Source organism: Agromyces atrinae (genome assembly GCF_013407835.1).
GTDB lineage: Bacteria > Actinomycetota > Actinomycetes > Actinomycetales > Microbacteriaceae > Agromyces > Agromyces atrinae.
Genome location: NZ_JACCBI010000001.1, coordinates 227769 through 283610, shown reverse-complemented (window position 1 = coordinate 283610; position 55842 = coordinate 227769). Strand labels below are relative to the sequence as shown.

Sequence of the window (55842 nt, the reverse complement as noted above, 5' to 3'; positions counted from 1 at the left end):
GCGCGCGGCGTCCTTCGGAGACGATCTCGCCGAGTCCGTCGATCGGGTTGCCGAGCGGGTCGACGACGCGGCCGAGGTAGTTGTCACCGACCGGCACGGAGAGGACCTCTCCGGTGCGGGTCACCTCCATGCCCGCTTCGATGCCGGTGAACTCACCGAGGACGACGACACCGATCTGGTCTTCGTCGAGGTTGAGGGCGAGGCCGAGCGTGCCGTCCGCGAAGCGGATGAGCTCGTTCGCCATGACCGAGGGAAGACCCTCGACGTGCGCGATACCGTCCGCAGCGTCCGTCACGTGGCCGACCTCGGTCGTCGCGGCCGCACCCGGCTGGTACGCCGACGCGAAATCCTTGAGCGCGTTGCGGATCTCATCGGGGCTGATGGTGAGTTCTGCCATGATCTTCCTTTTTCTGTACGGCGCCCGAGCGAGGCCGTTGTCGTTGCGAGTCCGGTGTTAGCCGGCGAGTTGAAGTCGAAGATCGCCGAGGCGCTTCGCGATGCTGCCGTCGATCACGTCGTCGGCGATCTGCACACGCAGGCCTCCGAGGACGTTCGCATCGACGATCTGGTTCACGCGGACGGGGCGTCCGCTGCGCGCGGCGAGACCGGCCTGGAGACGATCGATCTGAGCCTGCTGAAGAGGAACGGCCGAGGTCACCGTGGCGACGGCGAAACCGGCTTCGTCGGCGACGACGTGCGCCGCGTGGCGGACGAGTTCGCCCGCACGACGGCCCAGGGGCTGCTGCACGAGGTGCGTGAGGATCGCGACCGTCTCAGGCGAAGCGCTACCCTGGAGCAGCCGCTCGACGAGAGCGACCTTGGCCGGTCCCGATCCGAGCTTCGAGCTCAGTGCGAGCTCGAGTTCGGAGTTGGTCGCGACGGCGCGGCCGAAGGCGAACAGTTCGTTCTCGAGCGAGACGTCGTTCGGTGCCGACGCGGCGATGACGCGAAGGCCGAGCTCTTCGATTCCCTCGAGGATGTCGGACGGAGTCGACCAGCGACCCGCAGCGACGGACTCGAGGAGAGTGAGCGCCTGGGGCGTCACACGTGAACCGAAGACGGATGCGACGAGGGCCTTCTTGGCCGACGTCTCCGCTCCCGGGTCACCGAGAGCTGCCTGGAGCTGGTGCGAGGAGCCGATGATGCGGCTGGCCTCGAACAGCGAGACACCCGTCGCGAGGTCACCGTTCTGCGAACGTGCCGCTCGACGGCTCTCGGCGAGAGCCTCTCTGGACGCTGATCCCATCGGTGCTACTTCTTCCCGGCCTGGGCGGCTTCGCTCGCCTCGAGGTCAGCGAGGAAGCGGTCGACGATCGCCGCGGAGCGACGGTCATCGGTCAGGCTCTCGCCGATGACGCCCGACGCGAGGTCGATGGCCAACGTGCCGACTTCGGAACGCAACGAGACGAGTGCCGCCTGGCGCTCCGCCTCGATCTGAGCGTGAGCCGTCGCCGTGAGGCGGGCGGCCTCGCTCGATGCTGCGTCGCGTGCCTCGGCGACGATGGACTTGCCCTCGTCACGCGCGGACTCACGGATGCGACCGGCTTCGACGCGGGCGTCGGCGAGCTGAGCCGTGTACTGCTCGAGAGCGGCTTCGGCCTGGCGCTGTGCCTCGTCGGCCTTGGCGATGTTGCCCTCGATTGCCTCGGCACGCTGGTCGAGCATGCGCTGCACCCTCGGAAGCACGAGCTTCCAGAAGAAGAAGGCCACGATCACGAAGACGACGCCGGACCAGACGATGTCATATACGGGCGGGATGAGCAGGTTGGGCTGCTCTCCCGATCCCTCGGTGGCGGCTACTAGGAGCATGGTGCCTTCCTTATCGTGCTGGTGATCAGGCGAAGATGAAGTACGTCGCGATACCGATGAACGCGAGCGCCTCGGTGAAGGCGATACCGATGTACATCACGACCTGGAGGCGGCCGGCGAGCTCGGGCTGACGAGCGATCGACTCGACGGTCTTGCCGACGAGGATACCGATACCGATACCGGGGCCGATCGCGGCGAGGCCGTAGCCCACCGTTGCGATGTTGCCGTTGATTTCTGCGAGGACCGTGGTTGCGTCCATGGAGTGGTGTTTCCTTCCGTGTAGATATGATCCAGCCGGCGGCCGAGATCGCTTAGTGTTCCTCGGCCAGCGAAAGCTGAATGTAGACCGTGGTGAGGAGGGTGAAGATGTACGCCTGAAGTACGGCGACGAGCAACTCGAACAGCGTGAATGCCAACCCGAAGGCCAGGGTTCCCGCGCCGATGAGCTTGAAAGCACCCTCGGCCTGGAAGAAGAAGAACTGGGTGGCCGCGAACAGGATGACGAGCAGGAGGTGCCCGACGACCATGTTCATGAGGAGACGCAGCATGAGCGTCACCGGCCGCAGGATGAAGATCGAGAGGAGCTCGATCGGCGTCATGATGACGTAGAGGCCCTTGGGCACACCTGCAGGGAAGAGCGAGTCGGAGAAGAAGCGCCACGACTTCTTGCGGAGACCCGCGTAGATGAAGAGCACGTACGCGACGACGGCCAGGACGAGTGGCATACCCGCTGTCGACGTACCGGCGATGTTCAGGAACGGGATGATTCCCGTGAGGTTCAAGAAGAGAACCAGGAAGAAGATCGTCGTGATGACGGGCAGGAATCGCTTCCCGTCCTTCTTGCCGAGCAGGTCTTCGGCGATGTTGACACGCACGAAGTCAAGACCGAACTCGATGATGCTCTGACGTCGGTTGGGGATGACGCGAAGCTTTCGCGTGCCGAGCCAGAACACCAGCAGCAGCACCGCTACGGCGATGAGCCGAACGAGGATGATGCGGTTGATCTCGAACGGCGTTCCCTCAAAGAGAATCGTCGGCGGGAAGAACTCGTCGATCGTGGGGGCGTGGAAACCATCGTCACCGTTAGCGATCGGAACGAGCAGGTTCAGGGATTGCGCTAACAGTGCACTGTCCTCAGATTCGGGCGTGGAGCAAGGCGTCGCTCTCGCGTCGTGAACATGGAGGTGAACCCCGGAGAGCTGTTGAGAACTCCGCTACGGGCCGTAGAACACTCTAGCAGACATCGCTCGTGGAACGATTCGCTTTGAGCGTTCGAGGTCATTCGGAGGACGCCGTCGGCAGCTTCGCGTCGCTCACGTAGGGCATACGCGAACGGGCGGCGACGATGACGTCGACCGTGAGCGAGCCGAGCACACCGGCCACGAGGCAGATGAACAGCACGACGGAGTCGAACCACTCCTGCCCGCGCAGGATCGCCACGACGGCGATGAAGAGGACGAGCTTCAGGAGCCAGCCCCCGAGCACGATGCCGAAGAAGATGCCGACGAACTGCTCTCCCTGCGCGAAACGATTGCCCAGCAGGATGCTCGCCGCCGTGATGCCCATGAAGACCAGGGCGAGAGCCGCACCGAGCAACGCTCCGGCGATGCCGGGGACTCCGGCGACCAGACCGCCCACCGTCGCGCCGATGACGGCGATGGCCACCGCGACGAGTGCGCTCCAGAGGAGCGCCTTCTTCATGATGGGGTTCGAGGTGGGTGTGTTGTCGGGGGTTACTGCGTCGCTCACCCGGCTGATTCTACCCGGGACGTCTGATCGAGCTCTCCCCCGCCGATCTCCTCCGCGGCGATCGCCATGGCCTTCCGTCGCGTCAACGGAGCGAGCGTGATGATCGCGCACACGACGAATCCGACGGCGAGGAAGAGGAGCGCCCAGGCGGCCGAGAGCTCGAAGTACGCCGGGAGCACGAAGGTCAGGAGGCAGCTGATCGACGCGACCGCGGTCCATCCGTAGAAGATGAGCACGGCGTGCAGGTGCGAGTGCCCCATGTCGAGCAGTCGGTGGTGGAGGTGGCCCCGATCGGCCGAGAAGGGCGACTTCCCGGCCCTGAGCCGTCGTATGACGGCGAGGCTGAAGTCGAGCAGGGGTATCAGCAGCACGGCGAAGGGCAGGATGATCGGCATGATCGCCGGGAAGATCTCGCCGAGCTTCAAGGATCCGGGGTTGGTCTGGCCGGTGACCGCGATCGCGCTCGTCGCCATGAGCAGTCCGACGAGGAGGGCGCCGGCATCGCCCATGAAGAGCTTCGCGGGGTGCCAGTTGAGCGGCAGGAAGCCGATGCAGGCACCGACGAGGATGACGGTGATGAGCGACGCGAGGTTGAAGTAGTTCGACGGCGACGTCTTCTGCACCAGGAGGTAGGTGTAGAGGTAGAAGACTCCGTTCGAGATGAGCGCCACGCCGGCGACGAGACCGTCGAGGCCGTCGATGAAGTTGATGGCGTTCATCACGAGCACGATCGCGAAGACCGTGATGAGGGCCGACATCCACGACGACCCGACGGTGATGCCGCCGATCGGGAGGAAGAAGATCTGGACACCCTGCCACGCGATCAGACCCGCCGCGATGAACTGTCCGGCGAGCTTGGTCAGCCAGTCGAGGTCCCAGATGTCGTCGGCGACGCCGAGGAGGACGATGAGCAGGGCCGCGCCGAGGATCGCGAGGATCTGCGTCGGGTTCGAGAAGATGATCGCGAGGTTCGGGAACTGGCTCGAGGCGATCCACGCGGCGCCGAATGCCGCGAGGACGCCGCCGAACATCGCGACACCGCCGAGTCGGGGCGTCGGGCGCGTGTGCACGTCCCGCTCGCGGATCTTCGGATACAGGCGGTACTTGAGGCTGAGCTTCCAGACGACGATCGAGAGCCCGAAGGTCACGACCGCCGTGAGGAGCGCGATGAGCACGAAGAGCGTCACGGAGCGGCATCCCCGTCGGAATCGGGCGGCGAAGCGTCGTCGGCCGCGCGGGGAGCGGCCCCGTCGTCGTCGAGGAGGTCGCCCACGACCTCACGGATCGCCTCCCGCGAGATGACTCCCGCACGCAGGATGCGGAGTGTGCCGCCGTCCTCGAGGGCCGTCGCGTCGACGATCGTGGACGACAGATCCCCCGGGCGTTCGCCGATCGCCTCGTACGCGTCGCCGGCGCGACCGGCCTCGAGGTAGACGGCGACGGACTCGCCGAGCATCTCGTGGGCCGAGTGCGCGTCGAGCGCCGACGGCATGCCGGAGAGGTTCGCCGACGAGACGGCGAGGGGGCCGGTCTCCGAGAGGAGCTCGAGCGCGATCGGGTGATCGGGCATGCGCAGCGCGACCGTGCCGCGCGTCTCGCCGAGGTCCCAGTCGAGGGACGGCTGGGCGTGCAGGATGATCGTCAGCCCGCCGGGCCAGAACTTCTCGACGAGGTCGCGCACGGCGGGCGGCACGTACGCCGCGAGGGCGTCGAGCGTCGGGACTCCGGGCACGAGCACGGGAGGAGGAGCGGTGCGGTCACGCCCCTTCGCGTCGAGGAGACGCTGGACGGCGGCGGGGCTGAAGGCGTCGGCGGCGATCCCGTACACGGTGTCGGTGGGGAGCACGACGAGCTCCCGGCGCCCGATCGCGGCTCGCGCGAGCCGCATTCCGGTCAGGAGCTCAGCGTCGACGGAGCAATCGTAGATGCGAGTCATGTCCGGACGATTCTAGGACGCCCGGCCCGAAAGCATGCTGCGCGCTCAGCGGACGGCGGTCGTCGCTCGATCCCGCATCGTGAAGTCGCGATGATGCGACACGCCTCGCCAGCTGTCGGCGGCGAGGATCGCGGCGATCTCACCCGACTGGTGCTCGGCGTGCTCGATCACGAGCAGGCCGCCGGATCGCAGGAGCCGACGGGCTCGTCCCGAGAGGATTCGGATGACGTCGAGCCCGTCCTCTCCCCCGTAGAGCGCCATCTCGGGATCGAAGAGGTGCACCTCGGGATCGACGGGCATCATCGTGCGCGGGACGTACGGCGGATTCGAGATGACGACCGCGACCGAACCGTCGAGGTCGCCGAGCGCATCGGCGAGGTCGCCCTCGACGAGCGTGAGCGACTCCCCGCCGAACTCGGCGATGTTGCGTCTCGTCCACGGAAGGGCGTCGGGTGACTTCTCGACCGCGAAGACACGCGCGTGCGGCACTTCCGTCGCGAGGGCGAGCGCGATGGCACCGCTCCCCGATCCCAGATCGACGGCGACGGGAGCGGGATCGGCGACGGCGTGCAGCGCGTCGATCGCGATCTGGACGACCTGCTCGGTCTCGGGACGCGGGATGAACACGCCCGGCCCCACGTGCAGGTCGAGAGCGCGGAACGGCGCCCGTCCGGTGATGTGCTGGAGCGGCTCCCGGTTCACGCGCCTCTCGACGAGCGGCGCGAGCGCCGACAGGTCGTCGTCCGAGAGCGATCCCCCGACGACGAGTCGTGCATGCAGGCCGCCACGGCTGAGCCCCAGCACATGGCCGAGGAGCAGATCGGCGTCCACCTCGGCATCCGGCACCCCCGCGTCGGTCAGACGACGGATGACGGTCGCGCGCGCGCCACGGAGGTCGGTGTCGGATGCGTCGCGGGGCTCGGGAGTCACATCACGGAATGTAATGCATATCCGTCCTGCCAGCCTGCGGGCCTAGGCTTGAGGCGCTTCAGCAGACCTCGAAGGGACTCCCATGGCAGCCATCTACTCCAGCATCACCGACGTCGTCGGTCGCACTCCTCTCGTGCAGTTGAACCGGGTCACCGAGGGCGCCGGCGCCCGCGTGCTCGCCAAGCTCGAGTTCTACAACCCGTCCGCGAGCGTGAAGGACCGCCTCGGTGTCGCGATCGTCGACGCCGCAGAGGCCGCGGGCGCCCTCGCACCCGGCGGAACGATCGTCGAGGGCACGAGCGGCAACACCGGCATCGCGCTCGCGATGGTCGGCGCGGCCCGCGGATACCGTGTCATCCTCGCGATGCCCGAGACGATGAGCAAGGAACGCCGCGGCCTCCTCCGCGCCTACGGCGCCGAGCTCGTCCTCACCCCCGGCTCGGAGGGCATGAAGGGTGCCGTCTCGCGCGCCGAGCAGATCGTCGCCGAGACGCCCGGTGCCGTGCTCGCGCGTCAGTTCGAGAACGAGGCCAACCCCGAGACCCACCGCCGCACGACGGCTGAAGAGATCTGGAACGACACCGACGGCGAGGTCGACATCTTCATCTCGGGCATCGGCACGGGCGGAACCCTCACCGGAGTCGGCCAGGTGCTCAAGTCGCGGAAGCCCGGCGTCCAGATCATCGGCGTCGAGCCGGCTGAGTCGCCGATCCTCAACGGCGGCGCACCCGGCCCCCACAAGATCCAGGGCATCGGGGCGAACTTCGTGCCCGACATCCTCGACCGCGAGGTCTACGACGAGATCATCGACGTCAACATCGATCAGGCCGTCGCCACCGCACGCCGCCTCGGCGTCGACGAGGGCATCCTCGGCGGCATCAGCTCGGGCGCGACGGTGCACGCGGCGATCGAGGTCGCGAAGCGGCCCGAGAACGCCGGGAAGACGATCGTCGTCATCGTCGCGAGCTACGGAGAGCGCTACCTGTCGACGGTCTTGTACGAAGGACTGCTTGACTGACTCTGTGACTTTCTTCCGAAGCCTGCGCGAGGACATCGCGACCGCTAGGCGCCACGACCCCGCTGCTCGCAGCGGGGTCGAGGTGTTCCTCGTCTATTCCGGTCTCCACGCGGTGTGGGTCTACCGACTCACGAACGCCCTCTGGAGACGGCGGGCGCACTTCGTCGCGCGGGTCATCTCGCAGCTCGCTCGCTTCGCGACCGGCGTCGAGATCCACCCCGGTGCGCGCATCGGTCGACGGTTCTTCATCGATCACGGAATGGGCGTCGTCATCGGCGAGACTGTCATCATCGGCGACGACGTCATGCTGTACCACGGTGTGACGCTCGGCGGAAAGGCACGGCGAGGCGCCGCGAAGGGCGCCAAACGTCATCCCACGCTCGGCGACGGCGTCACGGTCGGCGCAGGAGCGAAGATACTCGGCGACATCACGATCGGTGCGCGGAGCGCCGTCGGGGCGAACGCCGTCGTCACGAAGGACATCGCGGCGGACTCGCTCGCGGTGGGCGTGCCCGCCCGCGAGCAGCCGCTGAGCCGTGAGACGGCTGCGGCTGCACGCGGCGTGCACGACTGGAGCAACTGGAGCATCTGAGGCCCCGGTTCGGCTCACGCGTCGGAGTCGGACTCCGACGCGGTTTCGGCTTCGGCCGGGGTTGCGTCGGACGCGGGAGCCCCATCGGCCTCATCCTCGGCGGGCAGCTCTTCGAAGAGGCCCGTCGGGGGCGTGACGGTCACGGTGCGGGCTTCGATGTCGACGCCCGGCACGATGGCCTTGACGAACGGCACCATGACGTCGCCCGAGGGTGTCGTGACGATCAGCAGGTCCTGAGCGGGGAAGTGCTCGAGGCGCGCGACCGTTCCGACCTTCTGGCCGTCACGGATGACGTCGAGTCCGACGAGCTGGTGGTCGTACCAGGCGTCGTCCTCGGCATCGGCCTCGGCGTCGTGCTCGACCCAGAGGATCGCCTTCGCGAGCGCCTCGGCCTCTGAACGGTCATCCACTCCGACGAAGAAGCCGACCGGGTGCTGGTTGTACCACTTGAGCTCACGCAGTTCGAGAGTCTTGCCGAACCACGGCGACTCGTCGGGGACCTGGAGCGAGAACGTCGCGCCCGGCACGAAGCGCCGGGCGGGATCGTCGGTGAACAGCTCGAGCTTGATGGCGCCCTTGAGGCCGTGCGCCTTCGTCAAGCGCCCGACGCGCAGCTGCGCACCGGGCGGGTTCGGAGCGCTCACGCGTCGGTGTCGACCACGTCGACACGCACCCGACGGCCATCGGCGAGAGCGGCGACGAGGGTGCGCAGGGCCTTGGCCGTGCGACCAGCGCGGCCGATCACGCGGCCGAGGTCCTCAGGGTTCACATGAACCTCGAGGACCTCGCCGCGTGCCGACTGCGACACGGCGACACGGACGTCGTCCGGGTGATCGACGATCCCCTTGACGAGATGTTCGAGCGCAGGTGCGAGCAAGGTCTACGCCTCGTCCGCGGGGGTTTCTTCAGCGGCCTCAGCGGGCTCTTCAGCCTTCACTGCGGGCTTCTCGGCCTTGGGCTTGAGGACCGGCTTCTTCTTCTCGTCAGCCTGGAACTCGACCTTGGCCTCCTTGGTGCGAACGGTGCTCACGGCATCCTTGTCGCCCTTGAACTTGCCCCAGTCGCCCGTGAGCTTGAGGATCGCGGCGACCTGCTCGGTCGGCTGTGCGCCGACGCTCAGCCAGTACTGCGCGCGCTCGGAGTCGACCTCGATGAACGAGGGCTCCTCGGTCGGGTGGTACTTGCCGATCTCCTCGATCACGCGACCGTCGCGCTTGGTGCGCGAGTCGGCGATGACGATGCGGTAGTACGGGGCCCGGATCTTACCCAGGCGCTTCAGACGGATCTTGACAGCCACAATTCTCCTGTGTGTGTTGTGAAATGGGCGAACTGACAGCCGTGAGCGTGGGGTGCACACTCGGCGGAAGCTCAATACGTCCGTACTGCCGGATTAGAGGGTCGGGCAGAACGGAACTCGACTGGCCATTCTTGCAGATTTCGCGGCACTTGGATAATCGGACGGCGCCGATGTCGGTTCGTCACGGCGCACGACGGTTATCGGGCTCCGCCGTGCGAAGATGACGCCATGTCCGTAGAACCGCCCGAAGCCGATCCGGGCGCACGCGCACCATCGATCCCCTTCGCTGTGTCGCCGCGTTCCACCGTCGGAATCGAGTGGGAGATCGCGATCGTCGACCCCACGACGGGCGAGCTCGCCTCGGTCGCCGATCGGGTGCTCGACGCCCTCCGCTCCCCCGACGGATCGCACCATCCGCACATCACGGAAGAACTGCTTCTCAACACGGTCGAACTCGTGAGCGGCGTCCACACGACCGTCGCGGACGCCATCGCCGATCTCGAGGGGCAGCTCGACGAGGTACGGGCCGTGACCGACGAGCTCGGCTACGAACTCATCTGCAGCGGCTCCCACCCCTTCAGCCAGTGGTACGACCAGAAGCTCACCGACAAGGAGCGCTACCACAAGCTCATCGAGCGCACCCAGTGGTGGGGGCGCAACATGATGATCTGGGGCATCCACGTGCACGTCGGCATCGAGGACCGTGACAAGGTCGTCCCCATCCTCGGCGCCCTCCTCGGCTACCTGCCGCACCTGCAGGCCCTCTCCGCCTCGAGTCCGTACTGGGCCGGCGTCGAGACGGGGTACGCGTCGAACCGCGCTCTCATGTTCCAGCAGCTGCCCACGGCGGGACTCCCCTACGCCCTCGCCGACTGGCACTCGTTCGAGCGATTCGTCGACGACCTCGCTCGCACCGGGGTCATCGACGACCACTCCGAGGTGCGCTGGGACATCCGTCCCTCGCCGAAGTGGGGCACGATCGAGATCCGGGCCTGCGACGGCGTCTCGACGGCGCGCGAGGTGGCCGGCATCGCCGCATTCATCCAGTGCCTCGTCGAATGGCTCTCGAGCCGTCTCGACGACGGAGAGACGCTGCCCGCGATGCAGCCGTGGTTCGTGCGCGAGAACAAGTGGCGTGCGGCGCGCTACGGCCTCGACGCCGAGATCATCCTCGACCTCGCCGGTGACGAACGTCTCGTCGTCGACCACACGCGCGAACTCCTGACGATCCTCGCGCCCTACGCCGACCGACTCGGCTGCTCGGCCGAGCTGCAGTCGCTCCGCGACATCCTCGATCACGGCGGCAGCTACCAGCGGCAGCTGCGCGTCGCCGCCGAGAACGACGGCGACCTCCGCGCGGTCGTCATGCACCTGGCGCGCGAGCTCCGCGACGGCTCCCACTCGACACGCGAGACGGCCGACCAGCCCGCGGGCTGATCGGCCGTCACCGAGTCTCGCGTCAGGCCGGGAGCCGGCGCGTGCGGATGAGCTCCGAATACCAGAGGGCCGAGTCCTTCGGCAGGCGCTCGAGCGTGTCGTAGTCGACGCGCACGATGCCGAAGCGCTTCGAGTAGCCGTAGCCCCACTCGAAGTTGTCCATGAGCGACCACACCTGGTAGCCGCGCAGGTCGACGCCGCGCTCGATGGCGCGGTGCGCCGCCGTGAAGTGACGACGCAGGTAGTCGATGCGGTCGACGTCGTGAACCGCCGGGCCCTCGGGTTCGTCGACGACGACATCCGCGAAGGCCGCGCCGTTCTCCGTGACCATGAGGGGCACGTCGGGGAACTCCTCGTGCAGCGAGACGAGCAGGTCCTCGAGGCCCGAGGGGTCGATGTTCCAGCCCATCTCGGTGTACGGGCCGGGCTGCTCGAGGAACTCGACCATCTCGGAGCCGGGCCATGCCGTGCCGCCCATGTCCTTGTGGCCGTCGGCGTTGACCTTCGGCGACGCGCCGTCCCACATCTGCACGGTGACCGTCGAGTAGTAGTTCACGCCGAGCAGCGAGATCGGCTGGTTGATGATCTCGGTGTCGCCGGGCAGGACGAACGACCAGTCGGTGACGTCCTTCGTGTCCTCGATGACGTCGGCCGGGTACTCGCCCGTCAGGAGCGGGCCGAGGAAGACACGGTTGGCGAGCCCGTCGATGCGGCGAGCAGCCTCGGCTCCCGTCGGGCCCGAGGGACGGATGACGTGGAGGTTGAGCGTGATCGAGTAGCCAGGGTCGTTCGTGACGACGTCACGGAGGGCCGCGATCGCGAGGCCGTGGGCGAGGTTCAGGTGGTGCACCGCGGTGAGCGCCTTCGCACCGTCGAGGAGGCCGGGCGCGTGGGCTCCCGAGCCGTAGCCGAGGTACGCCGAGCACCACGGCTCGTTGAGCGTCGTCCACACGGAGACGCGGTCGCCGAGGCGCTCGCCCACGATGCGGGCGTAGTCGGCGAAGGCGTACGCGGTGGCGCGGTTCGTCCAGCCGCCCTCGTCTTCGAGCGCCTGGGGAAGGTCCCAGTGGTAGAGCGTCGCGATGGGGCGGATGTCGCGGGCGATGAGTCCGTCGACGAGGCGCTCGTAGAACGCGAGACCCGCTTCGTTCGCGGCGCCCGTACCGGTCGGCTGGATGCGCGGCCACGCGATCGAGAAGCGGTACGCCTCGAGGCCGAGACGCTTCATCAGGTCGAGGTCTTCCTCGAGCCGGTGGTAGTGGTCGTCGGCGACGTCGCCCGTGTCGCCGTTCCAGACCTTGCCCGGGGTGTGGCTGAAGGTGTCCCAGATCGACGGTCCTCGACCGTCCTCGTTCGCGGCACCCTCGATCTGGTACGACGCGGTCGCCGAGCCGAAGAGGAAGTCGGGCGCGAACTCCAACCCGGTGTCGCGGTAGTCGGGGTTGCCGGTCGTCATCAGAGAGAATCCTTCGCTGTCGCGGGGCCCGGCGGGTCCGCGCGAGCCACGTTCGAGCCTACCGTCGGGCCCGTCGTCGGCTAGCGTCGTCACATGCACCTCACGCCGGCCACGCTCGAGACCGACCAGTTCCGAGCCGTCCTCCTCCCGGGTTTCGGCACCGAGGGCGGATACTCGCTGCTCGTCGACGAGACGACCCAGTCGCACGTGAACCCGGACGATCCGGAGGACCTGCAGCTCCCGTACGTCCGCACGATCGCCGCGATCGTCGACGCTCTCTTCGCACCCGACACGTCGGTGAACGCGCTCCACCTCGGCGCCGGGGCGCTCACGCTCCCGCGATTCGTCACTCACACCCGACCGGGCAGCAGTCAGCGCGTCGTCGAACTGCACGGCGACCTCCTCGACTTCGTGCTCGACGCGATCCCCCTGAACGACCCGTCGGGAGTGGAGTTCGTCGTCGCCGACGCCGTGGCGTACGTCGAGACGCTCGCCGACGACGCGGCGCGCTTCGATCTCGTCGTCGTCGACGTCTACACGGGCAGCGACGCGCCCGATGCCGTCGCGGCGTCGCAGTTCCATACGGCCCTGCGCGCGGCTCTCGCGCCGGGCGGCATCGTCGTCGTCAACGCGTTCACGGCGAGCGGTCCCGACCTCGCCCGCGACGTCGAGGACGCGCTCCGCGAGGTGCACGGACACGTCATCGCGATCGCCGACGCCGACCTCCTGTCGGGCACGCGCATCGGCAACATCGTGTTCGCGGCCACCGACCACGAGCCCGATGTCGACGCCCTCGCCGTAGCGCTCACGGCGCGCGGCAGCCTCGTCGCGCCCGACCCGCGCGACTAGCGACTCGGGCCGACGTCAGCGCGCCTCGGTCAGCGGCCGAGGAACTTCTGCAGGCTCGCGAGCTCGTCCTCGCTCGGCCCGGTCGGCGCGGCGTCGCCGCCGAGGCCGAAGCCGGAACCGCCGGCGTTGGCCGCGGGCTTCGCGCCCGAGGCGATCGCCGCGTTCTCCGCAGCGCGCTTCGCGGGGTTGCCCGACCGCGAGCCCTTCTTCTTCGGCTGCTGCTTGCCGCGGCCGCCGCCGAAGCCTGCGCCCGGAATCGGACCCATGCCGGGAATCTGCGGAACGCCGCCGCGAGCGACCGTGCGCATCATCTTCGCGGCCTGCTCGAAGCGCGCGATGAGCTGATTCACGTCGGTGACGGTCATGCCCGAACCGCGTGCGATGCGGAGCCGGCGTGAGCCGTTCAGGAGCTTGTGGTTCTTCCGTTCGGCAGGGGTCATCGACTGGATGATCGCCTCGGTGCGGACGATCTCCTTCTCGTCGAATTGATCGAGCTGCTGCTTCATCTGACCGGCGCCCGGGAGCATTCCGATCATCTTCTTGAGCGAGCCCGCGCCGCGCAGCTGCTGCATCTGGCCCAGGAAGTCGTCGAGCGTGAACTGGTCGCTCGCGATCTTCTCGGCGACCTTGCGCGCCTCGTCTTCGTCGAACGCCTCCTGCGCCTGCTCGATGAGGGTGAGCATGTCACCGAGGTCGAGGATGCGGCTCGCCATGCGGTCGGGGTGGAACGGCTCGAAGTCGTCGAGCGATTCGCCCGTCGACGCGAAGATGATGGGGCGTCCGGTGACGGATGCCACGGAGAGCGCAGCACCACCGCGCGCGTCGCCGTCGAGCTTCGAGAGCACGACGCCGGTGAAGTCGACGCCGTCCTGGAAGGCCTTGGCGGTCGCGACCGCGTCCTGACCGATCATGGCGTCGATGACGAAGAGCACCTCGTCGGGATCGACGGCCTTGCGGATGTTCGCCGCCTGCTTCATGAGCTCGGCGTCGACACCGAGTCGACCGGCGGTGTCGACGATGACCGTGTCGTACTGCTGGCGCTCGGCGTACTTCACGGCGTCCTTCGCGACCCGCACGGGGTCGCCGACGCCGTTGCCGGGTTCGGGGGCGAAGACGTGGACGCCGGCCTGCGAGCCGACGACCTGGAGCTGGTTCACGGCGTTCGGGCGCTGGAGATCGGCCGCGACGAGCATCGGCGTGTGGCCGTCCTTGACGAGCCACTTCGCGAGCTTGCCCGCGAGGGTCGTCTTACCGGCGCCCTGGAGGCCCGCGAGCATGATGACCGTCGGCGGCTTCTTCGCGAACTGCAGGCGTCGATGCTGCCCACCGAGGATTCCGACGAGTTCTTCGTTGACGATCTGGACGACCTGCTGGGCGGGGTTCAGCGCCTTGCTGACCTCGTTGCCGAGGGCGCGGTCGCGCACCTTCGCGGTGAACGCCTTGACGACGTCGAGCGAGACGTCGGCCTCGAGCAGGGCGCGGCGGATCTCGCGCACCGTGCCGTCGACGTCGGCCGCCGAGAGCTTGCCCTTCGTGCGGAGATTCCTGAAGGTGTCGGCGAGACGATCCGAGAGCGTTCCGAAAGTAGCCATGATGGGTCCATTCTAAATGGCGTCGGCCGAACGGACGCGGTCAGCCGGTTCGGATGCGCTCAGACGTGCGCGTCGACGTTCACGACATCGCCGTGCACGTCGAGCGTCGCTTCGAGTCGGGCGTCGGTCTCGTCGGCGACGAGGGCGTACTCGAACACCGCGAACGACTCTTCGTCGCCGTCGTTCGCGGGCCGGAAATCGACCCGCAGTAGTTCGAGCGAACGCAGGATGTCGATCTGGCGGTCACCGGATTCACGCGAGAGCACCTCGTCGATGCTCTCGGCCGCGACGTCCTGCGCGAGGTGCGTGAGGTAGAGCGACGTCGGCGAGGAGACGGAGGCGAGTTCGGAGACGAAGGCCTCGCGAGCATCGCCGTCGAGACGTTCAAGGTCGCCGATCATCGCCGCGGCGACGTCGAGCGACTCGTCGTTGACCGTGTCGGGGTCGGCGTCGAGCACCACCTCGACCTCCTGGTCGCCGGCATCCACCCGCTCCGACCAGTAGTCGCCGATGACGCCGAAGTAGTCGTGTTCGATGGCCATGGTGCTCCTACCCGACGAGTTTCTGTGCAAAGACGTGCGGCGTGAAACCGGTGAGGTCGCCGATACCCTCACCCTGCCCGATGAGTTTGATGGGGATGCCGGTCTTCTCCTGGACCGACAGGACGAAGCCGCCCTTGGCGGAGCCGTCGAGCTTCGTGATGACGAGTCCGGTGACGCCGGCGTGCTGGATGAACGCCTCGGCCTGCGCGAGACCGTTCTGCCCCGTCGTCGCGTCGAGCACGAGCAGCACCTCGGAAACCGGCGCAAGCTTCTCGACGACACGTCGGATCTTGCCCAGCTCGTCCATGAGACCGCCCTTGGTCTGGAGACGACCGGCGGTGTCGATGATGACGATCTCGGTGCCGTCGCGCTTCGCCTTGTCGACGGTCTGGAAGGCGACGGATGCCGGGTCCTGGCCCTCGCGCTCGGGGCGCACGATCTCGGCGCCGGCGCGCTCGGCCCACGTCGCGAGCTGATCGACGGCCGCCGCACGGAACGTGTCGGCGGCGCCGACGACGACGCTGCGGTCATAGGTGCGGAGGAAGCGGGCGAACTTGCCGATCGTCGTCGTCTTGCCGACGCCGTTGACGCCGACGACGAGCACGACGGCGGGCCGCTCGCTGAGAGTGAGGGTCGAATCGAGCCGCGAGAGACGTTCCTCGAGGGTCTCGCGCAGCATGCGCTGCACGTCCTTCGGATCCGTCGTGCGGTACTTCTCGACGTTCGCGCGGATCTCGGCGACGATCTGCTCGGTGAGATCGGGCCCGAAGTCGGCCGTGATGAGCGCCGTCTCGAGGTCGTCCCAGGTGTCGTCGTCGATCGTCTTCGCACCGAAGACGCCGCGGAGGGCCGCACCGAGGGACCAAGAAGCGCGTTCTGCCATGGGTCAAGCGTATCGGCCCGGCCGAGCGCCGACGCCGGGGTCTCTCGCGACGTCGGTGGCCGGGTCTACCGTGTCTTGCGTGACCACGACATCCCTCTCTTCCCTGGCGTCACGGGTCTCCGGACCCGTCGTCCTGCCGGCCGACCCGTCGTACGACGAGGCACGCCGAGCGTGGAACCTCTCCGTCGATCAGCGCCCCGATGCGATCGTGACCCCTCTCGACATCGACGACATCCGCGAGGTCGTCGTCACCGCCGCAGCCCTCGGGCTCGGAGTCGCCGTGCAGCCGAACGGCCACGGCTCCGGCGACGATCTCGTCGGCACGATCCTCGTGCGGACGTCGGCCTTCGGCGAGCTCACCATCGACGGCGCGCGGCGGCGGGCCCGCGTCGGCGCGGGCGTGAACTGGGGGCCTGTACTCCGCGCTCTCGACGGCACGGGGCTCATCGCGCTCGCGGGTTCGAACCCCGAGGTCAACGTCGTCGGCTACACGATCAACGGCGGTCACTCGATGTTCGCGCGGTCGTTCGGTCTCGCGGCCCACGCCGTCACGGCGGTCGAGTACGTCGACGCCGAGGGCCGGTTCCTCCGCGCCGACGACGCGAGCGACGCCGACCTCCTGTGGGCCGTGCGAGGCGGTGGCGGGTTCTTCGGCGTCATCACGGCGATCGAGTTCGATCTGTTCCCCGCGGGAGAGCTCTTCGGCGGCAAGCTCGTCTACCCGGTAGTGGCGGCCGAGGCCGTCGTTGCAGCCGCATTCGAGCTCGCCGCGAGCGACCTCTCGCTCGCGATCGACGTCGGTCTCATGAACTTCCCCGACTCCCCCGTCGTGCCCGAGCCGCTGCGCGGCCAGACGATCGCCTCGATCGACGTCCTCGCCCACGGTCAGACGTCACGTGCGGAGGAGGTCGTGCGACGCCTCCACACCGTCGGGCCCGTGGTCTCCGACTCCACAGCCACGTTCTCGATCGGCTCTCTGCCCGCGATCGCCGGCGAGCCGACCGACCCGATGCCGACGATCGATTGGTCGACGACGCTCGCCTCGCTCGACCGCTCGACGGCCGAGCCGCTCGTCGCGGCCTTCCGCGACGCGGGTCCCGTACTCACACGCGTGGGCACGCGCGCGCTCGGCGGAGCCGTCGCGACGGCCGACCCGGACCGCGGCGCGATCGGTGCACTCGCGGCCGAGGGCATCATCGGAGCGGGAATCATCGCCTTCGATCCGGCGATCGCCGCCGAGGCTCCCGCCGTCTTCGCGCCCCTCGACGCGTTCGCTGCGTCGCGCCGCGGAGACCGCACGATCCCGACGTTCCTGAACGGCGGCGAACCGCTCTCGACCGCGTACGACGTCGCGACGATCGATCGCCTCCAGCAGATCAGACGCCGACTCGATCCCGGCGAGATCTTCCGCAGCAATCACCCGGTGCGCTGAGACCGAGCCGGCCGATCAGCTCGCGCGTTCCTCGCGAACGCGCTGACCGACGACCGCCGACACGCCGTCCTGACGCATCGAGACGCCGTAGAGGGCGTCGGCGATCTCCATCGTGCGCTTCTGGTGGGTGATGACGATGAGCTGGCTCGACTCGCGCAGATCTTCGAGGATCGTGAGCAGGCGCCCGAGGTTGGCGTCGTCGAGCGCCGCCTCGACCTCGTCCATGATGTAGAACGGGCTCGGCCGCGCCTTGAAGATCGCGATGAGCAAGGCGACGGCGGCGAGCGATCGTTCTCCGCCCGACAGCAGCGACAGTCGCTCGATCTTCTTCCCCGCGGGCCTGACCGAGACCTCGATGCCCGTCGTCAGCATGTTGTCGGGGTCGGTCAACGAGATCGATCCGGTGCCGCCCGGGAAGAGCACGGGGAACACCTCGCCGAAGGCGATGCGGGTGTCCTCGAACGCGGCCCGGAAGATCGACTCCATGCGTCCATCGATCTCCTCGATGATCGTCAGGAGGTCCTTCCGGGTGTTCGTGAGGTCGGTGAGCTGCTCGGTGAGGAACGTGTGCCGCTGCTCGAGCGCCGCGAACTCTTCGAGGGCGAGCGGGTTGACCCGACCGAGCTGCGAGAGCTTGCGGTCGGCAGCCGCGAGTCGGCGCTCCTGCTCGGCTCGCACGAACGCGGTCGGCTCTCCGCCCTCGGCCTCGGCGGGGATCGGTTCCTCGGGCCCGTATTCGGCGACGAGGACGTCCTCCACGAGACCGAGTTCGCTGCCGGCTCGCTCGAGCAGGCCCGAGAGGTGGAGCTTCTTCTCGTAGATCTGCAGTTCGAGCCCGTGCACGTTCTCGGTGACGGCCTGCAACCGCTCGCGGAGGGCCGACTCCTCGCGTCGCAGGGCGACGAGTTCCTCGTTCTGCTCCGATCGCGCCTGCTCCGCCTTCGCGAGCACGAGCTTCGCTTCGACGACGGCCGCATCGATCGACGTGAGCACCGCGGGCAGTGCGTCGGCGACGCGCGTCGCGGCGTCGAGCTGACGGCGACGGATGACGGCACGGCGCGCGGCCTCCTCGGCTGCGCGTCGATCGAGTTCGAGCTGACGGTCCATGCCGGTGATGCGCAGCTCTTCGGCGCGAACGCGCTCGCGCGCGGTCTCGAGGTGCAGACGCGCCTCGACCTCGCGCTCTCGCGCACCCTCGAGTTCGACCAGCAGGGCGTCTCGGGCCGACACGTCGAGCATGGGGCGCGGCCGGGAGCGGGCGGTCTCGAGATCGGACTTCGCCGACGCCGCGACCGCCTCGGCCTCGGCGACGCGCTCGCGCGCGTTGCGTTCGGTCGTCTCGAGGCGTTCGAGTTCGGCGGCGGCTGCTTCGGTCTGCACGCGCGCGCGGTTCAGCTGCTCGGTGCGCGCCGCGAGTTGCGCGTCGAACTCGCGGAGCGACGCGAGGGCCCTCGTCGACTGCTCCTTCGCGTTCTGCACGAGGGCGCGTTGCTCGGCAAGCGCGAAGCGGGCGCGCTCGATCGCGTGGAAGACCTCGTCGAGCCGCTCGGCCGCGGTGTCGCGTTCGGCGATGAGTTCGATGCGGCCGCGGGCGTCACCCGACCCGCCGCTCAGCACGTACTCCGTGAGCACGTCGCCCGCGCGCGTGACGAGCGTGATCGGCCCGCCGAGGGCGGCCTGGGCGAGTTGGGGCGCCGCTGTTCGCGCTGCGGCGAGGTCGTCGGCGATGCCGACGAAGTCGAGGACGCCGAGCACACCGGCCGGAGCCGACACCACGGATCGAGCGGAGACGACGCCCGCGACATCCGGCCACGCATTCGGCCGCCCGCCCGAGGACTCGGCGATGACGACGTCGACGCGCCCGAGGTCGGAGGCGACCGCGAACCTTATCGCGGCGACCGCGTGATCGGCCGTATCGACGAGGACGGCGTCCGCGAGCGAGCCGAGGGCGGCGTTCACGGCCGTCTCGAAGCCCGGATGCACCTGCACCGCGTCGGCGACGCGGCCGCGCACCCCGGCGAGACCGGCTCGGAGGATCTCGGCCGAGCCGTCTTCGACGTCGAGGGCGAGCGAGAGCGCACTCGTGCGCGCAGCCAGGGCATCGCGCTCACGTTCGTGGGCGTGCAGTTCGTCGCGGAGCCGTTCGATCTCGCCCTCGGCCTCGAAGACCGCGCCCTGTGCGAGTTCGTACGCCTCGTCGAGATCGGTGTCTCCGAGGTCGCTCTCGGCGGCCGCGAGTTCGACCTCGGCGAAGCGCGCCTGCGCGATCTCGCGACGCTCACGGGCCGCCTCGAGGGCGTTCTCATGCCGCAGCACCTCGCCCCGGACGGCAGCGAGCCGGGATGCGGCGGCATCGGCCTGCCCGGTGAGCTTCGAGATCTCAAGGTCGTGACGCGAGACGAGCGCACTCTGCGCCGCGATCTCGGCATCGACCGAATCGAGGGAGGTGCGGGCACCGCGCGTCGCCGCCTGGGCGCCCTCGAGACGTACACCCGCCGCCTCGACCTCGATGCGGAGGTCGGCGAGCTCGGCTCGGGCAGCGTCGATCATCGCTCGGGTGACGCTCGGAGAGGCATCCGTCGACGGCGCCTCGCCGCCGAGCAGGGCGAGCCTCTGGTTCGCGAGGGTGAAGAGCCCGCGGAGCTTCTCGTGCACCGACTCGAGGGCGAAGCTCGTGCGGCGCGCGTCATCGACGGCGTCGCCCTGCTGCGCCTGCTCGAGCCGCGCGATGCGCAGTTGCTTCTGTTCGAGCTGCTCCTGGAGGACGATGCGCTCGGAATGGCGCTCGTGCTCGCTGCGCCCGTACTCGTCGAGCGCGCGGCGGAGACCCACGACCTCGTCGGCGAGCAGGCGGGCGCGCGCGTCGCGGACGACGGCGGCGATGGTCTGCGCTTCGCGAGCGACCTCGGCCTGACGCCCGAGCGGCTTCAGCTGACGCCGGATCTCGCCCGCGAGGTCACTCAACCGCGTGAGGTTCGTCTGCATCGCATCGAGCTTGCGGAGGGTCTTCTCCTTGCGCCGGCGGTGCTTCAGGATTCCGGCGGCCTCCTCGATGAAGCCGCGGCGGTCCTCCGCGCTCGCGTGCAGCACCGAGTCGAGGCGGCCCTGGCCGACGATGACGTGCATCTCTCGGCCGAGACCCGAGTCGGACAAGAGCTCCTGGACGTCGAGCAGTCGACACGCGTCGCCGTTGATCGCGTACTCGCTCGAACCGTTGCGGAAGAGCGTGCGCGAGATGGTGACCTCGCTGTACTCGATCGGAAGCGCACCGTCGGAGTTGTCGATCGTGAGGGCGACCTCCGCGCGGCCGAGCGGCCCGCGCGTCGAGGTGCCCGCGAAGATGACGTCCTCCATCTTGCCGCCGCGCAGGGTCTTCACGGCCTGCTCGCCCATGACCCAGGCGAGGGCGTCGACGACGTTCGACTTGCCGGAGCCGTTCGGGCCGACGACGCACGTCACCCCCGGTTCGAACGCGAAAGTGGTCGGTTGAGCGAAGGACTTGAACCCCTTGAGGGTCAGGCTCTTCAGATACACGGCTCACCTTTCGACGGCGCTCGGCACTCGAGGCCTGCGCTCGCGTCCACGGTACCGGAGGGCGAGCCGATCAGCGGGGATCCGCGCCGCGACGCGTCGCCGCCCGCACCCGCTGACAGCGCGGGCAGAAGTGCGAGCCGCGGTTCATGAAGGCCTCACGCACGATCGTCGTTCCGCACCGCGGGCACGCCGCTCCCTGCTTGCCGTAGACGTTGAGCGAGTGTGAGAAGTAACCCGAGGCCCCGTTGACGTTGACGTACTGCGCGTCGAAGCTCGTCCCGCCCTCGGCGAGAGCGCGACGGAGCACGGCGCGCACCTCGGCGAGGAGGGTCGCGGCGCGGGCGTCGGAGAGAGTGGATGCCGGCTGCTCGGCGTGGATGCGCGCGGCCCAGAGCGCCTCGTCGGCGTAGATGTTGCCGATGCCGCTCACGACCGTCTGGTCGAGCATGACGCGCTTGATCGCCGACGAACGCGATCGGAGGGCTCGGCGGAAGCGCCGGTCGTCGAACGCGGGGTCGAGCGGGTCGCGACTGATGTGCGCGACCTGGCTCGGCAGGGAGCGCTGCCACTCCCCCGTCGCCGAGCCCGAGAATCCGGCGATCTCGCCGTCGTCCGTCGGCACGAGACGATCGACGGCCATCGAGCCGAAGATGCGCTGATCGACGAAGTTGAGCCAGAGCTCACCGTGCGTCGGGTGGTCGAGGTGCAGACGAAGACGCAGGTGACCCGCTTCGGCATGGCCGGGAGCGCGCAGCAGAATCTGCCCGCTCATGCCGAGGTGCGCGACGAGCGCACGCCCGGAGGAGAGCGGAAACCAGAGGAACTTGCCGCGGCGGACGGCCGCGAGCGACGTCGACCCCTCGAGGAGATCGGAGAAACGGCCGGTAGCCGCGTCATGACGCTTGAGGGATCGCGGTTCGAAGACCTCGACGCCCGCGATGGTCGCCCCGGTGACGGCGGGGTCGAGCCCGGAACGGACGACCTCGACCTCGGGGAGTTCAGGCACGCGGAGCGATCGACGACCACGCCTCGAGCGCGGCAGCCATCTCAGCGGCCTTCTTGCTCGAGCCGCCGCCCGACGCCTGCACGAGGTCGCCGACCGTGACCGTCGCGATGAAGTGCTTGTTGTGGTCGGGGCCGCTCTCGGTCACCGCGTAGAGGGGTGAGCCGAGTCCGCGCCGCGCTGCGAGCTCCTGCAGGCTCGTCTTCGGGTCCATCGAGACGCCGAAGCGCGAGGGGTCGCGCATGAGCGGACCGATGAGTCGCATCACCAGGTCGGTGGCCACATCGGGACCGCGGTCGATGAAGACCGCGCCGATGACGGCTTCGACCGTGTCGGCGAGGATCGAGCCCTTGTCGGCTCCACCCGTCATCGTCTCGCCACGGCCCAGCCGCACGTGCGGGCCGAGCCCGATCGCGCGACCGACCTCGGCGAGAGCCGCACTCGACACGAGGCTCGCGCGTCGCTTGGCGAGCTCGCCCTCGTCGAGATCGGGGTTGTCCCGGAAGAGACTGACCGTCACCGCTTGACCGAGGATGGCGTCGCCGAGGAACTCGAGACGCTCATTCGTCGGTATTCCACCGTTCTCGTACGCGAAAGACCGGTGCGTGAGAGCGAGTTGGAGCAGATCGGCATCGATCTCGACCTGGAGGATCTCCTTCAGGGAGTCGAGCGTGGGCTCCGCGTCAGTCACGACCGGTCGTTCGCTGGAGAGGCGCTGATCAGACGTCAGCGACCTTGCGGCCCTTGTACTCGAGGAACAGCGGGGTGCCCGCGGAGTCCTCGACGACCTTGGCGCGGTGGGGAAGGCTGTAGACGACCTTGCCGTTCTCGATGGTCTTGACGAGCGTGGGGGCCTCTGCCTTCCACTGCGACCGACGCGCGTGGGTGTTGGCGCGCGACTTCTTCCGCTTCGGAACAGCCATGACTAACTCTCTCTCTGCTGATCGGACCGAGGCTCTTGGCCCGACCCGCTGTCTGTGGAAGCTTGAAAATCCGTGAGCGCAGACCATCGCAGGTCGGTCGCTTCAGTCACGCTGAGTTCCGGGTGGTCAGCCAGACGCAGTCCGGTCTCGGGATCGAGTCCGGGGCAGTCCGGCCGGCAGACCGGCTGGAACGGTAGTGCCAGCACTACCGCATCTCGGATGAGTGGTTCAAGATCCACGTGGTCGTCTTGAACCTCATACTCAGAAGCTTCCTCAGAATGATACGCGAAAAGCTCCTGGAACTCGACTTCGACCGGAAGGCGGATGTCGATGAGGCATCGACCGCACTGTCCGTCGGCCTCGGCGTCGACCTCGGCCGTCACGAGGACGCCCTCGTGAACCGACTCGAGACGCAGTGCGACATCGACGGTCTCGCCGTTCTGAACGGCGACGAGGCCCTCGCCCCACTGCTCGGTCAGAGTGATCTCGAGATCGTGCTCGCGCATCTCGCCGGGACGACCGATGAGGTCGCGCACGTTGACGCCGAAGGGCGAATTCCTGATACTCACGAGGGTCGAGTCTACGCGCGCCGCGGGCCGCTGCCCGCCGCGAACGCCAGAAGCGAACGAGCGAGCGACATCGGGAGGACGACCGAGCGCACCCGGACGAGGAGCGACTGGCCGGCTCCGAGCGAGCGGATGACGTCGCGCGCGTCATCCACGGCGTCCTGCGCCTCCCCCGGCAAGATCGCGCGACCGTACCGTTCGCGTTCCACACGGACGAGGGCGGAACGCAACGCCCGACGGGCATCGTCATCGCGGAATCCGGGCTGGGTCTCGAGACGCGTCGCGAAGGCCCGTGGCGACTCGACGTCGAGGGGGCCGAAGCCGAGGTCGGTCGCACTCGCGCCGATCTCCGTCCAGGCCGCCTCGGCGGGATCGTCGGGAGATCTCGTCCGACGCAGGCGCGACGCTCGCACGACGACACGGATGAAGGCCGGCACGAGCAGGATGAAGACGACGAGGGCAGCGAGGCCGAGCCACTCGTAGGTCGTCTCGCTCGCGGCGGTCGTGGAGGGAGCGACGGGCTCAGGGTCGGAGAGTTCGGGCAGACCCGTGTCGGGATTGACGTTCGACTCGGACGGCGCGGCGGGCGCCGCCTCCCCCGACGTGTCGACCGAGGCCGGCCTGCTGTAGTCGGGAACGGATCCGCGACTCGGGGTGGGCTCGAAGGGCAGCCATCCGATGCCCTCGAAGTACAGCTCGGGCCAGGCGTGCAGATCGTGGGTGTCGACGTCGAAACGGGTGCGCCCGGCGAACGCCGTTCCCGCGGACGTACCCGATGTGAATCCGATCGAGACTCGCGCCGGGATGCCGATCTCGCGTGCGAGCACCGCCATGGTCGAGGCGAAGTGCACGCAGTAGCCGGTCTTCTCCTCGAGGAAGCGGGCGACGATCTCGATACCCGCCCCGTCGTACCCCTCGTCGACGGGAGCCTCGGTCGAGTAGGTGAAGTCGGCCCCGCGCAGGTACCGCTGCAGCATGACGGCCGCGTCGTACGGCGAGCCGGCCGTCGACGTCACGGCGAGCGCCGTCTCGGCGAGCACGGGCGGCGATCCGTCGGGCAGGGCGAGGTAGGGCGCCATCTCCTCGGGGAGGGAGACGCTCGCCGCTCGCAGCTGCTCGGGCGTCGGGTCGAGCTGCAGCACGTCGACGACGTAGCGCTCACCGATCGTCGTCGAGTCGGCGCTCGCGATGGAACGCGTCGTCTCCTCCCAGAACCACTCGCCGTCGAGCCCGGCGATACCCGTGGCCGGGTACGGCACGGGGAGCCAGGAGGTACTGAGGTCGTCGATGACGACCGTGATCTCCTGGGTCGACCGGTCGACTCCGTCGGAGAGACCGGGAGGCGCCGGGATCGCGTCGGGCGTGTTCTCGGCGTCGAGCTCCCGTGACGCCGCACGCCAGTTGAGCCCGTCGAAGTTGTCGAGCGTCATGAGCGAGAAGTACGGGCGGACGTTCTCGTCCGACGAGTAGTGGAACGCGTCGACCGGGAGGTCGCGGCGGAGGTCCTGGCCGAGATTGATGAACGGGTTGACCCCCGCGCCGAAGAGCGCGCCGCGCGGTCCCGTGCCGAACAGATAGGTCGTCGAGATGCTCGGTGTGGCGGCGGCGAGCACGGATGCCGCGAGGAGACCCACACCCGCGAGTCCGAGCGTCGCTCCGACGGTGGACCGTCGGGCGCCCCGCGGGCCCGGTGCGGCGACACCGTCATCCATCGCCGATCTGCGGGCGCGGACGTCGACGCGAAGGAGGACGAGATACGCGACGCCCGAGAGGACGAGGATGCCGAACTCGGTGCCGCCCTCGACGATGAGTCCGGGAACGACGATAGGCACGAGCACCGGCAGCGCGGCGAGCGCCGGCATGCGGAGCGTCTGCACGACGACATCCGTGACGAAGCCGATGATGCCCGCCCCGACGGCGAGGAGGAACAGGAGACCCGGGGTGGCGATCGCGGGGGCGGACTGCTGCTGGATCGACGCGGCCCCTGAATCGACGAGCGCGCTGAAGACGCCGATCGTCTCCGGGGTCGGGATGAACCCGAGGAAGCCCGATCCGCCGCCGAAGAAGAGCGTCAGGGCCGCGACGAGGAGCAGAGCGTCGACCACGGGAATCCAGGCGCGGCGGAGACGCAGGGCGCGGAGCCCCACGGGAACCAGCAGCATGAGGCTCGCGAAGAACGCCGACGACCACCACCACCCGGCGCCCTGGAGGAGCGGAGCAAGGGCCGTCAACGAGATGAGCACGAGGAGCAGAGCCGCCAGGGCGAGACCGATCCCGCTCCGCGCCGGAGCCCGTCGTCTGGTGTCAGCGGCCATTCGAGACCACCCCCGACGAGACGTCGACCGATTCCCAGACCGACTCGAGGTCCTGGGCGTACCCGAGCGGCACACACGTCCACCCTGACGCGGCGAGCCTCTCGCGCGCCTCCTCACCGACCGTGGAGAGGACGAAGGCGACCGCCGGCTCGAAGCCGACTCCGAGCGCGGCGAGCGCATCGGCCTCGTCGAGGTCGATGTCGGCGAGGACGGCGAAACCGGGGGTGCGTGTCACGCGGAGCGGCGTTCGCACGGCCGACCGTGGATCGTCGTCGTGCGCATCGCGCCGGTCGGTGCGGTCCGTGGGCGTCGGCAGGTGAGCGAGGCTCTCGAGCAGCTCGGCATCGCCGCCAGGCATCGCGAACTCCGTGGGCGAGTCGCCGAAGAGGCCGCCTCGCGTGCGCTCGACGCTCGGCTCGAGGATGCTCGGCCCCGTCTCACTGACCTCGAGTCGGAAACCGCTGCGCAGCAGGTGTGCACCCACCGACGCCGCCATCTCGACGACGCGTTCGAAGCCGGCATCGACGTGACCGCTCCGATCGGCGTGCTCGAAGACCGAGTGGCGGTGATGCCCCGACATCGACGTGTCGATGATGAGGCGGGCGCCCGGGTTCGATCGCTGCTCCTCCTGCCGCACCATGAGTTCGCCGTGGCGCGCCGTCGCCGGCCAGTTCACACGCCGCAAGGGATCTCCGTGTCGGTACTCGCGAGCGATGAGCTCGTCGGAGTTCGGCATCGTCTGACGCAGTCGCTCCTGGAGAGCGCCATCGATCGCCGCCGCACCGCCTCGCGGACCTCCCAGCACGCTCACGCGCGGCGTCACGATGATGTCGTGCGCTTCGCCGAACGCACGGTCGAACGTCGCCAGACCGAAGGGGTCGCTCATCGTGACGGCGACGGGGCCGACGCCGAAGACACCGCGTCGCGTGAGGTCGATCGAGTACGAGAGCTCGACCGTGTCATCTCCCCCGCGAGAGCCACCCGTGTGGCGACCGAGTGCGGGGACGGGTCCGCTCGCATCATCCCCGGCCGCGAACGGGGAGATGTCCCTCCACCGGGCGGAGTCGGTCGATCGGCGGCCCGTGTTCGTGACGAGGAGCGAGACGCGCGCTGTGCCTCCCGCCGAGACGACGCTCGGCGAGAATGCGCGCGACACGTGCAGACTCATTCGGCGCAACGCGACGAAGGCGAGAGCGACGAGCGGCAGGGCGACGCCGATGAGAGCGAGGAAGATCAGATCGCGCCGGTCGAGGAACAGGGCGACCGCGAAGAGGACGACGCCGACGAGCACGAGCACGACCCCGCGGCGCGTGGGCCTCGGCCACCGCGTCATCCGGAGCCGCCTCAGTCGGGGCATTCCGTCAGTCTCGCTTCGTTCCACCGAGCGGAACGGGAGTCGCCTGCACGATGCGATGCACGATCCCGTCAATGAGCGAACCGCTCTCGAGGTGGTGCTGACCGAGCGCGCGAGCCGTCGGGACGAGCCGGTGCCCGAGCACGGGGAGCGCGAGCTCGTCGATGTCGTCGGGCAGCACGAAGTCGCGGCCGCGCATGGCGGCGAGCGCCTTCGCCGCGCGGACGAGCTGGAGCGTCGCGCGCGGGCTCGCGCCCAGCCGCAGCTCCCGGTCGTCACGCGTCGCACGGACGAGCGCGACGGCGTACTCCTTGACGGGCTGAGAGGTGTAGACGTGTCGCACGGTCGCGATCATGCGGCGGAGCTCGGCGCCCGAGACGACGGCCCCGATCTGCTCGAGCGGACTCGTCGTCTCACGCGTGCTGAGCATCTCGAGCTCGTGCTGCTCGTCGGGGTACCCCATCGAGATGCGCGCCATGAAGCGGTCGCGCTGAGCCTCGGGGAGGGCGTACGTGCCCTCCATCTCGATCGGGTTCTGCGTCGCGACGACGGTGAACGGCGTCTGCAGATGGTGCGTGGAGCCGTCGACCGTGACCTGACGCTCCTCCATGCACTCGAGGAGGGCCGATTGCGTCTTCGGGCTCGCGCGGTTGATCTCGTCGCCGATGACGATGTTCGCGAAGACCGCCCCGGGCTTGAACTCGAACCGGCGCTCGGCCTGGTTGAAGATCGAGACGCCCGTGACGTCCGACGGCAGCAGGTCGGGCGTGAACTGGATGCGGCTGACGGTGCAGTCCACCGATTTGGCGAGCGCCTTGGCGAGCATCGTCTTTCCGACGCCCGGAACGTCCTCGATGAGGAGGTGCCCTTCGGCGAGGAGGACGGTCAGCGCCGTCGTGACGGCATCGTGCTTGCCGTCGATGACGGCCTCGATGTTCGCGATGATGCGCTCGGCCCGCACGCCGACGTCATCGATCGCGAGGATCGCATCATCGACGGGCGGGGCGACTTCGGTGTCGGTCGGCGTTCGGGTCGCGTTGACGTTCATCTCTCTCGGGCTCCTTGGAGGTACTCGGCGACGACGGGGGGAACGTAGGGACCGACCTCGCCGCCGAGCCCTGACACCTGGCGCACGAGCGAGCTCGAGACGTAGGCGTGCGCGGGGTCGGGCAGGAGGAACACCGTCTCGACGGCCGCCAGATCGCGGTTCACGATCGCCATGGGGGTCTCGTAGGCGACGTCGACCTGCGAACGGATGCCCTTGACGAGCACACTCGCCCCGACATCCGTGCAGTAGTCGACGAGCAGACCCATGCTCCACGACGCGACCACGATCTGGCCCTCGATACCGGCCTCCGCGATCGCCTCCTCGATGAGCTCGACGCGCTTCGTGATGGGCAGCAGAGCCGACTTGCCCGGGTTGTGCACGACGACGACGTGCAGTTCGTCGTAGAGGCCCGCAGCACGCCTGATCACGTCGAGGTGGCCCAGTGTGACAGGGTCAAACGATCCGGGGACGACAGCGATCCGAGGCATAACCCCACCCTACTGGCGGGAGAACGGCGCGGACCGGTCGGAGAGGGAGTCTCAGGTCGCGCTCAGACAGCAATCTCAGGTCTTGTTCAGGAAGTCGCGTTCGCGCTCGTCGAGGCGGCGGCGGACGGCGGCCGCGAGGGCAGGATGACGCGCGAAGGCGGGATCGGAATCGACGACGCCGCCCGCGAGCCGACGCGCGTCGGCGATGACGTCGCCATCACGTGCGACGCGCAGCAGTTTGAGCGACGACCGAGCGCCCGACTGATTGCTGCCGAGCACGTCGCCCTCGTGACGCAGCTCGAGGTCGGCTTCGGCGAGTTCGAAGCCGTCGAGCGTCGATGCCACCGCGTCGACGCGCTGACGGCCGAGCGATTCGCTCTCGGCGTGCGTCACGAGCAGGCAGAGCCCGGGCAGACCGCCACGACCGACACGACCGCGCAACTGGTGCAACTGCGAGACGCCGAACCGGTCGGCGTCGAGGACGATCATCATCGAGGCGTTCGGCACGTCGACGCCGACCTCGATCACGGTCGTCGCGACGAGCACGTCGATCTCTCCGGCGGCGAAGGCACGCATCAAGCGGTCCTTCTCGTCGCTCGGCAGCCGGCCGTGGAGCGCCTCGATGCTTCGCCCGGTGAGCGCCGGGTGCCGTCGGAGCTCGTCGAGGACGGCGACGACGCTCGCCGCGGGCGGGCCCTCGTCGCCCTCGGCGGCCTCGCGCGGCTCGATGGCGGGGCAGACGACGAACGCCTGCCGGCCGAGGGCGAGCTCCTCCGACAGTCGCTGCCACACCCGATTGACCCACAGCGGCTTCTCGGCGAGGGGCACGACGAACGACTCGATGCCCGCCCGCCCCGCGGGGAGCTCGGCGATGGTGCTGACGTCGAGGTCGCCGAAGACCGTCATGGCGACCGTGCGGGGAATCGGCGTCGCGGTCAGCACGAGCACGTGCGGAGGCTGCTCGGCCTTGAGGCGGAGCGCCTCTCGCTGGTCGACTCCGAAGCGGTGCTGCTCGTCGACGACGATGAGCCCGAGGTCGTAGAACGACACCGCGTCACCGAGGAGCGCGTGCGTTCCCACGACGATGCGCGACTGCCCCGAGACCGAACGGAGGAGAGCGCGCTTGCGCTCGGCCGTCGGGAGCGAGCCGGTGAGGATCGTCGGCATGAGTTCGGCCGAGAGGTCGGGGCCGAGGAGGGCGACGATCGACCGGAGGTGCTGACCGGCGAGGACTTCGGTGGGAGCGAGCAGCGCCGACTGCCCGCCCGAATCGGCGACGGCGAGCATCGCGCGCACGGCGAGCACGGTCTTGCCCGAACCGACCTCGCCCTGCACGAGCCGGTTCATCGGCAGCACGGCGGCGATGTCGTTCGCGATCTCGCCGGCCACCTGCTGCTGGTCGGACGTCAACGTGAAGGGCAGCGCCGCGTCGAAACGCTCGAGATAGCCGCCCGGCACGGGCAGTCGCGGTGCCGTCATGTGCGAGCGCAGACGGTGGCGCTCCTGGAGGAGCGCGGCCTGCAGCACGAAGGCCTCGGTGAATCGCAGCGTGCGACGCGCGCGAGCCCACTCGGAGTCGTCGTCGGGGCGATGCACGAGTTCGAGCGCGCGTCGATGAGAGAGGAGCCCGAGTTCGGCGCGCACCTCGTCGGGCACGGGGTCGGCGACGCCGCCGAGCTGTTGGAGCGCGATGCGCATCGCCTTCTCGATGTTCCAGCTCGTCAGTGCGGCGGTGGCCGGGTAGAACGGGATCGGCGCCGTCGCCCAGCGGGCGATCTCCTCGGCGTCGGCCTCGTCGTCGAAGAGCTTGTACTCGGGGTGGGTGAGCTGACGCTCGTTGCGGTACAGGGTGACCTTGCCCGCGAACACGCCGCGCTTGCCGGGGACGAGCTCGTTCTTCCGCCACGACTGGTTGAAGAAGGTGAGCTTCAGGCTGCCCGTTCCGTCGGTGATCGTGACCTCGAGGAGCGACCCACGACGCTTCTGCATCGAGCGCTCCGACACCGAGGCGACGTCGGCGACGATCGTGACGTTCTCGTCGGTGGGCAGGTCGGCGAGCACCGTGAGCTCGCCGCGGCGGGCGTAGCGCCGGGGGTAGTGCGAGAGGAAGTCGCCGAGCGTCTCGTGTCCGAAGGCTCGCTTGAGGGCGTCTGCGGTCTTCGGGTCGAGGACGGAACGCAGCCGCACATCGAGTGCGTCGGAGTCGGAGTCGAGCGTCATTCGGAGGCCGCGGGCGACACTCCTGTGAGCACCTCGAGCTCTTCGATCACGTACGGGTCGGCCGGATCGAGGCGAGCGAGATCGTTCTGGATCGCGAGCGCCTCGTCGGTGCGCCCGAGCTCACGGAGGCACCGCGCGATGGCCCAGCGGGCGACGCGCTTCTGTTCGGTCGTGCCGTGCCGTTCGGCGACGTCGCGTGCCGCCTCGAAGTACGTCAGCGCCTCGGCCGGCTGCTCGCGGTTCATGAACGTCCACGCGAGGTTGTTGTTGACGGCGACACCCCAGCGGAGGAGACGCGTGTCGGTGAGACCGTCGAGGAGCGCGAAGCCCTCGCCCGCCCACTCCTCCTCGTGCCCCTCGTCGACGACCGCGAGCAGGTGCAGCGCATCGAGGACGAGGAACGTCTCGCCGGCCGCGGCCGCCTCACGCACCGCATTGGTGAGGAGGGGAACCGCCTCGTCGACCTGGCCCGTGTAGGCGGTCAGACGGCCCCGTTCGAGGAGGACGCGCGCAGCGATGCTCGGTGAGCCGCTCGAGTCGAGCGAGTCGAGCAGCGCGAACGCTTCGTCGGAGCGCTCGTCCTGCGCACCGACGGCTCGTGCGAGCTGCGTCACGAGGATCGCGCGCGCCGCGTCGTCGGACACGACGGCGAGTGCACCCGTGAAGCGATTCTCGGACGCGGTCGCGTCGGAGAAGTCCCAGAGTGCGTCGAGGAGTTTCTGGTCGATGGGTCGAAGGTCGTCATCCACCCGTCCATTCTGACCTACACCACCGACGCGGCTAAGCTCGGGGCGATGACCAGACTCATCGCGGGCTTCGCGGGCTCGCAGACGCTTGCCGTGCCGCGCACGGGCACGAGGCCCACGAGCGACCGTGTGCGCGAGGCCGTCTACTCGGCCCTCGAGGCGCGCGATGCCGTCGATGACGCCCGCATCCTCGATCTGTACGCGGGCTCAGGCGCGCTCGGCCTCGAAGCCGCCAGCCGCGGCGCACGGCTCGTGACCCTCGTCGAGAAGAACGGTGACGCGGCCGCCGTCTGTCGCCGGAACGCGGAGGCCGTGATCCGCGCGGCTCCGAAGAGCGCCCGACCGCAGATCGGGGTGACGACGCAGCCCGTGCAGTCGTTCCTCGATGCGTCGCGCGCCGAGTTCGACGTCGTCTTCGTCGATCCGCCGTACGACCTCGGCGAGACCGAACTCGAGCACAACCTCGCCGCGCTCGCCCCCCTCCTCGCGGAGGACGCGATCGTCATCGTCGAGCGGAGCTCGCGCTCGCCCGAGCCGCGCTGGCCGGCCGGCATCGAGCTCGACCGACGTCGCAACTACGGCGAGACCGTGCTCTGGTGGGCTCAGCCCGCCGAGCCGTCCCAGCCCGAGTAAGGGTCCCACCCCGCGGGATCGATCGCCTTGCCGTCGAGGCTCACCCCGGCGCCGTCGACGACGAGCCCGAGTACCCGGAATCCGTCGGGGATCGGCGCGCCCGGGGGGAACGTCGCGAGCAGACCGTGATCCTCGCCTCCGCCGAGCGCGAAGACAGGGTCGTCGCCGAGTGCGGCCGAATCGAAGTCGATGCGGACGCCGCTCGCCTCGGCGATGCGACGCGCGTCACGCGCGAGACCGTCGGAGACGTCGAGCATCGCCGTCGCCCCCGCCGTCGCCGCATCGACGCCCGACGAGATCGGCGGTTCGGGCGCGAGCTGAGCGGCGAGAGCGAGGGGCTGCTCCCGGCGGAGGCGCGCGGTGCGCTCGGCGTCGGGATGTCCGTCGGCATCGACACCCTCGGTGAAGAGCAGCCGCAGGCCCCGTGCCGCAGCGCCCCGACGCCCCGCGTGCGCCACGACGTCGCCGTCGCGCGCACCGGAACGCAGCACGGGAGTCCGGCCCTCGAGGTCGCCGAACGCCGTGATCGCGATCGTCAGCACGGGCGAGACCGAGAGGTCTCCGCCGACGACTCCGCACCCCGGCGCGAGTGCGTCGCACGCCTCACGGAGACCGTCGGCGAACGACTCGACGGCCGCCACGGGCCAGTCGGCGGGAGCGGCGAGCGCGACGACGAGCGCCGAGGGCCGCGCGCCCATCGCGGCGACGTCGGAGAGGTTCGTCGCCGCGGCCTTCCAGCCGAGCTCGTAGGGCGTCGACCACGCGAGCCGGAAGTCCGGTCCGTGGATCATCATGTCGGTCGTCACGACGAAACGCCCGTCGGCCGCGGCGATCACGGCTGCGTCATCCCCCGGGCCCACGATCGCGGCCGCCGCACCGGGCAGGCGCGGGAAGATCCGCGCGAGGATGTCGGTCTCGGCGAGGTCGCCGAGGACGGCTTCATCGGTCGGTTCGCTCATATCCTCACGGTAGCCTGAGTGGGATGCCTCACCGATCGATTCGACGCGCCGTCCTCGCGCTCGCAGCCCTCTCCCTCGCTTCCGGCCTCGCCGCGTGCGCGAACCCCGTCGCCCTCGAGCGTGCCGACGACGGCATCGATGCGGCATGCGCCGACATCATCGTTCGACTGCCCGACAGCGTCGCCGACCTCGACCGTCGCGAGACGAACGCCCAGGGCACCGGTGCATGGGGCTCGCCCACCTCCGTCATCCTCCGCTGCGGCGTCGAGGTGCCCGGCCCGACGACCCTGCCGTGCAATGCCGTCAACGGCGTCGACTGGATCACCGACGACTCGGACGCGCCGAACTACCGCTTCGTGACGTACGGCCGCACCCCGGCCACCGAGGTCATCATCAACGGTGACGCCGTCGCCGGATCGACCGTGCTCGCCGACCTGAGCGCCGCCGTCTCGACGATCCCCGTCGACGGCGGCTGCGTCAGCTATGACGACGCCACGCCGGTGCCGACGCCGACCAATGAGGACTAGCCGACGCGGATTCCGCGCGCGTAGCCGACCTCGATGAGCTCCGTGATGAGCTCGGGGTAGCTGAGCCCCGAGTTGAGCCAGCACGTCGGGAACATCGAGATGGGTGTGAACCCGGGCATCGTGTTGAGCTCGTTGATCACGAATCCGTCGTCGGTGAGGAAGAAGTCGACGCGCGCCAACCCTTCTGCTCCGATCGCCTCGAAGGCGCGGATCGCGAGATCCGCCATCTCGGCCAACCGCTCGTCACCGAGATCGGCCGGGCAGATGAGGTCGACACCGGGAGCGGCGAGGTACTTCGCCTCGAAGTCGTAGAAGTCGCGGCCCGTCACGACGACCTCGCCCGCGACCGAGGCGCGAGCGGGTTCGCCCGGTCGCCCGCCGAGCACCGCGATCTCGACCTCACGGCCGACGACCATGCCCTCGATGAGTACGACGTCGTCCTCGGCGAGAGCCGTCTCGACGGCCGCGGCGAGGTCGGCTTCGACCGTGACCTTGCTCACGCCGACACTCGATCCGGCCCGTGCGGGCTTCACGAACACGGGAGCGCCGAGCGCCGTGAACGCCTCGCGTGCGGCATCCGGCGACTCGGCCCACTGGCGCGCCGTCAGGGTGCGCCACGGCGCGACCGCGATGCCCGCGCCCTGCAGCACCGTCTTCGCGAAGTGCTTGTGCATGCCGAGCGCGCTCGCGAGCACGCCCGAACCGACGTACGGGAGGCCGACGAGTTCGAGGAGACCCTGCAGGGTGCCGTCCTCGCCGAACGGACCGTGCAGGATCGGGAAGACGATGTCGATGTCGCCGAGAGAGGTCACCCGACCGTCAGCAGCAGTGACGGTCACCTCGCGCGAGGTCGAACTCTCGGGCCAGTGCACGCGCGTGCCGTTGTCGACGACCTCGGGCATGTGAGCCGGGTCGAGGGCGAACCGCGACGGGTCGTCGGCTTCGAGCGTGAAGGCGCCGTCACGCGTGATGCCGATAGGGATCACCTCGAAGCGATCACGATCGATCGCGTGGAGCACTCCCCCCGCCGTGGCGCAGCTGATGGAGTGCTCGCTGGAACGCCCGCCGAAGAGGACCGCCACCCGGAGTCTTGTCATCGATGGTCCTTTCGCCTTGCGGCTCGTCGGTGTCGGTCGTGAGGTGGGGTGCGAGATCACGCGGATCGAGCGTGCCGGCGAGGACCTGCCGCACCTGCTCGACGATCGGCATCTCGACGCCCTGGGCGCGCGCGAGCTCGAGGATCGGGCCCACCGAGGCGAGCCCCTCGGTCGTCTGGTTCATCTGCTTGACGACATCCGCCTCGCTGTAGCCCTGCCCGAGCAGGCGGCCCGCGGTGTTGTTGCGCGAGAGGGGCGACTGGCACGTCGCGATGAGGTCGCCGAGACCCGCGAGGCCCGACATCGTCTCGGGTGCCGCTCCGTAGGCGACGGCGAAGTCGGTGATCTCGACGAGACCGCGCGTGATGATCGACGCCTTGGTGTTCTCGCCGTAGCCGACGCCGTCGACGATGCCGATCGCGACCGCGATGAGGTTCTTCAGGACCCCGCCGAACTCGGTGCCGATGACGTCGGTGTTGACGAAGGTGCGGAAGTACGGGTTCGAAGCGACCATGGCGACCGCCTGGGCCGTCTCGAGACTCGTCGACGAGACGACGGCGGCGGTCGGCTGCTCCTTGGCGATCTCGAGGGCGAGGTTCGGGCCCGAGATGACGGCGATCTGAGCGGGGTCGATCCGCAGCACCTCGGCCACGACCTCCGACATGCGAAGGCCCGTGCCCTTCTCGACGCCCTTCATGAGCGAGACGACCGTGGCATCGGCGTGGAGGTGCGGCTGGGCGGCGGCGAGGTTCTCGCGCAGCGCCTGGCTCGGCACCGAGACGTAGACCTGCTCGGCACCCGCGAGGGCGAGATCGAGACGCGAGGTCGCACGCAGCGAGATCGGCAGGTTGATGCCCGCGAGGTAGTCGCTGTTGCGCTTCGCCTCGCTGATCTCGCGCGCGAGTTCGGGTCGACGGGCCCACAGCATGACGTCGGCCCCGCTGTCGGCGAGGATCTTCGCGAACGTCGTGCCCCAGCTTCCGGCGCCGAGCACGGCGACACGGGTGCGCGCGCGCGGCGCGGTCTTCGTCTTAGCCATCGAAGCGCCCCGTCTCGGTCTGCGCGTGCTTCGTCGGGTCCCACCGGGTCTCCGGGGGCGTCTCGCCTCGCAGCTCGCCGAGGAGTTCGGCGATGGCGTCCATGACGCGCGCCGTCGCCTCGTTCAGCGCGCTCGAGTCGAGCCGACCGGCGAAGTCCGACAGGTCGACGGGTTCGCCGATGGCGACGTCGATCGTATTGCGCGGGAAGAAGCTGATCTTCTTGCCGTAGCGCGGCATGAGCGTCTGCGTGCCCCAGTGGGCGGCAGGGACGATGGGGATGCCGCGTTCGAGGGCGATGCGCACGGCTCCGGTCTTCCCGCGCATGGGCCACAGGTCGGGGTCGCGCGTGAGCGAACCCTCGGGGTAGACGATGACGACGCGCCCCTTCTCGACGAGCTCCTCGGCCGCACGCAGGGCGTTGTGGCTCTTGCTGCCGGCGCGCTCGACGGGGATCTGACCCGAGGTGCGGAGCATCCACCCGACGACGGGGATGCGGAAGAGCGATGCCTTCGCGAGGAAGCGCGGCGCGCGGCCGAGCTTCCACGCCGCAGCGCCCATGACGATCGGGTCGATCTCACTGAAGTGGTTCGGCGCGAGCACGAACGCGCCCTCGAGCGGGAAACGGTCGCGATGGTGGAAGCGGTACTTGACGCCGATGCTCAGGATCGGCAGCACGAGGGCCGCGAGGAGCCAGAAGAACGAGGGTCTGCTCTTCTCGGAACTCCGGCGTCGTCGCTCGGGTCGCGGGGAATCCGCGCTCGTCTCAGGGGGCACTCCCCCATTATCGGCGATGACGCCCGCTTTACGCGTCGAGCGTGATGTCGGCGCCGAGGAGCTCGAGCTTCGTCAGCAGGTTCTCGTAGCCGCGAGCGATGATGCCGACGTTCGAGACGCGCGAGCGCCCCTCGGCCGTCAACGCCGCGATCACGTGACTGAATCCGCCGCGCAGGTCGGGAACCTCGATGTCGGCACCCGAGAGGTGGGTCGCGCCCCGGATGACCGCCGCCTGCTCGAGGTTGCGGTGCGGCACGCGCCGCGGGTAGCCCTGCAGCCCGTTGGGGTGGATCGTGATGTCGGCGCCCATGCGCACGAGGGCGTCGGTGAAGCCGAAGCGGTTCTCGTAGACCGTCTCGTGCACGATCGACTCGCCCTCGGCCTGCGTGAGGGCGACGATCATCGGCTGCTGCCAGTCGGTCATGAAGCCGGGGTGCACGTCGGTCTCGATCACGACGGGGCGGAGCGCGCCCGCGCGACCGAAGCGGATGCCGTCGTCGACGATGTCGAACTCGCCGCCGGCCTTGCGGAAGACGTTCAGGAACGTCATCAGGTCTTCCTGACGAGCCCCGCCGACGAAGACGTCGCCGTCGGTCGCGAGGGCTGCGGCCGCCCAGCTCGCGGCCTCGTTGCGGTCGCGGATGGCGCGGTGGTCGTAACCCGAGAGGTGCTCGACGCCCTCGATGAGGATGACGCGGTTGGGCTCGTAGCTGATGAGCGCGCCCATCTTCTGGAGCACGGCGATGAGGTCCATGATCTCGGGCTCGATCGCGGCTCCGCGGAGCTCGGTCGTACCGCGCGCACGGACGGCGGTGAGCAGCACCTGCTCGGTCGCGCCGACGCTCGGGTACGGCAGGTGGACCGTCGTTCCCGTGAGGCCGTTGGGTGCCGTGAGGCGGATGCCGGCGGGGAGCTTCTCGACGGTGGCGCCGAACTTGCGGAGCGCGTCGAGATGGAAGTCGATGGGACGGTCGCCGATGCGGCATCCGCCGAGATCGGGGATGAACGCCTCGCCGAGGCGGTGCAGGAGCGGACCGCAGAAGAGGATCGGGATGCGGCTGGAGCCGGCGTGCGCGTCGATGTCGGCGTGGTGGGCCGACTCGACGTTCACGGGATCGAGGATGAGGTCGTCTCCGGATGCTCCCTCGGTGACGTTCACGCCGTGCACCTCGAGGAGGCCGCGGACGATGCGCACGTCGGAGATGTTCGGTACCCCGCGCAGCGTGCTCGGCGTCTCGCCGAGCAGGGCGGCGACCATGGCCTTCGTGACGAAGTTCTTCGCGCCACGCAGTTCGACACGGCCGTTCAACGGCTTGCCGCCGTTGATGGTGATGCTGTCGACGTTCATACCCACCGCTGATCCATGGTTCTTGGCGTCCTCGAGAAGTGTGTTCACAGTACCGATGTTCCTCTCCTCCCCGATCGGGAGGGTTCCGGCGGGCACCGGGTCGGTTCCCGCCTCTTCCGACTCCCGGAGCGGGAGCGGTTACTCCCGGATGGGGAGTGTTCTCGGCCGCCACGTCTCCCGACGTGCCTCGAACTCCGAGATTTTCTCTTCATCACGCAGCGTGAGCCCGATGTCGTCGAGCCCCTCGAGCAGGCGCCACCTAGTGTAATCGTCGACCTCGAAGGAGACCGTGAGGTCACCGACGCTCGCAGTACGGGCAACAAGGTCGACCGTGATCTCTATTCCCGGGCTCGCCTCGATCGCCTCCCACAGGCGTTCGGCGTCGGCCTCGGTGATCTGCCCGGCGAGCAGGCCCTGCTTGCCGGAGTTGCCTCGGAAGATGTCGGCGAAGCGCGGGCTCAGCACGACTTCGAAGCCGAAGTCGCGGAGCGCCCAGACCGCGTGCTCGCGCGACGAACCCGTGCCGAAGTCGGCTCCGGCCACGAGCACGCGGGCGCCCTGGTATGGCTCCTGGTTGAGGATGAAGTCGGGGTCCTGACGCCAGCCGTAGAAGAGCGCGTCCTCGAAGCCGGTCTTGGTGACGCGCTTCAGGAAGACGGCGGGGATGATCTGGTCGGTGTCGACGTTGGAGCGGCGCATCGGCACGGCGACTCCCGTGACGGTCGTGAACTTCTGCATCAGGCTCCCACCTCCGCGGTCTGGCCGCTCGCGGCATCCGCATGGTCGTTGTCGAGGTCCCACGGGCTCGAGAGCGTGCCGCGGATCGCCGTCGCCGCGGCGACGAGCGGAGAGACGAGGTGCGTGCGACCGCCCTTGCCCTGACGACCCTCGAAGTTGCGGTTCGAGGTCGATGCGCAACGCTCGCCGGGAGCGAGCTGGTCGGGGTTCATGCCGAGGCACATCGAACACCCCGCGAAGCGCCATTCGGCGCCGAAGTCGGTGAAGACCTTGTCGAGCCCCTCGGCCTCGGCCTCGAGGCGCACGCGCGCCGAGCCCGGCACGACCATGACACGAACACCGTCGGCCTTCTGCTTGCCCTTGACGATCGACGCGAAGGCGCGCAGGTCTTCGATGCGGCTGTTGGTGCACGAGCCCATGAACACGGCGTCGACGGGGATCTGCTTGAGCGGGGTACCCGCCTGCAGGTCCATGTACTCGAGCGCGCGCTCGGCGGCGGCCCGCTCGTTCGGGTCGGCGAACTGCTCGGGGTCGGGAACGCTCTGGCTGAGCGAGACGCCCTGGCCGGGGTTCGTGCCCCACGTGACGAAGGGCTCGAGCTCGTCGGCGTCGATGAAGACCTCGGCGTCGAACGTCGCGCCCTCATCGGTCGCGAGGGTCGACCAGTAGGCGACGGCGTCGTCCCAGTCGGATCCTTCGGGAGCGTGCGCACGACCCTCGAGGTAGTCGAACGTGGTCTGATCGGGGGCGACCATGCCCGCGCGGGCTCCGGCCTCGATCGACATGTTGCAGATCGTCATCCGACCGTCCATCGACAGGGCGCGGATCGCGCTGCCGCGGTACTCGAGCACGTAGCCCTGGCCGCCGCCCGTGCCGATCTTCGCGATGACGGCGAGGATGATGTCTTTCGCCGTCACGCCGGGGCGCAGCGTGCCCTCGACGTTGATCGCCATGGTCTTGAACGGCTTGAGCGGCAGGGTCTGCGTCGCGAGCACGTGCTCGACCTCGCTCGTGCCGATTCCGAACGCCATCGCGCCGAAGGCACCGTGCGTCGAGGTGTGCGAGTCGCCGCAGACGACGGTGATGCCGGGCTGGGTGAGTCCGAGCTGCGGGCCCACGACGTGCACGATGCCCTGCTCGATGTCGCCGAGCGAGTGCAGACGCACACCGAACTCGGCGCAGTTCTTGCGGAGCGTCTCGATCTGCGTGCGGCTCGTCAGGTCGGCGATCGGCTTGTCGATCGCGAGCGTCGGGGTGTTGTGGTCTTCCGTCGCGATCGTCAGGTCGAGACGACGCACGGGTCGGCCGGCGAGGCGCAGGCCGTCGAAGGCCTGGGGGCTCGTCACCTCGTGCACGAGGTGCAGGTCGATGTAGATCAGGTCGGGGGTGCCGTCCTCGCCCTTCGAGACGAGGTGTGCGTCCCACACCTTCTCGGCGAGGGTGCGGGGCAGGGTGCTGGCGGGTGCTTCGGTCATGGTGAACGTCTTCCTCAGTGAGTGGGTTCGAGCCGACGACAAACTCCGCGACGGGGAGGTCTCGGACTAAGACCCGTCGCGGCAGAGAAGAAGGAGCGAACCGAACGGCACCCGATCAGATTACCACCGGCCCACGACGCTCCCGCTCCGCGCCGTCATCGCGCGCGTCAGGCGAGCGGAGACTGCCCGGCGGACGTGCCGTCCGGGGTGAAGAGCGACTCCACGACGACGACGCTGATGTTGTCGCGGCCCCCGCGATCGAGCGCCGCGGCGACAAGGAGGTCGGCGGGCGAGTCGCTGTCGAGGGTGCCGGATTCGTCGCGCGCAGCGTCGCACCCCGCGAGGATCTCGGAGATGGCCCGATCGTCGAGTTCCTTCGTCAGTCCGTCCGAGCAGATGAGGAAGGAGCGCACACCGTCGGCGGGAAGCAGCCAGACGTCGGTGTCGACGTACTCGTCGGTGCCGATGGCCCGCGTGATGACGTTGCGGTCGGGGTGGGTCTCGGCGCGCTCGGCGTCGATGAGACCGGCGTTGACGAGTTCCTGCACGGCGGAGTGGTCGATGCTCACCTGGGCCAGCACCCCGTCCTGCCACGAGTAGACGCGCGAGTCGCCGACGTTGAACACCATCCAGCGGCATCCCTCGCCCGCGCCGGCGTCGACGAATGCGACACCGGCGAGGGTCGTTCCGGCGATCATCTCGCCCACGTCGCCCTCGTCGCTCAGGTCGCGGACGGCGTCGTTCGAGGAGTGCACGGCGTCGAGAACGCGCTCGGGCGTCGACGGCGCATCGTCCGCGATGTGCTCGCGGAAGACGTCCACGGTCGTGCGGCTCGCGATGTCTCCGCGTGCGTGTCCGCCCATTCCGTCGGCGACGAGGAAGACGGGGGCATCGGCCGAGAGGCTGTCTTCGTTGACCGCACGCTTCAACCCGATGTCGCTGCGCGCACTCGAGCGGAAGCGCACCGATCCGCCGGGGACCGACATGACACGCTCGACGATCACTCCGACGACTCCCCCGCTATCGTGACGTCCTCCGCGCCGCGGAGGAATCTACCGGAACCCACCGTATCAACGCGGCAGCGGCGGCGCGGCGTCGATGATCGCGTCGAGTGCGTCGCGCGTCGCCAACCGATCGGCGATCTCGACCGACAACCGGTCCCTCTCGACGCGGAGCCGCGCCGTCACGCTCGACGTCTGGGTCGCCGGCTCGGCGAGACACGGCAGCACGTCGGCGACGGCGGTGGTGCCGAGGCCGGCGGCGAGCAACTGCTTGATGATGACCACGCGCTCGACCGACGACTCGTCGTAGTGGCGCTGACCCGAACCGCTTCGCACGGGGTCGAGCAGCCCGCATTCCTCGTAGTAGCGGATCGAGCGGATGCTCGCCCCGCTCCTCGCCGCGACCTCTCCGATGCGCACCTCTTGCCCCTCACATTGATGTCACGTCTTAGCCTACGGACATGACTCAGGAACAGCAGCCCCCGACCCCGCCGCCCGCCGACCGTGTGCGCCAACTCCGACTCGTCGTCGAGACCGACGACTTCGAGGAGGCGCTCGTCTTCTATCGGGACGTCCTCGGTCTCCGCCCTCAGGCCGCGTTCGAGGGCGAGGACGGCGCGCGCGTCGCGATCCTGCACGCCGGCATCGCGACGCTCGAGCTCTCGAACCCCGCGCAGGTGCGGATGATCGACCGCGTGGAGGCCGACGGCCGCCCGAGCGCCCGCATCCGGCTCGCGCTCGAGGTCGACGACTCCCCCGCCGTGACGGCAGAACTCGTCGAGGCCGGCGCCGATCTCATCGCAGCACCGCGTGAGACGCCGTGGCGATCGGTCAACTCGCGTCTGCACGCCCCGGCCGACCTCGAGGTCACCCTCTTCCAGGAGCTCGAGGCGCTCGAGGAGCGCACGGCCCGCTCGGGCTTCGTGAGTGAGTGAGCCCGAGCCTCAGTCCTCGGTGAAGTGAGGGACCTCGTCGCTCAGCGTGTGGCCGCGCTTCTTCGCATCGGCGCGTGCCTTGACGACGCTCGCGATGGTCGCCACCGCCATCGCGGCGACGATGACGCCGAGCGAGGTCCACGTCGAGATCTCGGGCGCCCACTCGATGTGCTCGCCGCCGTTGATGAACGGCAGTTCGTTGGCGTGCATCGCGTGCAGCACGAGCTTCACGCCGATGAAGGCGAGGATGAACGCGATGCCGTACTTGAGGTACTCGAGGCGTTCGAGCAGACCGCCGAGCAGGAAGTACAGCTGGCGGAGGCCCATGAGAGCGAACACGTTCGCCGTGAAGACGATGAACGGGCTCTGCGTGATGCCGAAGATCGCGGGGATCGAGTCGAGCGCGAAGAGCAGGTCGGTCGTGCCGATCGCGATGAAGACGATGAGCATCGGCGTGAAGTAGCGCTGCCCCGCGATCGTCGTCCGCAGCTTGATGCCGTCGTATTCGTCGGTGACGCGCACGCGCTTCCGCACCAGCCGCACGATGAGGCTGTCCTTATCGTCGTCGTCGCCGTGGTCGCCGCGCACCTGCTGGATGGCGGTGTAGACGAGCCAGGCGCCGAAGACGTAGAAGATCCAGCTGAAGTTCTCGATGAGCTGGGCGCCGAGCAGGATGAAGATGCCGCGCAGGATGAGCGCGAGGATGATGCCCACCATGAGCACCTCCTGCTGGTACTTCCGGGGCACCGAGAACCTCGCCATGATGATGACGAACACGAAGAGGTTGTCGATCGAGAGGCTGTATTCCGTCAGCCATCCCGCGAGGAACTGACCCGCGAACTCCCCGCCCGCGACGCTCAGCATGACGAGCGCGAAGACGAGCGCGAGGCCCACGTAGAACGCGACCCACAGGCTCGATTCCCGGAGCGACGGCACGTGCGGTCGACGGATGACGAGGAGCAGGTCACCCACGAGGATGAGCGTGATGACCACGAGGGATCCGACTTCGAACCAGATCGGGAGGGCGAGATCCACGGGGGCCTTTCGAGCAGGGGGTGAGGCGAGGAGTCTACTCCGAGCCTCGCCGGTCGGTCGCCGGGGAGCGGCCGCCGCGTCATCCCCGACGGACGAGGTTTGAGCGGCGTCGCGCACGCGGCGAATGCCCAGCTCCGAAGTCCCTAGAATCAGCGTATCCAGCCCCCGAGGAGTACTGAGTGAGCGCCCAGCCGACGCCCCCTGCCCGCACCTTCCGCACGTCGCCCGGTTCGACCGTGATCGGGTATTCGATCTTCGCGAGCCGCTGGCTGCAGGCACCGCTGTATCTCGGCCTCATCATCGCGCAGGCGATCTACGTCGTCGTCTTCATGATCGAGCTCTGGCACCTCATGGAGGAGGTGTTCATCCAGGGGCACATCTCCGAGGCCGAGATCATGCTCGCCGTGCTCGGGCTCATCGACGTCGTGATGATCGCGAACCTCCTCATCATGGTCATCATCGGCGGCTACGAGACCTTCGTCTCGCGCATCAACGTCGACGGCCACCCCGACCAGCCCGAGTGGCTCTCGCACGTCAACGCGAACGTGCTGAAGGTCAAGCTCGCGATGGCGATCATCGGCATCTCGTCGATCCACCTGCTGAAGACCTTCATCGAGGTCGGCGACATCGCGGGCGGCCGCGCCGGCGGCGAGGACACCGGCGAGAACTACACGTCCGAGCGTGTGTTCTGGCAGGTCGTCATCCACTGCGTCTTCATCCTGTCGGCGCTCGCTCTCGCGCTCATCGACCGCATGTCGTACCACCGTGTCTCGGCGCACGAGGTGCACGACGGCGTGCCGGTCGCCTATCCCGCGAGCACGTCCGACACGATCGCCGAGCTCGAGCAGAAGCTCGCCGAGGCCCGCCGGTCGCTCGAGACCGAGCGCCGCTAGGCGCCGTTCCACCCTCGGGCTTCCGCCCGGCTTTCTTCGTGTTGCCACTTTCGGCCGGTTCAGAGCGCCTGCAACCGGCCGAAAGTGGCAACATGCCCGTCGTGGGGCGGCGGAGGAACCGGTGCTTAAATGCAGAAAACCCCCGGCGTGAACCGGGGGTTTTCGTGTTGTGACCCCAGCGGGATTTGAACCCGCGCTGCCGCCGTGAGAGGGCGGTGTCCTAGGCCGCTAAACGATGGGGCCGTTTGGCAACTTGAATACTATGCCACACGCCTGCGCGTCCGTCCAAATCGGCGCTCACGCGAACACGCGAAGTGCTCCCGGAACCACCTCAGCGTCGACCGGGAGTGCCCCGAGTCGCTCGCCGTCGGCGTACGCGACGATGCCCTCGGCCTCGATGCGCACGGTGCGTGCCGTCACGAACTCGACGGCGGGATGATCGATGTGCGTGCCCGCGAAGACCTTCGGGAAGACGCGCAGCAGCGTGAGCGTCGAGATGCGGTGCACGATGAAGACGTCGAGCAGGCCGTCGGCGACATCGGCGTGCGGCACGATGCGCATGCCGCCGCCGATCGACGAGTTGTTGGCGACCGACACGAGCATGGCCTTCTGCTCGCGGCGGACCCCGTCGATCGTCAGCACGTAGTCGACGGGTCGGAAGGTCGCGAGCTCGCGGAGCAGCGCGAGGATGTAGCGGCTCGGCCCGCGCGGCCTCGTCATCCGATTCGCGCGTTCGTTGACGACGGCGTCGAATCCCGCCGAGAGCACGGCCGAGTACCACGATGCGAGCCCGCCCTGGTGGACGCGGACCGCATCGATCGCGCGCGGCGGGCGACGAAGCGCCTCGCGGAGGGCGGATGTCGCGGCATGCGTGTCGTCCGTCGGCAGACCGAGCCCGCGAGCCATGTCGTTGCCGGTACCGGCGGCGACGATGCCGAGCGGAACGCCCGTTCCCGCGACGAGGTTGACGCCGACCGAGACCATGCCGTCGCCGCCGACCATGACGAGTCCGTCGACGCCGCGTGCGATCGCGGCGACCGCCTCGCGGCGCAGCAGTTCGACGTTCGCCTCGCGCAGCATGACGACGTCGTGGCCGTCGGCGAGCAGCGCCTCGACGACGCGCGGGCCGACCGCTCGATTGCGCCCGAACGCCGCCTCGGGGTTGATCGCCACGACGAGGCGCAGGGGGTCCGCTATCACAAGGCGATTATGGTGCCTCCCCCGCTTGCGCGGCACCGGGACACGGTGTTGGCTCGAAGCATGCGACTGACGAAACTCGAACACGCCGCCCTCGTCCTCGACGATTCGGGCAAGAAGCTCTACATCGATCCCGGGGCCTTCACGACGCCCATCACCGAGTCGGCCGGCGCCGTCGCGATCGTCATCACCCACGAGCACCCCGACCACTGGGCCCCCGAGCAGCTCGGTCGGATCGTCGAGGCGAACCCGAGTGTGCGAATCTTCGGGCCCGCCGGCGTCGCATCGGCGATCGGCGAGGCGTTCGACGTCGAGGTCGTGAGCGCGGGCGACAGCGTCGAGGTCGAACCCTTCTCGCTGCGCTTCTTCGGCGGCGCTCACGCCGTCATCCACGAGTCGATCCCCGTCGTCGACAACGTCGGCGTCCTCGTCGACGGCTCTCTCTACTACGCGGGCGATTCGTTCACGATCCCCGAGGGCGTCGACGTCGACCTGCTCGCCGTGCCCGCGGGGGCGCCGTGGCTCAAGATCTCGGAGGCGATGGACTACGTCACGGCCGTCGCGCCGCGTCGCGCCTTCCCGACCCACGAGATGGTGCTGTCGAAGGCGGGTAAGGACCTCTCGAACGCCCGGCTGCGCGACGTCACCGAGAAGGCCGGCGGCGAGTACGTCGCACTCGAGCCCGGCGACACCCTCGATCTCTGAGCGAGGTAGCTGTCGGTCGAGTAGCCGTCGGTCGAGTCGCCGTCGGTCGAGTCACCGTCGGTCGAGTCGCCGTCAGTCGACGAGCTCTCCGTCGCTGACCACGACGCGCCCGCCCGCGACGACGAGTTCGCGGCGCGGAGCGCGCACGAGGGCGTCGGGCACGTTCTCGGCGTCGAGCAGCACGATGTCGGCCCGCGCACCCTCGACGAGATCGTGCACGGGGCGTCCGACGAACGGTGCTCCCCCGCTCGTCGCGATGTGCACGGCGTGCTCGAGGTCGACGTCGTGGCGCCAGCCCGCGAGCTGCGCGAGGCGGGTGGCGAGACGCAGCATGTCGCCGTCGCCGAACGGCCCCCACAGGTCGCGGATCCCGTCGGTGCCGAGCCCGACGGCGACCCCGGCCGACGCGAGCGCGTCGAGCGGAAGGGGCGCGGCGCGCAGCGGCGCGACCGTCGTGAGGCTCACGCGCGCGTCGGCGAGTCCGTCGATGAGCCGCGCCTGACGCGCCGCGCCGACCTCGCCGAGCGCGAAGCCGTGTGCGATGTTGACGCGACCGCCGAGCGAGAGGGCGCGGGTGCGCTCGATGATGAGGTCGTACTCGAACGCTCCGAGCTCGCCGCCGTCGTGGAGGTGGATGTCGAGCCCGACGCCGCGGCGCTCGGCGATGGCGAAGATAGCGTCGAGGTGGGCGACGGGGTCGCGGTCGATCCCCGCCGGATCGAGACCGCCGAGGTGGTCGGCCCCCTCAGCGGCGGCCTGGTCGAGGAGATCGATGACGCCGGGCCGCCGGAGCACGCCGTCCTGCGGGAACGCGACGATCTCCGCCTCGATCGCACCGTCGAACCCCGCGACGGCCTCACGCACGTCGGCGATGCCGCGAAGACCCACGCCGAGGTCGACATCGACGTGGGTGCGATAGACCGTCGTGCCGTGGCGCAGCATCTCGCGGAGCAGGGCGGTCGTCGTCGCCACGCTCGGAATGCCGAGTTCGTCGCGGTGCGCCCGCTCGTGCGCGATGCGCCCCTCGGTCGTCGCCTCTCCCCCGTACGAGACCCAGGGCCGACCGAGCCAGCTCTTGTCGAGGTGAGCGTGGGCATTGACGAATCCCGGTACCGCGACGAGTCCCCGGCCGTCGACCACGCGCGCCTCGGGCGCATCGATGCCGGGTGCGAGGGATGCGATCCGATCGCCGACGATGAGGATGTCGACGGAGGGGCCGCCCCAGGGGCGGATGTCGCGGAGGAGGAGGTCGGTGCTCATCCGCCGATCCTATGAGCGCAGCCTGACGAGGGTTCTCAGAATCGGGCGAGACCGGCGCCGACGATGACGACGCCGATGAGGAGCGCGATGAGCGCCGTCACGACGCCGCTGTTGCCGGAGATCCACGCGCGGGCGCGCACGAGGCGCGGCTCCATGCGGCGCGGCGAGGCGAGCGTCACGATGATGGGGACGGCGACCGACGACGCGGCCACGACCGAGTAGGCGACGATGACGATGGCGGATTCCTCGATCGTGAGTCCCGCGCCACGCACCGCGAGTCCGACGGCGATCGCGAGGAGGAGGGCCTTCGGCCGGAGGCCCAGCACGAAAGCGACGCCGAAGGCGGCGATCGGACCGAGCGAACCGATCTTCTGCATCCATGCCGGCTCGACACTCGGGCCCGATCGCCGGGAGCGCCGCCACGCGAGCACGCCGACGAGCACGAGGGCCGCGCCGACGACGATCTCCGCCACCGCGACGACGACATCGGGCTGTCGCGCGGGAGGTTCGGGGATGCTCTGGGCGACGAGAGCGCACACCGAGACGACCAGCACGAGGCCGAGGACGAATCCACCGAGGAACGGGATCGCCGCGCGACGACGATCGGGCGAGAGCAGGATGAGGATCGCCGCCATGATCGGCACCGAACTGAACGCCATCGCGACAGCGAGCGGGAGCACATGTCCGAACGCAGCGAGCATGCGCCGTCCTCTCCACGCCCGCGTACGGCGGGATTCGGTCAGAGCGTAGCGGAGGTCACGGGTGCCGGCACTCGACGTACCCCGGATGAGGGGCTTCACCGTATATGCTGCTGGTATCTCGCCCACAGGGGGTTGCGAGGCGGAGGGGATGACCGTGGCTGATATCAAGGCTTCCGGCGAAGCGCTCGAGCGAGCGCACGTCGAACTGGTCCGTGCGGGCCATGAGCTCGAAGAACTACTGCGCACGCTCGACACGAAGGTCGACAAGCTGCGCGGTGCGTGGTCGGGCGATGCATCGGATGCCTACGAGCACGCGCAACGCGAATGGACGGCGCTTCTCGAGGAGATGCGCCGACTCGTCGCCGACTACGGACGTCGGGTGCACGAGGTCGACGATCGCTACCGCGAGGCGAGTCGGACCATCAGCCAAAAAATCTGGCGCTGACCGGCGCATACGTCATCTGCTGAGGAGTGGACTGTGAATTCATCGAGCCTCGCGCGACTGCAGGAGATCTCTGAGCGAGCATCGGGCCTGCGCCGCACATTCGACGATCTGAAGGCCGCCTGGCCCGAGGGCGCCGAGTTCCGGGGAAGCGACGCCTCGGGCGCGCTGACCGTGACCATCTCGTCGAAGGGCGACGTCGTCCAGGTCGATCTGGCCGGCGACTGGCAGAAGCGCATCGACGAGCGTTCGCTCGCCCGCGCGATCAATGAGGCCGTCGGAGCCGCGAGCGTGCCGCTCGCCGATCAGTGGCTCGACGACCTCGACGAGCAGGGCGTCGAGGAAGCGCCGCGCGCGTCATCCCGACCCCGTCTCACGCTCGAGGAGTACCGCCGCCGCTACGGCACGCCGCACTCGCTCGAAGACCTGGCGCCGGCGTTCGACCGGCTCGCGGCCGCGCGTGCCGAGTACGACCGGTCGCAGGTGCAACTGCGCCAGCTCGCGGGCCACGAACGGTTCGAGAGCCCGCGCGGCTTCTTCCGCGTCACGCGCTCGCGCGCCAACCTTCTCGCTCTCGAGTACGAGAAGGGCGACTTCACGTTCCGCTCGACCGACGAGGTCCAGCGCGAGATCGTCGCGTCGCTCGACGAGATCCGCCGCCGTGCGGCCGAGGAGCAGGCCGAGTTCGACGCCTCGTTCCCGGCGCTCGCAGCGATCCGCGCCGAAGACGCCGAGCGATGATGCACGCCAACCACACCGACATCCAGGGGGAGAACAACTGTGGCCGATGAACTCGATTTCTCTGTCGTCCTCGACGACTTCACGAAGGACGCCGCTCGGTGGCGCGACATCAACACCGTCGTGCACCAGGCGTACAGCGACGCCGTGGGCGTCGAGGAAGTGCCCTTCATGGTGACCGACGGCCTCTCGTACGCGGCCGGCTTCACCGACCAGTACAACCGGCTCGCGTCACGCACCGTCGCCTACCTTCTCGACGGCAACGGAGCGTTCGAGTCCCTGGCCGTCAAGCTCGAGGACACGCGTCGCGAGTACGAGGCGAGCGAAGAGTACGCCGAGTGGAAGGTCGCCAACGGCTGAGGCCGTTCGACTCCACTCACTGACGACACGTATTTCTGACAGAGAAACGGGACGACGATGGCTATTCCGACGCAGGGCGACTTCGACTCGGACATGCAGGACATCCAGACCAAGCAGACCGACATGACGGACGGCATCAACTCGTGCGTCGACAAGTTCAACAACTTCGACTTCGGTTGCTGGTCGAACACCTTCAGCAAGGACTCGCAGGAGAAGATCCGCGATGCCCTCAACAACCTGACGAAGATCTGGAGCGACTTCCTCACCGAGATGGTGCAGTACGCCTCGCCCGGATGGCCGTTCTGGTTCCTCGATGCGCAGGACAACTGGCTCGCGGTGAAGACGGGCCTGTCGGGCCAGAAGGTGCACCTCGGGGCGGCGTCGTCCTCCTCGTTCCCCGCGACGCAGTCGTGGGTGAGCGCCGACGGCGCGGTCTACCGCAACATGCCCGCCGTGCAGGGTGACGCGATCGATGGAGTCGTCGGCCACGCCGGCTCGTTCGCCTCTCACCTCGGCGACCACGGCCTCCAGATCATCGACTTCTGGGTGAAGATCGCGAACAAGTTCGTCGACTACGGCCAGCTCGTCGCGACGAGCGTGGCGAACTTCATCTCGGCCGACCCGACGAAGTGGCTCGACATCGTCTCCGAGATCGTGAACGTCGTGAGCGAGCTCATCGATTTCGTCCAGGACCTCATCCAGCTCATCGTCGACAAGTGGCTCGAGACTCTCGGCCAGATGCAGACGCTCGAGAACGACCTCGCCGACGTCAGCGGCAGCATCGCCGGCCAGTGGCCGACGATCGAACGTCTGGCGTGATCGGAGCGGTGGCCGCGCGATGAGTTTCCCGAAGCGGATGATCGCCGCGGCCGCCCTCGGCGGCGCCGTGCTCCTTCTCGCAGCGTGCGCGAGCCCGCAGTCGTCGACCGACACCTCCGACGATCCGACACAGACCGTCACCGAGTTCCTGCAGTCCGTTCAGGACGGCGAGTACGCCTCCGCGCTCAAACTCTCGACGTCGTCGCCCGCTGACGTCGCCTGCGAGCCCCTCGCCCAGAACGATCAGGAAGGCGGCGGGGTCAACGCGCTGAAGGTCGCTGACGTGACGGTATCGGGCGACACCGCCACGGCCGAGGTCTCGTACTACTCGGGCGGCGAGATCTCCGAGAGCCTCGAGCTCACGCGCGCCGACGGGTCCTGGCGCGTCGTGCTTCCAGAGTCCTACCGGATCGCTCTCGCCTTCGATGCTCCCGTCGTCGCCGAGGCGGACGTCAACGACGGCCTGTGCTCGGTCGCGGTCGTCGACGGAGCCGTCGACATGGTCGCCTGGCCCGGCAACTACCGCATCGGCATCACCGACCCGACAGGGGTGCTCGAACGCTTCGACGAGTTCCTCTACGCGGTGCCCTCCGGCGAGGTGGTGGGCACCGTCGACCCGCTCGCGCTCGAGGCCGTGCCCGAGGTGTCGCTCAACGACGTCGCGTCTCGTGCCGATCCACTCCTCGGCGCGGCGATGGCGGCGTGCATCGATTCCGCCTTCACCGGCCCCACGTGCCCCGCCGGCGTGATCGGTGCCGATGCTCCCACGGGCGATGCGGCCGACCTCGTCACGGGTCAGTACTCGTGGATCGATCGCGTCTGGACCGACGACGGCGAGACGTGGCGTTTCGAGACCCGCCCGGGTTCGATCTCGATCACGACGGGCGGCACCCCGAGCGTCGTCGAGTTCACGACGACGGGCACTCTCTCGACCGACACGAACGGCGACCTCGTCGTCGACGTCGATCAGTCCTGACGTGTCAGCGACCGCGCTCCGCGATCGCGCGGATGTCGTCGGCGACCGCTGAGAGGTCGTTGCCGAGCTGGTGACCACCCGCCGTCGTGCGAGTGACGGCCGAGGCGATCGCTCGGCCGTAGAGGTCGCGATGCGCGAAGGGCACGATCTCGTCATCCTCGCTCGCATAGAGGAAGACGGCTGCGCCCGGCGGCAGTCGATCGCCGATTCCCTCGGGCAGGTCGAACCCGTCGAAGGTCCAGTCGGGGTCGCCCGCGGGGAACGGCGCGGCGATGACGCAGATCGCGGCGACGGGTGGAGTCACCGGTGAGGTCGTGAGGTGCTTGAGCAGCATGTAGCCGCCGGCCGAGTGGCCGACGAGCACGACGGGCGGCACCGCGTCGGCGATCGCCCGCTCGATGGTCGCGAGCCACGCCCGGTCGTCGGCGTCGTCCCCCTCGGGAAGCTGAGGCATCACGACCGAGTACCCGTCGCCGAGGCGTGATCGAAGGTCGGCCGCCATCTCGGAATCGATGTCGTACGCACCGTCGCCTGCTCCGTGGAAGAACACGATGTCGCCGACCGCTGTCGTCTCCATGCCCGGAGCGTACGCCGCCGACCGTCATCCGTCGAGGTCGCGATCGGAAGCGACCCCCCGATACTCTCGGGCCATGCGCATCGTCGTCTCGGGAACCCACGCCAGCGGAAAGAGCACTCTGATCTCGGACTTCGCCCTGAAGCACCCCGAGTACGCCGTCCTGCCCGACCCGCCCGACTTCCTGGCCTATCTGCGCGCGCTCGAGGAGCTCGGGCTCGCCTCCCTCGATCCCGCTGTCCTCGAACGAGCCGAGCAGCGCACCCTCGACGCCCTCAGCACGATCGATCTCCTCGTCGTGCTGCCGCTCAACTCGCGCGACCACATCGACGTCGGATCGGACGAGCATCTCGACCTGCGCGAGACGATGAACGATGTTCTGCTCGACCTGATCGACGACCCGGATGTCGTCGGCGACCGTCTCACGATCGCCGAACTCACCGGAACGCCCGAAGTGCGGCTGGCTGCGCTTGAGGAGCTCGTCGGCGCCGGATGACGGAGTAGCCGCGCGGCATACGACCGGGACGCTGACCGCAGAGACGAGAACAGCCCCTTCGGAAGAGTCTTCCGGAGGGGCTGTAGAACCTCATGGCGATTCGCTCTTCACCGAGGTGAAGCCGAATCAGTCTGGCTGGGGTACCTGGACTCGAACCAAGAATGGCGGTACCAGAAACCGCTGTGTTGCCAATTACACCATACCCCAATGGCCTGAGCAGAACCCCGGCCGAGAAGCAACTCTAGCCTACGTCGACGCCCCATTCCAAACCGAGCAACCCTCGCGTCGAGGCCCCGTCGGACTCGCGCCCGTTCAGCCTCGCCCCGCGTCGCTCCGGAGGAGATCGACGTTGACGGCTGCGGCGACGAGAGCGCCCTCGCCGGCGGCGACGATGAGCTGCTGCGGTCCGGGAGGCGTCGCGTCACCCGCGGCGTAGAGGCCGCCCAGCGACGTCCTGCCGCCCGTGTCGACGACGATCAGCCCCTCCGCGTCTCGTTGTACGTCGAGGGCGTCGAGCGCGGTCAGAGACGGCCGCCAGAGCGGGCGCACGAATCCACCCGCTCGAGGGATGACCGTGCCGTCCTCGAGGCGAACCGCCGTCATCGAGCCCGACTCCCCCTCGATCTCGGCGATCGGTCGACGCTCGACCGTGACGCCGAGGGCGAGGAGCATCGCCTCCTCGTCATCCGTCACCGTACCGACGCCGTTCGTGAAGACGATGAGGTCGCGGCTCCACTGCGAGACCGTGAGCGCGCGCTCGGCGAGATCGTCGGTCTCTCCGATGAGGACGAGCCCGGCATCCGCCTTCTCGTACCCGTCGCACTCGACGCAACTGTGCAGCTGCGTGCCGTACCACGCACGCAGGCCGGGGATCGCGGGGAGCGTCTCGCTCAGTCCGCTCGCGACGACCACGACGCGGGCGCGGACCGCGAGCGCCGGAGCCCCGCGCACGCCTCGACCGGTGAGGGCGAATGCCTCGCCGTCGGGCACGATCGCGTCGACGGATGCCGCGTGGAAAGTCGCCTCGGAGTACTGCTCGAACTCCTCGCGGCCGAGCCTCCTGAGCTCGAGCGGAGGCACTCCGTCGCGGGTGAGGAACCCGTGCGAGGCGAGCGTCGCCGCGTTGCGCGGCCGGTTCGAGTCGATCAGGAGCGTGCGGCGCCGCGCACGAACGAGGTTCAGAGCGGCGGAGAGGCCCGCGGGCCCCGCGCCGATCACCGCGACATCGACGTCACTCACTCCGCACGACGCCCGATCAGACGGTCGAGACGCGCGAGGGAGTCGATCTTGCCGAGGATCTGCATCGACTCAAAGAGCGGCGGAGAGACGCGGCGGCCGGAGATCGCCGTGCGCACCGGGCCGAAGGCGACGCGCGGCTTGAGCCCGAGCCCGTCGATGAGCGCTCCGCGGAGCGCCTCCTCGATCTCGGTGTGCGCCCACGACTCGGCGGGAACGCGCTCGAGCGCCTCACGCGCAGCGGACAGTACGGCGTCGGTGTCGGCGGGAAGGCCCGCGACGGCCGCATCGTCGTACTCGAGGCCGGCGGCGTCGGTGAAGAGGAAGCCGAGCATGCCGGGCGCCTCACCGAGCAGTCCGATGCGCTCCTGCACGAGCGGTGCCGCCTCGGCGAGGATCGCCTCGTGCGCGGGGCTCAGCGGCACCTCCACGACGTCCGCGAGGTACGGCACGGTGCGGGCGGCGAAGTCGACGACGTCGAGCTGACGCAGGTGGTCGCCGTTGATCGCCTCGGCCTTCTTCAGGTCGAAGCGCGCGGGGTTGGGGTTGACGTTCACGACGTCGAACGCGGCGACGAGCTCGTCGCGGCTGAAGACGTCACGGTCGGCCGAGAAGCCCCAGCCGAGGAGCGCGAGGTAGTTGAGGAGGCCCTCGGGGATGAAGCCCCGGTCGCGGTGGTGGAAGAGGTTCGCCTCGGGGTCGCGCTTCGAGAGCTTCTTGTTGCCCTCGCCCATGACGTACGGCAGGTGGCCGAACCGCGGCACGAACGTCGTCACGCCGATGTCGATGAGAGCGTGGTACAGCGCGATCTGACGCGGCGTCGACGACAGCAGGTCTTCGCCGCGCAGCACGTGCGTGATGCCCATGAGCGCGTCGTCGACGGGGTTCACGAGCGTGTAGAGCGGGGCGCCGTTCGGCCGCACGACGACGAAGTCGATCGTCGAGCCCGCGGCGAACGTGATCTCGCCGCGCACGAGGTCGTCGAAACCGAGGTCGACGTCGGGTACGCGCAGGCGGAGAGCCGGCGAACGGCCCTCCGCACGGAAGGCGGCGCGCTGCTCGTCGGTGAGGTCGCGATCGCCGTTGTCGTAGCCGAGCTGCTTCGGGCGGCCGGCGGCTTCGTTCCGCGCGTCGATCTCGTCGGCGGTCGAGTAGCTCTCGTAGAGGTGGCCCGCGGCGAGGAGGCGGTCGACGACGTCCTGGTAGATGTCGCCGCGCTGCGACTGCCGGTACGGCTCGTTCGGGCCGCCGACGTCGATGCCCTCGTCCCAGTCGAGACCGAGCCAGGTGAGGGCGTCGATGATCTGGGCGTAGCTCTCTTCGCTGTCGCGGGCCGCGTCGGTGTCTTCGATACGGAAGACGAACGTGCCCCCCGTGTGCCGGGCATACGCCCAGTTGAAGAGAGCGGTGCGCACGAGACCGACGTGCGGGGTACCGGTGGGCGAAGGGCAGAACCGGACGCGAACGTCGCTCCCGGTCGCCTGGGTCGTGGGGTGAGCCGAATCAGACATTGATTCTCATCCTAGAGATTCGGCCCGGAGGTTTCCCACCGCTCCTGCGGGTCAGGCCGAGCGCACCGGATTAGTGAGCGTGCCGATGCCCGGAATCGTGATCGCGACCGAGTCGCCGCTCGCGAGCGGGCCGACCCCCGCGGGCGTACCCGTGAGGATGACGTCGCCGGGCAGCAGCGTGAAGACGGCCGAGGCGTACGCGATGATCTCGGCGACGGAGTGCACCATGTCGGTGAGCGGCCCGCTCTGCTTGAGCTCACCGTTCACACGGGTCTCGACGCTCTCACCCGCGAGGTCGAGGTCGGTCTCGATCACCGGCCCGAGCGGGCAGAAGCTGTCGAAGCCCTTCGCGCGCGTCCACTGCGCGTCGGACTTCTGCAGGTCGCGGGCCGTCACGTCGTTGGCGATCGTGTAGCCGAAGACGACGCTCGCGGCATCCTCGACCCGCACGTTCTTCGCGATGCTGCCGATGATGACGGCGAGCTCGCCCTCGAAGTCGACGTGTGACGACAGGGCAGGAAGGACGATCGCATCGTTCGGACCGACGACCGACGTGTTGGGCTTCAGGAAGAGCAGCGGCTCGGCCGGTGCCTCGTTGCCGAACTCGGCGGCGTGGTCGCGATAGTTGCGACCGACGCCGATGACCTTCGACC

At 68.9% G+C, this 55842-nt stretch carries 60 protein-coding genes and 2 tRNA genes (2 of these 62 running past the window's edge); 16 read left to right on the top strand and 46 right to left on the bottom strand.

From position 1 onward, the window contains the following. The 9 genes from atpA to prmC all read right to left on the bottom strand — a co-directional run. On the bottom strand, positions 1–397 hold the beginning of the coding sequence (gene atpA / locus BJ972_RS01345) for a F0F1 ATP synthase subunit alpha (RefSeq protein ID WP_129176674.1). It extends 1241 nt beyond the left edge of the window; only the first 397 of its 1638 coding nucleotides appear in the window; the start codon lies at positions 395–397; its stop codon lies beyond the left edge, outside the window. Between the two features lie 57 nt (positions 398–454). Continuing rightward, positions 455–1246: a F0F1 ATP synthase subunit delta gene (locus BJ972_RS01340; protein WP_129176672.1), complete on the bottom strand. Its 792-nt coding sequence runs from the start codon at positions 1244–1246 to the stop codon at positions 455–457. 5 nt (positions 1247–1251) lie between these two features. After that, positions 1252–1809 carry a F0F1 ATP synthase subunit B gene (locus BJ972_RS01335; protein ID WP_129176670.1) on the bottom strand — a complete coding sequence of 186 codons (558 nt, stop codon included), beginning with the start codon at positions 1807–1809 and terminating at the stop codon, positions 1252–1254. Positions 1810–1834: 25 nt separating this feature from the next. Continuing rightward, positions 1835–2068: an ATP synthase F0 subunit C gene (gene atpE, locus BJ972_RS01330; RefSeq protein WP_129176668.1), complete on the bottom strand. Its 234-nt coding sequence runs from the start codon at positions 2066–2068 to the stop codon at positions 1835–1837. 52 nt (positions 2069–2120) lie between these two features. Beyond that, the gene (atpB, locus tag BJ972_RS01325) at positions 2121–2918 is read right to left on the bottom strand and encodes a F0F1 ATP synthase subunit A (RefSeq protein WP_129176666.1); all 798 of its coding nucleotides are present in this window, start codon (positions 2916–2918) and stop codon (positions 2121–2123) included. A gap of 169 nt (positions 2919–3087) precedes the next feature. After that, on the bottom strand, positions 3088–3558 hold the full coding sequence (locus BJ972_RS01320) for a Cg1360 family ATP-synthase-associated protein (protein ID WP_241830887.1): 471 nt from the start codon (positions 3556–3558) through the stop codon (positions 3088–3090). After that, the gene (locus BJ972_RS01315; RefSeq protein ID WP_129176664.1) at positions 3555–4745 is read right to left on the bottom strand and encodes an MraY family glycosyltransferase; all 1191 of its coding nucleotides are present in this window, start codon (positions 4743–4745) and stop codon (positions 3555–3557) included. Before BJ972_RS01315 ends, BJ972_RS01320 begins: the two co-directional genes overlap by 4 nt. Continuing rightward, positions 4742–5494: an L-threonylcarbamoyladenylate synthase gene (locus BJ972_RS01310; RefSeq protein ID WP_129176662.1), complete on the bottom strand. Its 753-nt coding sequence runs from the start codon at positions 5492–5494 to the stop codon at positions 4742–4744. Before BJ972_RS01310 ends, BJ972_RS01315 begins: the two co-directional genes overlap by 4 nt. A 45-nt stretch (positions 5495–5539) precedes the next feature. Then, positions 5540–6424: a peptide chain release factor N(5)-glutamine methyltransferase gene (gene prmC / locus BJ972_RS01305; RefSeq protein WP_129176660.1), complete on the bottom strand. Its 885-nt coding sequence runs from the start codon at positions 6422–6424 to the stop codon at positions 5540–5542. An 82-nt stretch (positions 6425–6506) separates the two neighbouring features. Between prmC and cysK the strand changes: the two genes are divergently transcribed. Then, positions 6507–7442 carry a cysteine synthase A gene (gene cysK, locus BJ972_RS01300; RefSeq protein ID WP_129176658.1) on the top strand — a complete coding sequence of 312 codons (936 nt, stop codon included), beginning with the start codon at positions 6507–6509 and terminating at the stop codon, positions 7440–7442. A 4-nt stretch (positions 7443–7446) separates the two neighbouring features. Further along, the gene (epsC, locus tag BJ972_RS01295) at positions 7447–8034 is read left to right on the top strand and encodes a serine O-acetyltransferase EpsC (RefSeq protein ID WP_241830886.1); all 588 of its coding nucleotides are present in this window, start codon (positions 7447–7449) and stop codon (positions 8032–8034) included. A gap of 14 nt (positions 8035–8048) precedes the next feature. Here epsC and rimM read toward each other — a convergent pair whose 3' ends face one another. Genes rimM through rpsP form a run of 3 tightly spaced genes read right to left on the bottom strand, consistent with a single transcriptional unit; the run spans position 8049 to position 9331 of the window. Beyond that, positions 8049–8678, bottom strand: coding sequence for a ribosome maturation factor RimM (gene rimM / locus BJ972_RS01290; protein WP_129176654.1), 630 nt, complete (start codon positions 8676–8678; stop codon positions 8049–8051). Further along, positions 8675–8911 (bottom strand): RNA-binding protein, encoded by a 237-nt coding sequence (locus BJ972_RS01285; RefSeq protein WP_129176652.1) that lies wholly within the window; start codon positions 8909–8911, stop codon positions 8675–8677. The genes rimM and BJ972_RS01285 overlap by 4 nt, the downstream gene beginning before the upstream one ends. A 3-nt stretch (positions 8912–8914) precedes the next feature. Then, positions 8915–9331: a 30S ribosomal protein S16 gene (gene rpsP / locus BJ972_RS01280; protein ID WP_129176650.1), complete on the bottom strand. Its 417-nt coding sequence runs from the start codon at positions 9329–9331 to the stop codon at positions 8915–8917. A 228-nt stretch (positions 9332–9559) separates the two neighbouring features. On the opposite strand from rpsP, the gene BJ972_RS01275 reads away from it, so the two are divergent. Beyond that, the gene (locus BJ972_RS01275; protein WP_129176648.1) at positions 9560–10768 is read left to right on the top strand and encodes a glutamate--cysteine ligase; all 1209 of its coding nucleotides are present in this window, start codon (positions 9560–9562) and stop codon (positions 10766–10768) included. Positions 10769–10790: 22 nt separating this feature from the next. Here the strand turns inward: BJ972_RS01275 and BJ972_RS01270 are convergent, their stop codons facing one another. Continuing rightward, positions 10791–12224: a GH1 family beta-glucosidase gene (locus tag BJ972_RS01270; protein ID WP_129176646.1), complete on the bottom strand. Its 1434-nt coding sequence runs from the start codon at positions 12222–12224 to the stop codon at positions 10791–10793. 93 nt (positions 12225–12317) lie between these two features. On the opposite strand from BJ972_RS01270, the gene BJ972_RS01265 reads away from it, so the two are divergent. Then, entirely contained in the window at positions 12318–13073 is a 756-nt protein-coding gene (locus BJ972_RS01265) for a spermidine synthase (protein ID WP_129176644.1), read from the top strand. Between the two features lie 29 nt (positions 13074–13102). Here BJ972_RS01265 and ffh read toward each other — a convergent pair whose 3' ends face one another. From ffh to ftsY, 3 genes are read right to left on the bottom strand one after another with little or no spacing between them, the layout of a single operon-like run. Further along, positions 13103–14665 carry a signal recognition particle protein gene (ffh, locus tag BJ972_RS01260; RefSeq protein WP_129176642.1) on the bottom strand — a complete coding sequence of 521 codons (1563 nt, stop codon included), beginning with the start codon at positions 14663–14665 and terminating at the stop codon, positions 13103–13105. 59 nt (positions 14666–14724) lie between these two features. After that, positions 14725–15207: a DUF2004 domain-containing protein gene (locus BJ972_RS01255; protein WP_129176640.1), complete on the bottom strand. Its 483-nt coding sequence runs from the start codon at positions 15205–15207 to the stop codon at positions 14725–14727. Between the two features lie 7 nt (positions 15208–15214). Beyond that, positions 15215–16090 (bottom strand): signal recognition particle-docking protein FtsY, encoded by an 876-nt coding sequence (gene ftsY / locus BJ972_RS01250; RefSeq protein ID WP_129176638.1) that lies wholly within the window; start codon positions 16088–16090, stop codon positions 15215–15217. 79 nt (positions 16091–16169) lie between these two features. On the opposite strand from ftsY, the gene BJ972_RS01245 reads away from it, so the two are divergent. Next, entirely contained in the window at positions 16170–17522 is a 1353-nt protein-coding gene (locus BJ972_RS01245) for an FAD-binding oxidoreductase (RefSeq protein WP_164989978.1), read from the top strand. A 15-nt stretch (positions 17523–17537) separates the two neighbouring features. On the opposite strand, the gene smc is transcribed toward BJ972_RS01245, so the two are convergent. The 11 genes from smc to BJ972_RS17620 all read right to left on the bottom strand — a co-directional run bounded on the left by smc (position 17538) and on the right by BJ972_RS17620 (position 31722). After that, positions 17538–21056, bottom strand: a complete 3519-nt coding sequence (smc, locus tag BJ972_RS01240; RefSeq protein WP_129176634.1) for a chromosome segregation protein SMC — start codon at positions 21054–21056, stop codon at positions 17538–17540. A 70-nt stretch (positions 21057–21126) separates the two neighbouring features. Further along, positions 21127–22062 (bottom strand): bifunctional DNA-formamidopyrimidine glycosylase/DNA-(apurinic or apyrimidinic site) lyase, encoded by a 936-nt coding sequence (gene mutM / locus BJ972_RS01235; RefSeq protein WP_129176632.1) that lies wholly within the window; start codon positions 22060–22062, stop codon positions 21127–21129. After that, positions 22055–22750: a ribonuclease III gene (rnc, locus tag BJ972_RS01230; protein WP_129176630.1), complete on the bottom strand. Its 696-nt coding sequence runs from the start codon at positions 22748–22750 to the stop codon at positions 22055–22057. The genes mutM and rnc overlap by 8 nt, the downstream gene beginning before the upstream one ends. 28 nt (positions 22751–22778) lie before the next feature. Continuing rightward, positions 22779–22982 carry a 50S ribosomal protein L32 gene (rpmF, locus tag BJ972_RS01225; RefSeq protein WP_129176628.1) on the bottom strand — a complete coding sequence of 68 codons (204 nt, stop codon included), beginning with the start codon at positions 22980–22982 and terminating at the stop codon, positions 22779–22781. A 2-nt stretch (positions 22983–22984) separates the two neighbouring features. Further along, the gene (locus BJ972_RS01220) at positions 22985–23551 is read right to left on the bottom strand and encodes a YceD family protein (RefSeq protein WP_241830885.1); all 567 of its coding nucleotides are present in this window, start codon (positions 23549–23551) and stop codon (positions 22985–22987) included. Positions 23552–23562: 11 nt separating this feature from the next. Continuing rightward, positions 23563–25863 carry a transglutaminase TgpA family protein gene (locus BJ972_RS01215; RefSeq protein WP_164989977.1) on the bottom strand — a complete coding sequence of 767 codons (2301 nt, stop codon included), beginning with the start codon at positions 25861–25863 and terminating at the stop codon, positions 23563–23565. Next, on the bottom strand, positions 25853–27196 hold the full coding sequence (locus BJ972_RS01210; RefSeq protein ID WP_164989976.1) for a DUF58 domain-containing protein: 1344 nt from the start codon (positions 27194–27196) through the stop codon (positions 25853–25855). Before BJ972_RS01210 ends, BJ972_RS01215 begins: the two co-directional genes overlap by 11 nt. A 28-nt stretch (positions 27197–27224) precedes the next feature. Beyond that, entirely contained in the window at positions 27225–28265 is a 1041-nt protein-coding gene (locus BJ972_RS01205) for an AAA family ATPase (RefSeq protein ID WP_129176622.1), read from the bottom strand. After that, positions 28262–28753 (bottom strand): pantetheine-phosphate adenylyltransferase, encoded by a 492-nt coding sequence (gene coaD / locus BJ972_RS01200; protein WP_129176620.1) that lies wholly within the window; start codon positions 28751–28753, stop codon positions 28262–28264. The genes BJ972_RS01205 and coaD overlap by 4 nt, the downstream gene beginning before the upstream one ends. A 75-nt stretch (positions 28754–28828) precedes the next feature. Then, on the bottom strand, positions 28829–30973 hold the full coding sequence (locus BJ972_RS01195) for an ATP-dependent DNA helicase RecG (protein ID WP_129176618.1): 2145 nt from the start codon (positions 30971–30973) through the stop codon (positions 28829–28831). Further along, positions 30970–31722 (bottom strand): tetratricopeptide repeat protein, encoded by a 753-nt coding sequence (locus tag BJ972_RS17620; RefSeq protein WP_129176616.1) that lies wholly within the window; start codon positions 31720–31722, stop codon positions 30970–30972. Before BJ972_RS17620 ends, BJ972_RS01195 begins: the two co-directional genes overlap by 4 nt. A gap of 45 nt (positions 31723–31767) precedes the next feature. On the opposite strand from BJ972_RS17620, the gene rsmD reads away from it, so the two are divergent. Then, complete coding sequence (gene rsmD, locus BJ972_RS01185; RefSeq protein ID WP_129176614.1) at positions 31768–32352, top strand: 16S rRNA (guanine(966)-N(2))-methyltransferase RsmD; 585 nt, start codon at positions 31768–31770, stop codon at positions 32350–32352. On the opposite strand, the gene thiL is transcribed toward rsmD, so the two are convergent. Beyond that, entirely contained in the window at positions 32322–33311 is a 990-nt protein-coding gene (gene thiL / locus BJ972_RS01180; RefSeq protein WP_129176613.1) for a thiamine-phosphate kinase, read from the bottom strand. The two genes, rsmD and thiL, sit on opposite strands and share 31 nt — an antisense overlap. A 23-nt stretch (positions 33312–33334) precedes the next feature. On the opposite strand from thiL, the gene BJ972_RS01175 reads away from it, so the two are divergent. Continuing rightward, positions 33335–33838 (top strand): DUF3515 family protein, encoded by a 504-nt coding sequence (locus BJ972_RS01175; RefSeq protein ID WP_129176612.1) that lies wholly within the window; start codon positions 33335–33337, stop codon positions 33836–33838. Here BJ972_RS01175 and BJ972_RS01170 read toward each other — a convergent pair. The 8 genes from BJ972_RS01170 to BJ972_RS01135 form a co-directional block, all read right to left on the bottom strand. Continuing rightward, positions 33835–34935 (bottom strand): D-alanine--D-alanine ligase family protein, encoded by a 1101-nt coding sequence (locus BJ972_RS01170; RefSeq protein WP_129176610.1) that lies wholly within the window; start codon positions 34933–34935, stop codon positions 33835–33837. The two genes, BJ972_RS01175 and BJ972_RS01170, sit on opposite strands and share 4 nt — an antisense overlap. Next, a complete protein-coding gene (locus BJ972_RS01165; protein ID WP_129176608.1) occupies positions 34835–35974 on the bottom strand; it encodes an NAD(P)H-dependent glycerol-3-phosphate dehydrogenase in 1140 nt (379 codons plus the stop codon). The genes BJ972_RS01170 and BJ972_RS01165 overlap by 101 nt, the downstream gene beginning before the upstream one ends. Beyond that, positions 35967–36749, bottom strand: coding sequence for a lysophospholipid acyltransferase family protein (locus BJ972_RS01160; RefSeq protein WP_129176606.1), 783 nt, complete (start codon positions 36747–36749; stop codon positions 35967–35969). The genes BJ972_RS01165 and BJ972_RS01160 overlap by 8 nt, the downstream gene beginning before the upstream one ends. A gap of 28 nt (positions 36750–36777) precedes the next feature. Continuing rightward, the gene (gene murA, locus BJ972_RS01155; RefSeq protein ID WP_241830884.1) at positions 36778–38145 is read right to left on the bottom strand and encodes a UDP-N-acetylglucosamine 1-carboxyvinyltransferase; all 1368 of its coding nucleotides are present in this window, start codon (positions 38143–38145) and stop codon (positions 36778–36780) included. 90 nt (positions 38146–38235) lie between these two features. Next, entirely contained in the window at positions 38236–38835 is a 600-nt protein-coding gene (gene leuD / locus BJ972_RS01150; RefSeq protein ID WP_129176604.1) for a 3-isopropylmalate dehydratase small subunit, read from the bottom strand. Next, positions 38835–40310, bottom strand: coding sequence for a 3-isopropylmalate dehydratase large subunit (leuC, locus tag BJ972_RS01145; protein ID WP_129176602.1), 1476 nt, complete (start codon positions 40308–40310; stop codon positions 38835–38837). Before leuC ends, leuD begins: the two co-directional genes overlap by 1 nt. Positions 40311–40477: 167 nt before the next feature. Continuing rightward, positions 40478–41314, bottom strand: coding sequence for a PP2C family protein-serine/threonine phosphatase (locus tag BJ972_RS01140; protein WP_241830883.1), 837 nt, complete (start codon positions 41312–41314; stop codon positions 40478–40480). A gap of 66 nt (positions 41315–41380) precedes the next feature. Further along, positions 41381–41731, bottom strand: coding sequence for a MerR family transcriptional regulator (locus BJ972_RS01135; protein ID WP_129176600.1), 351 nt, complete (start codon positions 41729–41731; stop codon positions 41381–41383). Between the two features lie 41 nt (positions 41732–41772). Between BJ972_RS01135 and BJ972_RS01130 the strand changes: the two genes are divergently transcribed. Then, positions 41773–42246: a VOC family protein gene (locus BJ972_RS01130; protein WP_129176599.1), complete on the top strand. Its 474-nt coding sequence runs from the start codon at positions 41773–41775 to the stop codon at positions 42244–42246. Between the two features lie 9 nt (positions 42247–42255). Here the strand turns inward: BJ972_RS01130 and BJ972_RS01125 are convergent, their stop codons facing one another. Next, on the bottom strand, positions 42256–43281 hold the full coding sequence (locus BJ972_RS01125; protein ID WP_129176597.1) for a TerC/Alx family metal homeostasis membrane protein: 1026 nt from the start codon (positions 43279–43281) through the stop codon (positions 42256–42258). 179 nt (positions 43282–43460) lie between these two features. Here BJ972_RS01125 and BJ972_RS01120 point away from each other — a divergent pair, with 179 nt between their 5' ends. Next, positions 43461–44174, top strand: a complete 714-nt coding sequence (locus BJ972_RS01120; protein ID WP_129176595.1) for a TIGR00645 family protein — start codon at positions 43461–43463, stop codon at positions 44172–44174. Between the two features lie 170 nt (positions 44175–44344). On the opposite strand, the gene BJ972_RS01115 is transcribed toward BJ972_RS01120, so the two are convergent. After that, positions 44345–44417, bottom strand: a tRNA-Glu gene (locus BJ972_RS01115). 54 nt (positions 44418–44471) lie between these two features. Further along, positions 44472–45374, bottom strand: coding sequence for a diacylglycerol/lipid kinase family protein (locus tag BJ972_RS01110; RefSeq protein WP_241830882.1), 903 nt, complete (start codon positions 45372–45374; stop codon positions 44472–44474). Between the two features lie 60 nt (positions 45375–45434). Between BJ972_RS01110 and BJ972_RS01105 the strand changes: the two genes are divergently transcribed. Next, positions 45435–46076, top strand: a complete 642-nt coding sequence (locus BJ972_RS01105) for an MBL fold metallo-hydrolase (RefSeq protein ID WP_129176593.1) — start codon at positions 45435–45437, stop codon at positions 46074–46076. A gap of 72 nt (positions 46077–46148) precedes the next feature. Here BJ972_RS01105 and BJ972_RS01100 read toward each other — a convergent pair whose 3' ends face one another. Both BJ972_RS01100 and BJ972_RS01095 read right to left on the bottom strand, forming a co-directional pair. Continuing rightward, positions 46149–47336, bottom strand: coding sequence for an amidohydrolase (locus BJ972_RS01100; RefSeq protein ID WP_129176591.1), 1188 nt, complete (start codon positions 47334–47336; stop codon positions 46149–46151). A 35-nt stretch (positions 47337–47371) separates the two neighbouring features. Further along, positions 47372–48037 carry a GAP family protein gene (locus BJ972_RS01095; RefSeq protein ID WP_129176589.1) on the bottom strand — a complete coding sequence of 222 codons (666 nt, stop codon included), beginning with the start codon at positions 48035–48037 and terminating at the stop codon, positions 47372–47374. A gap of 148 nt (positions 48038–48185) precedes the next feature. Here BJ972_RS01095 and BJ972_RS01090 point away from each other — a divergent pair, with 148 nt between their 5' ends. Genes BJ972_RS01090 through BJ972_RS01070 form a run of 5 tightly spaced genes read left to right on the top strand, consistent with a single transcriptional unit; the run spans position 48186 to position 51372 of the window. Further along, positions 48186–48482 (top strand): WXG100 family type VII secretion target, encoded by a 297-nt coding sequence (locus BJ972_RS01090; protein ID WP_164989975.1) that lies wholly within the window; start codon positions 48186–48188, stop codon positions 48480–48482. A 33-nt stretch (positions 48483–48515) separates the two neighbouring features. Beyond that, entirely contained in the window at positions 48516–49220 is a 705-nt protein-coding gene (locus BJ972_RS01085) for a hypothetical protein (protein ID WP_129176584.1), read from the top strand. A gap of 39 nt (positions 49221–49259) precedes the next feature. Then, entirely contained in the window at positions 49260–49577 is a 318-nt protein-coding gene (locus BJ972_RS01080) for a hypothetical protein (protein ID WP_129176582.1), read from the top strand. A 57-nt stretch (positions 49578–49634) separates the two neighbouring features. Continuing rightward, entirely contained in the window at positions 49635–50396 is a 762-nt protein-coding gene (locus BJ972_RS01075; RefSeq protein ID WP_129176580.1) for a hypothetical protein, read from the top strand. Between the two features lie 19 nt (positions 50397–50415). Further along, positions 50416–51372, top strand: a complete 957-nt coding sequence (locus tag BJ972_RS01070; RefSeq protein ID WP_129176578.1) for an Rv0361 family membrane protein — start codon at positions 50416–50418, stop codon at positions 51370–51372. A 4-nt stretch (positions 51373–51376) separates the two neighbouring features. Here BJ972_RS01070 and BJ972_RS01065 read toward each other — a convergent pair whose 3' ends face one another. Beyond that, complete coding sequence (locus BJ972_RS01065) at positions 51377–51949, bottom strand: alpha/beta fold hydrolase (RefSeq protein WP_129176576.1); 573 nt, start codon at positions 51947–51949, stop codon at positions 51377–51379. 73 nt (positions 51950–52022) lie between these two features. On the opposite strand from BJ972_RS01065, the gene BJ972_RS01060 reads away from it, so the two are divergent. After that, on the top strand, positions 52023–52442 hold the full coding sequence (locus BJ972_RS01060) for a hypothetical protein (RefSeq protein WP_129176574.1): 420 nt from the start codon (positions 52023–52025) through the stop codon (positions 52440–52442). A 132-nt stretch (positions 52443–52574) separates the two neighbouring features. On the opposite strand, the gene BJ972_RS01055 is transcribed toward BJ972_RS01060, so the two are convergent. The 4 genes from BJ972_RS01055 to BJ972_RS01040 all read right to left on the bottom strand — a co-directional run. After that, positions 52575–52649, bottom strand: a tRNA-Gln gene (locus BJ972_RS01055). A gap of 105 nt (positions 52650–52754) precedes the next feature. Continuing rightward, entirely contained in the window at positions 52755–53681 is a 927-nt protein-coding gene (locus BJ972_RS01050; RefSeq protein ID WP_129176572.1) for an NAD(P)/FAD-dependent oxidoreductase, read from the bottom strand. After that, positions 53678–55189: a glutamate--tRNA ligase gene (gene gltX, locus BJ972_RS01045; protein WP_129176570.1), complete on the bottom strand. Its 1512-nt coding sequence runs from the start codon at positions 55187–55189 to the stop codon at positions 53678–53680. The genes BJ972_RS01050 and gltX overlap by 4 nt, the downstream gene beginning before the upstream one ends. Before the next feature lie 51 nt (positions 55190–55240). Then, a protein-coding gene (locus tag BJ972_RS01040; RefSeq protein WP_129176568.1) for a fumarylacetoacetate hydrolase family protein crosses the window boundary here: on the bottom strand, positions 55241–55842 show its 3' portion. It continues 169 nt past the right edge of the window; 602 of the gene's 771 nt are visible here — the last part of the coding sequence; its start codon lies beyond the right edge, outside the window — the gene reads right to left on this strand; the stop codon is at positions 55241–55243.

What these genes read in the sequence shown, in the direction of transcription:
- BJ972_RS01340 (WP_129176672.1), bottom strand. Translation starts at nt 1,246, where the DNA reads ATGGGATCAGCGTCCAGAGAGGCTCTCGCCGAGAGCCGTCGAGCGGCA.
- BJ972_RS01335 (WP_129176670.1), bottom strand. Translation starts at nt 1,809, where the DNA reads ATGCTCCTAGTAGCCGCCACCGAGGGATCGGGAGAGCAGCCCAACCTG.
- atpE (WP_129176668.1), bottom strand. Translation starts at nt 2,068, where the DNA reads ATGGACGCAACCACGGTCCTCGCAGAAATCAACGGCAACATCGCAACG.
- BJ972_RS01310 (WP_129176662.1), bottom strand. Translation starts at nt 5,494, where the DNA reads ATGACTCGCATCTACGATTGCTCCGTCGACGCTGAGCTCCTGACCGGA.
- cysK (WP_129176658.1), top strand. Translation starts at nt 6,507, where the DNA reads ATGGCAGCCATCTACTCCAGCATCACCGACGTCGTCGGTCGCACTCCT.
- BJ972_RS01275 (WP_129176648.1), top strand. Translation starts at nt 9,560, where the DNA reads ATGTCCGTAGAACCGCCCGAAGCCGATCCGGGCGCACGCGCACCATCG.
- BJ972_RS01270 (WP_129176646.1), bottom strand. Translation starts at nt 12,224, where the DNA reads ATGACGACCGGCAACCCCGACTACCGCGACACCGGGTTGGAGTTCGCG.
- BJ972_RS01265 (WP_129176644.1), top strand. Translation starts at nt 12,318, where the DNA reads ATGCACCTCACGCCGGCCACGCTCGAGACCGACCAGTTCCGAGCCGTC.
- ffh (WP_129176642.1), bottom strand. Translation starts at nt 14,665, where the DNA reads ATGGCTACTTTCGGAACGCTCTCGGATCGTCTCGCCGACACCTTCAGG.
- BJ972_RS01255 (WP_129176640.1), bottom strand. Translation starts at nt 15,207, where the DNA reads ATGGCCATCGAACACGACTACTTCGGCGTCATCGGCGACTACTGGTCG.
- ftsY (WP_129176638.1), bottom strand. Translation starts at nt 16,090, where the DNA reads ATGGCAGAACGCGCTTCTTGGTCCCTCGGTGCGGCCCTCCGCGGCGTC.
- rpmF (WP_129176628.1), bottom strand. Translation starts at nt 22,982, where the DNA reads ATGGCTGTTCCGAAGCGGAAGAAGTCGCGCGCCAACACCCACGCGCGT.
- BJ972_RS01215 (WP_164989977.1), bottom strand. Translation starts at nt 25,863, where the DNA reads ATGGCCGCTGACACCAGACGACGGGCTCCGGCGCGGAGCGGGATCGGT.
- BJ972_RS01210 (WP_164989976.1), bottom strand. Translation starts at nt 27,196, where the DNA reads ATGACGCGGTGGCCGAGGCCCACGCGCCGCGGGGTCGTGCTCGTGCTC.
- BJ972_RS01205 (WP_129176622.1), bottom strand. Translation starts at nt 28,265, where the DNA reads ATGAACGTCAACGCGACCCGAACGCCGACCGACACCGAAGTCGCCCCG.
- coaD (WP_129176620.1), bottom strand. Translation starts at nt 28,753, where the DNA reads ATGCCTCGGATCGCTGTCGTCCCCGGATCGTTTGACCCTGTCACACTG.
- BJ972_RS01195 (WP_129176618.1), bottom strand. Translation starts at nt 30,973, where the DNA reads ATGACGCTCGACTCCGACTCCGACGCACTCGATGTGCGGCTGCGTTCC.
- rsmD (WP_129176614.1), top strand. Translation starts at nt 31,768, where the DNA reads ATGACCAGACTCATCGCGGGCTTCGCGGGCTCGCAGACGCTTGCCGTG.
- thiL (WP_129176613.1), bottom strand. Translation starts at nt 33,311, where the DNA reads ATGAGCGAACCGACCGATGAAGCCGTCCTCGGCGACCTCGCCGAGACC.
- BJ972_RS01175 (WP_129176612.1), top strand. Translation starts at nt 33,335, where the DNA reads ATGCCTCACCGATCGATTCGACGCGCCGTCCTCGCGCTCGCAGCCCTC.
- BJ972_RS01170 (WP_129176610.1), bottom strand. Translation starts at nt 34,935, where the DNA reads ATGACAAGACTCCGGGTGGCGGTCCTCTTCGGCGGGCGTTCCAGCGAG.
- BJ972_RS01165 (WP_129176608.1), bottom strand. Translation starts at nt 35,974, where the DNA reads ATGGCTAAGACGAAGACCGCGCCGCGCGCGCGCACCCGTGTCGCCGTG.
- leuD (WP_129176604.1), bottom strand. Translation starts at nt 38,835, where the DNA reads ATGCAGAAGTTCACGACCGTCACGGGAGTCGCCGTGCCGATGCGCCGC.
- leuC (WP_129176602.1), bottom strand. Translation starts at nt 40,310, where the DNA reads ATGACCGAAGCACCCGCCAGCACCCTGCCCCGCACCCTCGCCGAGAAG.
- BJ972_RS01130 (WP_129176599.1), top strand. Translation starts at nt 41,773, where the DNA reads ATGACTCAGGAACAGCAGCCCCCGACCCCGCCGCCCGCCGACCGTGTG.
- BJ972_RS01105 (WP_129176593.1), top strand. Translation starts at nt 45,435, where the DNA reads ATGCGACTGACGAAACTCGAACACGCCGCCCTCGTCCTCGACGATTCG.
- BJ972_RS01100 (WP_129176591.1), bottom strand. Translation starts at nt 47,336, where the DNA reads ATGAGCACCGACCTCCTCCTCCGCGACATCCGCCCCTGGGGCGGCCCC.
- BJ972_RS01095 (WP_129176589.1), bottom strand. Translation starts at nt 48,037, where the DNA reads ATGCTCGCTGCGTTCGGACATGTGCTCCCGCTCGCTGTCGCGATGGCG.
- BJ972_RS01090 (WP_164989975.1), top strand. Translation starts at nt 48,186, where the DNA reads ATGACCGTGGCTGATATCAAGGCTTCCGGCGAAGCGCTCGAGCGAGCG.
- BJ972_RS01075 (WP_129176580.1), top strand. Translation starts at nt 49,635, where the DNA reads ATGGCTATTCCGACGCAGGGCGACTTCGACTCGGACATGCAGGACATC.
- BJ972_RS01070 (WP_129176578.1), top strand. Translation starts at nt 50,416, where the DNA reads ATGAGTTTCCCGAAGCGGATGATCGCCGCGGCCGCCCTCGGCGGCGCC.
- BJ972_RS01065 (WP_129176576.1), bottom strand. Translation starts at nt 51,949, where the DNA reads ATGGAGACGACAGCGGTCGGCGACATCGTGTTCTTCCACGGAGCAGGC.
- BJ972_RS01060 (WP_129176574.1), top strand. Translation starts at nt 52,023, where the DNA reads ATGCGCATCGTCGTCTCGGGAACCCACGCCAGCGGAAAGAGCACTCTG.
- gltX (WP_129176570.1), bottom strand. Translation starts at nt 55,189, where the DNA reads ATGTCTGATTCGGCTCACCCCACGACCCAGGCGACCGGGAGCGACGTT.